This window comes from Parundibacterium terreum (assembly GCF_014636315.1).
Taxonomy (GTDB): Bacteria; Pseudomonadota; Gammaproteobacteria; order Burkholderiales; family Burkholderiaceae_D; genus Undibacterium; species Undibacterium terreum.
In genome coordinates, this window is record NZ_BMED01000002.1 from 173,014 (window position 1) to 230,684 (window position 57,671).

Consider the following 57,671-nt stretch of genomic DNA (forward strand, 5'->3'; position numbering starts at 1 on the left):
CAGGCGTCCAGCGCCTGTGACAGCGTGGCGTTCTGGGTGGATGAGATGGCGGGAATCATGATTTTTCTGTCTGCTGTGTTGGCTGTATTGGAATCGGATGGCTGCTGGAGTCCGGAAAAGCGGCTAGTGTAGGCCTTTAGCATCTGCAAAACAAATATTCTTATGAGGCTGCTGCAAAATCCGGCAACAAGCTCAGGAACTGCATGCCTCAGCATAGTCTATCGCCCTTTCGGTTACCATTAGGCTTTTGACGACACTGCACCACACCATGCAAAACCCTTCCGAGTACTACAGCCAGCAATACAATGCCCGCGCCAGCATTCCCGATCATCCCTACATTTTTACCCGCTGGGTCAACCAGTCCACGCTGGTCCGCCGTACCAATGCCGGCCTGTTTGACTTGATGTATGGCGAAAAACTGGAAGAGCGGCTGGATATTTTCCCTGCCCGTACCGGCGGAGGCCCCTTGCTGGTCTTTATCCACGGTGGCTGGTGGCGCTCTCTGGACAAGTTCGATTTTTCCATGATCGCACCGGGCTTTACCAGTGCAGGCATCAATGTGGCGCTGACCAACTATACACTGGCACCGGGAGCCGATATCGAAGAAATCGTGCAGCAGCAATTGCGCGCCGTCGCCTGGCTATACCGGAATGTAGAGAAATACGATATCGATCCGCAACGCATTGTGATCGCAGGCCATTCTGCCGGTGCTCATCTGGCGGCAATGATGATGGCCGCGCAGTGGCCAACTTATGCGGACGACCTGCCGCCAGACCTGATCAAGGCCGGTGTGCTGACCTCCGGCCTGTATGACCTGACGCCGGTGCCGCATGCCGAATTCGTCAATGTGGATTTGAAGCTGACGCAGGAAAGAGCGCTCGCGCTGTCGCCGGGCTTCATGCCGCAATCGCATGCAACGCCTTTCATCACCGCGGTAGGCGGCCTGGAATCGGATGAATTCAAGCGCCAGAACAGCCTGATCGCCTCTGCCTGGAAGTCCCAGCACCGTACGGACATTCCGCTACCGGAAGCGAACCACCTGACAATCTGCGATGCGCTGACAGACCGTGAAAGCCCGCTATTCAAAGCCATGCTGGAACTGGTTGCCGGCGTCTAGCTACACAATCCAACGCGCTGCCCTGCACTGGCGGGACAGCGCGGCTTGAATAGTTTTCAGTAGTAAAAGCGGTTAAACAAGACTACCGCCCATGTCGCCACCGCGATCAAAAAAGTCAGCAGCACTGCTGCACTGCCAAAGTCCTTGGCGTTCTTGGACAGTGAATGGCGCTCCAGCGATACCCTGTCGACCACGGCCTCTATCGCCGAATTGAGCAGCTCCACGACCAGGATCAATACCAGCACCGCGATCATCATCAGCTTTTCAAATGCCGATACCGGCAAAGCCAGCGCAATAATGGCGCCGATCACCACCAGCACCAGTTCTTGCCGGAAGGCATGTTCATTCTTCCAGGCATTTTTAAAGCCGTCCAGGGAGTAAAAGAATGCGGAAAATATCCTTTGCACGCCACTCTTGCTTTTGAATTCACTTACCGGCTGTTCTTGATTGTGCATGCACGACCTTACGTAAAAATCACTAAATACATCTATATGCCCGCTGATTTTTCCTTCCCAGCAGCTTATCCATTCAGCAAGCCTGCAGGCGAATTTTAACAGGACTTCTTCCAGCGCCTGCCGCGCGGCTCCGGCAATGGAATATATCTTTTACCTTGGCAGTCCACGCTTCCGGTTTTGCCGAATATCTCTTGCACCCGAACAATACATGTTTTTTGTGACAGTTAGCTGACGTGCTTTTCACATTATGGTATAACTAAGTTATTGCATCGCACCAACCATATTATGAAAAATGAACCAAGCAACGATAAGACATCGATCCAGGTCATTGAACGCCTGGTGTCGCTGCTCGATGTCTTATCCAATTACCAAGACCCTGTCAGCCTGAAGGAGCTGGCGATAGAAACCGGCCTGCATCCGTCCACCGCGCACAGGATACTGAACGACCTGGTCACTACCCGCTTCGTCGACCGCGCAGAACCGGGCACCTACCGTCTGGGCATGCGCCTGCTGGAACTGGGCAATATCGTCAAAAGCCGCCTGAACGTGCGCGAGGCCGCGCTGGAGTTCATGCGCTCGCTACACCGCCAGACACATCAGACCGTCAACCTGTCCGTCCGCCAGGGAGACGAAATCGTCTACATAGACCGCGCCTTCTCCGAACGTTCGGGCATGCAGGTAGTCCGCGCCATCGGCGGCCGCGCACCTTTGCATCTGACGTCCACCGGCAAACTATTCCTGTCACTGGACGAACCCAAGGCGATACGCGCCTACGCTACCCGCACCGGCCTGGCTGGCCACAATAAGAATTCCATCACAGACCTGAGCAAGCTGGAAGGCGAACTGCGCTCGGTACGTGAATTCGGCTATGCCAGGGATAATGAAGAACTGGAGCTGGGCGTGCGCTGCATGGCAGCCGGCATCCATGATGACAGCGGCAAGATGATCGCCGGCCTGTCGATTTCTGCACCGGCGGATCGCCTACAGGAAGAATGGCTGGAGGACCTGAGGCGCACTGCGGCGCAGATTTCGGCTACTTTGGGATATGTGGAATCGCAGGCTTTGTAAGTGGCGTAGCGCGACGCAGGCGCGTTTTGATTCGCGCCCGTTATGCTTACTAGTTCCGCTTGTCGGGTTTTAAAATTGCTGGCCGGGGGTAGCCCGGCGGCTACTTCCTTTTCTTGTCTCGCCAAGAAAAGGAAGCAAAAGAAGGCGACCGCAAGCCTCGCCCCTTCGGGGTACCCGATTATGCGGTACAAAAAATGGGAAACAGGCGAAACTCGCCTTCGGCTCAGACACACCTGTTTCTGATCCATTTTCTGTACCGCACAATCGGCGAAGCTCCGAGCGGTTGAAAGTCAAAGGCAAGATCAAAAGCCAAGCCAAAACCCAAATCAAAAACAACGGCAACCAGATTCTCCAATTCTTGCAGAAAACGAATCTGCAAAATTCAGCCATCTGATTTTGATGTTCGGGGTTGGGGTTGCTGTTGTTTTTGACGTGTCCGCTGGGGACGCAGCATTTTGTGCTTTACAGAAAATGGATCAGAAACAGACGTTGTTTGAGCGCAGCGAGTTTCGTCTGTTTCCCATTTTTTGTAATGCAGCAAAATGTGATGGCGCACAGCGCCATCACCCGTAGGGCAAGTCTGCGGTCGCCTTTCTTTGCTTACTTTCTTTGGCGAAGCAAAGAAAGTAAGTAGCATGCCGGGCCACCCCCGGCCAGCAATCTAAACAAACGCGTAGACCATCAACAACACAGATGGCTTCAGAGGCATCGCCCAAATAAAAGCTAAACCGCCGCCCCTATCCTCTCCCACCGAGGCAAATAATAATTATCCCCATCCAGAGAGAACAACAGCCTCTTCACCTGGCCGGTAATCAGCTCACGCTTCACGAAACCGATATAGCGGGAATCCTTGCTATTGTCGCGATTGTCGCCCAGCATCAGGTATTGCCCCTCCGGCACCTTGACCGGACCAAAGCTGCGCATTGCTATCTTGCCCGGCATGACGATGATGCCGTGCTGTAGCGCGCCCAGGCTTTCGTGCAGCACCAGTTGCTCGCCCTGGTATTCGCGCTCAGGGGTCATGTGCTTCTTGTCGACACCGGCAAGCATTTGATAATCGGCCTTGACGCCATTGATCACCAGATGTTCATCCTTCATCTCCACCACATCGCCGGGAACGGCAATCAGGCGCTTCACCAGGCGAACGCCGTCTTCCGGCGAACTAAAGGTAACCACGTCACCCCTTTGCGGATCGGATAACTGCTTCAGGATCACATCGGTGAAAGGCAGCTTCACATCATAGGCCAGGCGGTCACAGATGACGCGGTCGCCTTCGACCAAGGTTGGATACATGGAGCTGGACGGCACCAGGTACCAGTCAGCCAGCGCGCTACGCACCATCAGCATGCAAAACAGGAACAGCAGAAAGCCTTTATTGTCTGAAAAAAGTTTCTTGGCATAACTGGTATTCAACATGGCTCATGTCTCCGAATAATTCGATCCGTATGATCGTCTGGTTTTGGACAAAAAAATACCCCGAAAAGTTCGGGGTATTTGGCAGTTTTCATGCAACTTTCATACAAATTTCAAGGCTAGCTCGGAAATCTGATTATTTTGCGCTCATCAATGCAATGGTTGTGTCCAGCATGCGGTTGGAGAAACCCCATTCATTGTCATACCAGGACGATACTTTGACCAGGCGGCCGGATACTTTGGTCAGCGTGGAGTCAAACGTGCTGGAAGCAGGATTGTGATTGAAGTCTACCGATACCAGCAACTCGTCGTTGTAGTTCAGGATGCCTTTCAACGCCGGTGTTTCAGACGCATCTTTCATGATCTTGTTGATTTCTTCAACAGTCGTGTCGCGCGCAGCGATGAAGGACAGATCGACGATGGACACATTGATAGTTGGAACGCGGATTGCGTAACCGTCCAGCTTGCCGTTCAATTCAGGCAATACCAGGCCCACTGCTGCTGCGGCGCCGGTTTTTGCAGGAATCATGCTTTGCGTAGCGGAACGGGCGCGGCGCAAGTCTTCATGCATCACGTCTGTCAGCACCTGGTCGTTGGTGTATGCATGCACGGTAGTCATCAGGCCGTTGACGATACCGACGGCATCGTTCAGGGACTTGGCCAATGGAGCCAGGCAGTTAGTCGTGCAGGATGCATTGGAAATCACGGTATCTGTCGATTTCAATACTGTGTGGTTCACGCCATAAACAATGGTTGCGTCAACGTCTTTGCCGCCTGGAGCGGAGATGATGACTTTCTTGGCGCCGCCTGCGATATGCGCAGATGCTTTTTCTTTCGTAGTGAAGAAGCCTGTGCATTCCAGCACGACGTCTACACCTTCGGCACCCCAGGGAATATTGGCAGGATTGCGTTCCGCGAAAACGCGGATCTTGTCGCCATTGACGATCATGTAATCGCCTTCCACGGTGACCGTGCCAGGAAATTTACCATGCGTTGTATCGCGGCGTGTCAGGTGAGCGTTTGAATTGGCATCGCCAAGGTCGTTGATCGCAACGATCTGGATGTCATGCTTCTTACCGCCTTCGTAATGAGCGCGAAGGATGTTACGGCCGATACGGCCATAGCCGTTGATTGCGACGCGAATCGTCATGGAGTTTCTCCTAGAGAAAGGTAATAAAATCGAATTAACTCAAACAAGCCACTAAACTGCTTTTCCGCCATATGCCACCGCATTAATGCCACACGAATGCCATACAGTGGAAGTTGAATCTATCAGTGCAAATTCCTGCGTAAGGCGGCAGTACCAGGCAACAGCATTGCCACACTCTTCCACCCGTAACCAACTTCCTGCAAATCCATGCCATCCCAATTGAAGCCCTGCTCTATCAGCAGTTCTGCGCCGAGGTGTTCGTAAAACTTGCGGGCCGGTTTATTGCCGGAGATGACCCACACCAGCAAACCCTTTGCCCCTTTGGCCTTCAGGGCCTGCGCCACATCCTGCACCATGCGCCGGCCTATGCCGGAACGCTGCATGTCCGGGCTCAGATAGACTGCAGTCAGCTCTGCATCCAGGCCCAGTTTTTCTTCCGGCAGCAGCATGCCGGAGGCAAAGCCGACGATGCCGTTTTCGCTCTCGGCAACAAACACGCATACCCTGTCGCTGGCTACTTCCAGTATCTTGGCCCAGTGGGCGGCGCTTTCATCCAGCTTCATGTCGTCCAGATAGCTATCCGGAATCATGCCGCGGTAAGTGGCGCGCCAGCTCTTGATACGTACTTCGGCGATAGCCTCGGCATCCGCCACGGTGGCCGGACGCAAAATCACATTCATCATGCCTGGTAGTTCTTTACTGTTTCGTTGACGACTTTCACGACATTTTCTGTCGTAAAGCCGAAGTGCTTGAACAGCACCGGCGCAGGAGCAGACTCACCGAAGGTATCGATACCGACGACTGCACCTTCCAGGCCCACGTATTTGTACCAGAACGAAGTCACACCGGCTTCAATGGCGATGCGCGGCAAACCCTTGCCCAATACGCTGGCCTTGTAGGCTGCGTCCTGGCGATCGAACACATCGGTGGACGGCATTGAAACAACGCGTACCGGCGTACCTTGCTGCGCCAGTTCTGCCGCAGCCTTGACGGCCAGTTCCACTTCAGAACCTGTGGCGATCAGCACTGCCTTGGCGCCGGCAACATCTTGCAGCACATAGCCGCCGCGCTGGATGTCGGCGATTTGTGCTGCTGTGCGTTCCTGGTAAGGCAGGTTCTGGCGCGAGAAAATCAAAGTGCTTGGACCGTTATGGCGCTTCACTGCATGCGCCCAGGCGCCGGCAGATTCCACGGTGTCGCAAGGACGCCAGTTGTCCAGGTTAGGGATCAGGCGCAGGCTGGAAATGTGTTCTACCGACTGATGCGTAGGACCGTCTTCGCCCAAACCGATGGAGTCATGCGTGAACACGAACAGCGAACGGATCTGCATCAGCGCTGCCATGCGAATCGCATTGCGGCTGTAGTCGGAGAAGGTCAGGAAGGTTGCGCCGAAAGGGATATAGCCGCCGTGCAGTGCAATACCGTTCATGATCGCGCTCATGCCGAATTCGCGCACGCCATAGTTGATATGGTTGCCGGCCTGGTTGCCGCGTACTGCGACAGATTCTTTCCAGTTGGTCAGGTTGGAACCTGTCAGGTCGGCAGAGCCGCCCAGGAATTCTGGCAAGGACGGTGCAAAGGCCTGGATCGCATTCTGGCTGGCTTTACGGGTCGCGATGTTTTCTTTTTTCTCTACGCAAGAGGCGATTGCCGCTTTCACTACTTCATCAAAATTGGCGGGCAGTTCGCCTTTCATGCGGCGGCTCAGTTCAGCCGCTTCTTTCGGGAATTTGTCGGCGTAGGCTTTAAAGTCGCCATCCCATTGTGTTTCCACTGCCTGGCCCTTGGCCTTGGCATCCCAGGCGGAATAAACATCGGCAGGAATTTCAAATGGCGCGAAATCCCACTGGATATGGCTGCGCACTGCAGCGATTTCCTTGTCGCCCAATGCGGCGCCATGCACGTTATGCGTGCCTTCCATGTTAGGAGAGCCTTTGCCGATCACGGTTTTGCAGCAGATCAGCGTCGGCTTGTCGGACAGTTTGGCGGCAGCAATCGCTTTCGATACTTCTGCGGCATTGTGGCCATCCACAGCAGGAATCACATTCCAGCCATACGAAGCAAAGCGCTTGGGCGTATCGTCGGTGAACCAGCCCTCTACGTGGCCGTCAATGGAAATGCCATTGTCGTCCCACAGCGCGATCAGCTTGTTCAGGCGCAGTGTACCTGCCAGCGAACATGCTTCATGCGAGATGCCTTCCATCAGGCAGCCATCGCCGAGGAATACATAGGTGTGATGATCAACGATATCCATGCCCGGCTTGTTGAATTCCGCTGCCAGCAGTTTTTCTGCCAGCGCCATGCCGACTGCATTGGTAATGCCCTGGCCCAGTGGGCCGGTAGTGGTTTCTATGCCTGGAGTGATATGCACTTCAGGATGACCCGGCGTCTTGGAATGCAACTGGCGGAAATTGCGCAGCTCGTCCATGCTCAGGTCATAGCCTGTCAGGTGCAGCAATGCATAATGCAACATGGAGCCGTGGCCATTGGACAGCACGAAGCGGTCGCGGTTGATCCACTTTGGATTGGTCGGGTTGTGACGATAGTGTTCTGTCCACAGAGCAACAGCGATGTCCGCCATCCCCATAGGCATGCCGGGGTGACCGGAATTGGCCTTTTGTACTGCATCCATTGCCAATGCGCGTATTGCATTGGCCATTTTGGTGGTTGTTGCTGGCTGGAGAGAAGAAGTCATGGCGGTCAGTGGTAGTCTGGGGTGATTTTGAAAATGCTTAGCACTAAGCTTGACACAAAATTAAGAAAACAAGCTTAACAATACTGCAAGTCAGAACATGCGAGGTTCTGCAAAGCCCATTATTTTACCAGAGCATGACGCGCATATTACAATTGCTGCTTTTATATCAAGCAATTCAAGGCTTTATGGAAGGTTTACACCTCACGGCGGACTGTTTTGATTGCACTTGCCATCGATCTTTATTACTGGATCAAAAAGAGTTAAGCGACATCGCGGTTGCAGCCGCACTGCAGGCCGGACTGACAGTTGTCGGAGAGAAATTCCACTCTTTCAGCAATCCGGACGGCAGCGCCGCCGGTGTCACTTGCGCACTTCTGCTGGCCGAATCGCACATCGCGATCCATACCTGGCCTGAGCGCAATGCAGTGACGCTGGATGTGTATGTCTGCAACTTCAACGACAACAACAGTGACAAGGCGCGCGACATCATCGCCATGCTGGTCGAAGCATTTCAGCCAGCCTCTGTCTCCAGGCAGCAGCTGACGCGCGGCAGGCAGCATGATGCGCCAGCTGTGATGACATGGGAAAAACTGACGCCGCACACCGCCTATGGCACGCAATTGGGGCATACGATTGCTGAGGCGAGCAGCAGTTTCCAGCATATACAGATCAGTGAATCGGCGGAGTTCGGCAAGATCATGCGCATAGACGACGCCTACATGACATCCGAGAGAGACGAGTTCTTTTATCACGAGTGCCTGGTGCATCCAGCCGCGTTAGCCCACCCTGCCCCGCGCCGCGCATTGATCATCGGCGGCGGCGATGGCGGTTCGACCGAGGAATTGCTGAAGCATCCAGGCATGGAACATGTCAGCCTGTGCGAGATCGATGCGGAAGTGGTCCGCCTGTCGCGCGCGCATCTGCAAAACATCCATCACGGCAAGCTGGATGACTCCAGGGTCGAGCATGTCCACGCAGACGGTTTTGCATTCATACGCGAAGCCACAGATTCTTATGACCTGATCCTGCTGGACTTGACCGACCCTGTGACTCCGTCAGGCACCACGCTTGCCGCTGGCTGCGTCACTGTGGATTTTTTTGCCGATTGCAAACGCAGGCTGTCGCAAGATGGCTGCCTGGTGATGCACCTGGGCAGCCCGTTTTATCATCCGCAACGCTTCGCCGGCACCGTCGCCGACTTGCGCAAGAGCTTCCGGTTTGTACGCCCTTACACCGTCTTTGTACCTCTGTATGGCGCGCTATGGGGGATGGCAATCGCCAGCAACACGCTGGACCCTTGCGAGCCGGAGATCGCTACACTGGAAGAGCGCATCCGCGAACGGCGCATCGGCGACCTGCAGTACTACAACGCAGAAATACACAAGGCGCTATTCGTTCTTCCCAATTTCGTGCAAAATCTGCTACACAACAACAAGCAGGAGATGCAGTGAGTCATTCCGCACATCCCCACACCACTCGCCCCAAGCGCAAAAGCGGCGCGGTGCCGCTGGCGCTGGCAACGACGCTGGCTGCCAGCACCGCCCTGAGCGGCTGCGGCAACTCGGGCAGCAGCACCACGATACGCGACGGCTATACCAGCCTGGACGATTGTGTGAAGGACTGGGGTTCCGCCGACAAATGCCAGCGCCCACCGGGCAGTACAGGCGGGTCAAGCCACGGCGGATCCGGCGTGAGCCATTACTACGGCCCCAGCTACAGCGAAGGCGGCCGTGAAGCCGCACAGCGCAGCGCCACCGGCAGCAGCACCTCCGGCAATCACGCAGTCAGCCGCAGCGTCAGCAGTATCAGCCGCGGTGGTTTCGGCGGCAGCGCGCACGGCTCTTCGGGCGGCGGCTGATGATCAGGGAATCCTTAACGCCGCGCAGCAACTGGCAGGCGCAATTTGAATCGCTGGGATTCAGCTACCATTCCATCGACGGGCTGTACTGGGATGAGCGTTACGCTTACCGCTTTACCGCCGCGCAAATAGATACGCTGGAACAGGCGAGCCTGGATTTGCACCAGATGGCGCTGCAAGCAGCCGAGCATGTGATCCGCACTGAAAGGCTGGAACAGTTCGCCATTCCCAAGGCATTCTGGCCGCTGGTAGAGCAAAGCTGGCGCGACAGGGAGTTTTCACTATACGGCCGCTTCGACCTGAGCTGGAATGGTGAAGGCCCGCCCAAGCTGCTGGAATACAATGCAGATACGCCTACCGGCCTGGTGGAATCCAGTGTCGCCCAATGGTATTGGCTGCAGGATGTCTACCCGCACGCGGACCAGTTCAATTCCCTGCATGAAAAGTTGATAGAACAATGGAAATCCTACTCCGCCAAAGGCATGCTGCATTTTGCCTGTGCCGGCGGCAATGAAGAAGATGAAGGCAATTTGTCCTATCTGCGGGACACCGCCATCCAGGCCGGCCTGGCAACCAAGCAATGTGCGATAGAGGAACTGGGCTGGGATAGCAGCAACGAAGAGTTTGTCGACAATGCAGATGTCAGGATAGACAATCTGTTCAAGCTTTACCCCTGGGAGTGGCTGTGCCGCGAGGAATTCGCGCCGCAATTATTGACGCAGACAAAACAGCCGGCTCAGCGCATGCGCATCATCGAACCGGCGTGGAAGATGCTGCTGTCCAATAAGGCCATATTGCCGGTATTGTGGGAATTGTTCCCCGGCCACCCTAACCTGCTCCCTGCGTACTACGATGCCTGGAAGATCAGCGGCAATTTCGTCAAGAAACCATTATATTCGCGCGAAGGCGAAAACATCTCCGTCTATGCCGACGGCAACGTGATTCACACACCGGGTGAATATGGCGCAGAAGGCTATATCTACCAGGCCTATGCGCCGCAGCCGAAGTTTGATGACGGCATCACGCCCGCCTATACGTCGATAGGCGCGTGGATAGTCGGCGATGAGGCGGCCGGCATAGGCATACGCGAAGATGAAACCCTGATCACCAAAAACACCAGCCGCTTCATCCCCCACTACTTCGTCGACTAGGAAATGCCATGAGCGAACAAATCATGTTATCGGGACTGCCGGCATTCATCAGCCACTTCGGCGCCGCCATTCTGTTGCTGGCGGTCTTCATCGTCATCTATATCTGGATTACCCCCTACCGCGAAATCAATCTGATACGCGGCGGGAATACCGCGGCCGCGGCCAGCTTGTCCGGCTCCATACTCGGCTACTGCATAGCACTCGCTTCCGCCATCGCTAATAGCGTGAACCTGGTCGATATGCTGTGCTGGGGCGCGATCGCGCTGGTAGTGCAACTACTTGCCTTTTTTGTCGTCAGACTATTACTGCCCGGCATCGTCTCCGACATTCCGGACAATAAGGCCGCCTCCGGTATCTTTCTGGGCGCAATGAGCCTAGGATTAGGCCTGATCAATGCTGCCTGCATGACCTATTAACTGAATTGTCCAGCCTCATTAAAAAAGACTCCGACAAGACTCGAACAAGACTCACGAATCCTTTTATGCCCCGTTTTTATTGCCCCATGCCACTTGCTATCGGCGCTGTCGTCAGCCTGCCGGATGAAGTGGCGCACCATGTATTTGTATTGCGCCAGAACGTAGGCGACAGCATCAGTCTGTTCAATGGCGAGGGCGGTTCCTTTGTCGCCACGCTGACCCAGGTCGGCAAAAAACAGGTTGAAGCCGAGGTCAAATTATTCCTGCCCGGCGAAACCGAACTACCTTATGCGCTGACCCTGGCGCAAGCCTTGCCGGAAGCCTCCAAGATGGACTGGATCATAGAAAAATCCATAGAACTGGGAGCATCGACGATACAGCCTCTGTCTGCGCAGCGCTGCGTGGTCAGGCTTTCTGCAGAACGCGCAGAAAAGAAGCAGGCACACTGGCAAGGCATCATCGTATCAGCCGCAGAACAATGTGGTCGCAATCGCCTGGCCCACCTGGCGCCGTTGATGGATGTCAATAAATGGTTAAGCCAGCAGGATATGCATAAACGTATTATCCTGACCCCACGAGCCGATCAGTCCCTGGCAGACTGGTCGCGTCACCATCCGGCGCAGGCAGTAACGCTGATGGTAGGGCCGGAAGGCGGATTCTCCGAACCGGAAGAAGATCTTGCCGTAAAACAAGGTGTACTCGCGCTTTCCATGGGGCCCAGGATACTGCGCACAGAAACCGCCGGCTTGGCAGCCATTGCGGTATTAAATGCAGCATGGGGCGGGATGTAATTACCTGCATGAAGTAATACGGACGACATATCCTGGCATCACACTAAAGCAAGCGAATGCACGACCTAATTAATTGATCTGATTAATTGACCCAATTAAGGCACGACCTCATGCATCACCACCTCCACTGAAAGGAACATCATGGGACTCTTAGATACAGCACTGGGCATGTTAGGCGGCAGCCAGGACCCAAATCAAGGCAGCGATCCGAAAGCAATGCTGATACAGGCGGCGATAGGCATGCTGTCCAATAGCCAGAACGGTGGCGGCTTGCAGGGTATTATCGCCAGCTTCCAGCAATCGGGACTGGGCGAAGTTGTCGGCTCCTGGGTGGGCACGGGGCAAAACCTGCCCATCTCCGCCGACCAGATCAAGCAGGTATTGGGAAGCGGCCAATTGCAGCAACTGGCGGATGCCGCAGGCATTTCACATGACAGCGCAGCGGGCCACTTGGCCGAGATGCTGCCCGGCGTGATTGACCACCTGACACCAGGCGGCACCGTGCCTGAGGAAGGCTCCAGTAGCGCCGGCGACTTGCTGCAATCACTGGCAGGCTCTTTCTTTGCCAACCGCGCAGCAAGCTAAGCCGGGATGACAGAAACCCGGGCCAGCCTGGCAATGCGCCGTCCTTTTCTGACGGCGCTTGCCTTGTCGCTCGGTACCGCTATCGCTCTCGGCCTGACCCGCTTTTCTTACGCGCTGCTGCTATCGCCGATGCGTAGCGATCTGGGTTGGAACTACACGCTGGCGGGAAGCATGAATACCGGCAATGCGCTCGGATATTTTTTCGGCGCACTGGCCACCCCGCTACTGATACGCAGGCTGGGCATACCAGCTGTTTTTCTTAGCGGGGCACTGGGTGCCGGCGCTTTCATGCTACTGTCCGGAGCCAGCCTGGAAACGATACCGCTTTTGCTATTGCGGATATTGTCCGGACTGGCAAGTGCGCTGAGCTTTATTGCCGGCGGCGTACTGGCCGCGCGCTTGGCTTCCATGCACAGCCATCGCGCCGGCCTGCTGATCGGCCTTTACTACGGCGGCACCGGCATAGGCATCACCTTGTCCGCGCTGCTTATTCCTCCAGCCATGCAACTGGCAACAGAGCATGGCTATGCGCATAGCTGGCAATGGGCCTGGTATCTGCTAGGCAGCCTGTGCCTGCTGGGGGCCATGCTGATGGCTCCTCCCGCTCGCCAAATACCGCAGCCTCCCGCACAAGCCACGCAGCATGCAAAATTTCATATCAGCGCTTTCGCTTACGGATTGTCTGCCTATTTCATGTTCGGGGTCGGCTACATCGGCTACATGACCTTTGTCGTCGCACTGCTGAAAGAACAAGGCATGCAGGCAACCAGCATCACCATATTTTATGCCCTGCTCGGCCTGGCAGTACTGTGCTCATCGCGCATCTGGGCCGGCATGCTGGATCGCTACAAAGGCGGCCAATCAATGGCCATCCTGAACGCACTGCTCAGCGTGGCAACCATCTTGCCGGTGCTGACTTCGGCGCCGGTGTTCATCTTTATCTCCGGCCTGCTATTTGGTGGCGTATTCCTGTCCACCGTGGCGTCCACTACTGCACTGGTCAGGCATAATCTGCCGCACGCCGCATGGTCGTCCGGCATAGGTGCGTTTACGGTCACATTTGCCGTCGGCCAGGTGCTCGGCCCTGTGCTGGTAGGTTGGGTGGCAGACGGTGCCGGCGGCTTGACGCATGGCCTGCAGTTATCCGCGCTGGCCTTGCTGATCAGCGCGTTGCTGGCATGGCGCCAACCGGCCTGGATTACGCGCAGGATGCGGCCTTGAACACGGCAGTACTGAAATAAGAATCTGTGCTTACGAACTAATCCTGATTCGGTTGGTCAAATCGGTGCAATGCGATGTTTATTTCCCCGATAGTACCCATGACGTCAGCAAGCGCCAATATTGGCGAATTGAAAAAATCAAATCAAAATCCCCCTCTCTTTCGGAGACAAGCATGAAAAAAGTTTTCCAGGCAATCGCACTAGCTGGCGCACTTTCCGCCGCCTTTGCCGGCAGCGCCCAGGCGGCAACTGAAGCAACTGATCAAGCGCTGAAGGCCGCTATTTCCGGCGCCCAGCGCACGCCTGCCAATGCGGCGCGCGACGGTGCGCGCCATCCTTACGAAACCCTGAGCTTCTTCGGCATCAAGCCGACGTCAACAGTGGTAGAACTGTCGCCAGGCGGCGGCTGGTACACCGAGATCCTGGCCCCCTACCTGCGCGACCAGGGCAAACTGATCGAAGGCGCCAATGACCCCAATGCAGCCAGTGAGTACTCACGCAGGAGCATAGACAGACTCAAGCAAAAGCTGGCAGCCAATCCATCCGTCTATGACAAGGTGCAACTGGGGATTTTTGAACCACCCAGCAAGCAGGATTATGCTGCCAAGGGCAGCGTTGACCTGGTCGTCACCTTCCGCAATATCCACAACTGGGTTGATGACGGCGGCGATGCCAATGTGAAGTCCGTATTCCAGACTGCTTACGACAGCCTGAAAAAGGGCGGGGTATTCGGCGTCGTCGAGCACCGCCTGCCTGCAGGGAAAGCCCAGGATGCAAAAGCCAGCAGCGGCTATGTGCACGAAGCCTATGTCATCAAGCTGGCCGAGAGCGTAGGCTTCAAGCTGCAAGCCAAGTCGGAGATCAACGCCAACCCCAAGGATAACGCCGACCATGAAAACGGCGTCTGGGCGCTGCCGCCTACCTATGCCAACAAGGAAAAGAACAGGGATGCCTACCAGGCGATAGGAGAAAGCGACAGAATGACGCTGAAATTCGTCAAACCTTGAACTTGGCAGGAAAATCACGGCATTAACCTGTATCTACATGATATGCTCGGACGCATCGCCGTAGCAGTACGGCGATGCGCTCGAACAAAAGCGGGGGAATACGTGACAAGATTAAACAGCTTATTAAACAGCTTACTGATAGGATTGACGCTGGCCGCATCGGCAGCCGGCGCATCCGCAGCGGATCGCTACATCATCGATCCTGAGCACACCTACTCCACTTTTGAATACAAGCACTGGGGCCTGTCCTATCAGCGCGGCCGGTTTGACAATAATTCGGGCATGATAGAACTGGACATGGGCGGCAAGACCGGCGCCATCAATATCGCCATAGACGCCAGTTCAGTCAGTACCGGGTCTGAAACCTTCAATAAGATCCTGCGTTCGGATAATTTTTTCGATGCGACGCAATTCCCGCAGATCCTGTTCAAATCCAGCAATATGCGTTTTGACGGCGACAAACTGGTCCAGGTGGATGGAGACCTGACGATACGCGGCATTACCAAGCCTGCCAGCTTCGAAATCACCCATTTCAATTGCCGCTTCATGTTCCTCTATTTCAAGCAGGCTTGCGGCGCCAACGGCTACACCAAAATACTGCGCAGCGATTTCGGCGTTGGGCGCTACGTGCCGTTTGTCAGCGACGAAGTGACCCTCTCCTTCAGTGTTGAGGGAATCAAGGAATAGAGCTGCCACCTCCTTGACCAGGAAGCTATTTTGCCAATATCGGGGAAGCAGCACGGTTTTTTGTTAAACTGACGGGTTTTAGCAGACACGCGTGGCCCCGGACCAAGTCTGGGCTTGTGCATGCCAGTATGTCATTCAAGCAATATTCCCTATCTGCCCTACCCAAGAGGACCTCGTGAGCGACTATCCCGTCATTAGCTGGACCGAAGACGGCGAGACCCGTTCTGCCCGCTGGCATTCCGAAAGCGGCTCGCCGCCGCCCAAAAAAGTCATCATCGCCGATGACAAGCTGAATGCAGACACTGCTTACCGCCTCGCCTGCGAAGGCACCGCCCTGCTATGGCGCGGAGACTTCCAGAATGCCCGTCAATTGCTGCAGGCACTGGCGCGCCGCATCGAGCATAAATCGGGAAAATCGAAGAAAGTCGTCAAGGTAGCTGCTTCGCCGACCGAGGCCTTCCACCTTCACCGGCAAGCGCAATCGCAAAGGGCGCGCACTTTGGCGATGCTGCTATTGCCATTCGATGCCGACTACCGCATACCTTTGCGCCGCGCGCCCGATGTGCAGCAAGCCTGCAGCGGAGCCTATGGCAGCAGCACCGAGCCGTTTGTTGCATCCCTGCGGGAATTGCTGGGCTTGATCGGCGCGCATGAATGGCGCAAGAAAGGCGTGGAAATCCCCGCGCTGGAAGGTCGTATCCATCCCTACTATGGCGTATTTTCTCCGGTACGCGGCGAATACATCAACCTGGTGGCAGATACTCCGCTGCCCTCCACAGCACTGGCCTTCGATATAGGCACCGGCACCGGCGTGCTGGCGGCATTATTGGCCAAGCGCGGCGTCAAGCGCATCGTCGCCACCGACCAAGATCAGCGCGCGTTGAACTGCGCGCGTGAAAACCTGACCCGCCTGGGCGCCCTGAAGCAGGTTGAAGTGATACAGGCGGACCTGTTCCCTGAAGGTCGGGCGCCTCTGGTGGTCTGCAATCCGCCCTGGGTACCGGCCAGGCCGAACTCGCCGATAGAATATGCGGTCTACGATCCAGAAAGCCGCATGCTGCGCGGCTTCCTCGCAGGCCTGGCGGCTCACCTGGAGCCGAAGGGTGAAGGCTGGCTGATTTTGTCCGACTTGGCCGAACATCTCGGCCTGCGCTCCCGCGAAGAACTACTGGCCTGGATAGACGCCGCCGGCCTGAAGGTGCTGGGCAAATCAGATATACGTCCGCATCACCCCCGCGCCTCGGACACCCAGGATCCGCTGCACGCAGCGCGCTCGGCAGAAGTCACCTCACTGTGGCGTCTGGCCGCAAAATAGTAGAATAAGTAAATCAATACAGCAGCATATTTATCCCAAGGAAACAAATGAGCAACAAACCCGCCCGCATCCTGACCTTCAAATGCAAATCCTGTACCAAATCGGTCCAGGTATTCTTGCAAAAAGTATCAGCCTGCTCGCATATCCAACCTTATCAGGGCATTTGCACCTGTGGCGAAGTGATGCGCCATGCAACCGGCCAAAAAGATGCGGTGGAATCCTATCTGGCATCGTCGGATGCCTTGTGGTCGCACCATCATCATTAAAATAGATGGCAGATACCAGATATTTGCTCACTTTCGGCGAAAAATAGCCGAACTTGCTTGAATATCCAGGCCAAGCCCGCATCTGCAGCACACCGGCAGCAGAAACCAGGCTGAAAGCATTTATAATCTAAGGTTTTTGCAGTGCATTCTTTCACATTATGAAGGTATTTCGCGGACTCCCCAATGCTGCCTCCCGAGCGCCCTGCGCGCTGACGATAGGCAACTTTGATGGCGTGCATCTGGGACATCAGGTCTTGCTGTCCAGATTGCGCGAGGCGGCTACACGCCTGTCGCTGGATGCCGCCGTGATGACTTTTGAGCCGCATCCCCGCGCGTTCTTTGCGCAAATGTCCGGCGACCTGTCACGGGCACCCACCCGCATCGCCAATCTGCGCGACAACCTGGCTTCGTTGACAGTAGCCGGTGTGGACCGCGTCATCGTCGAACATTTCAATGCCCACTTCGCTTCGCTGACGCCGCAGGACTTCATAGAAAAAGTGCTGGTCGAAGGCTTGCATGTGAAATGGCTGATGGTGGGCGAAGACTTCCGCTATGGCGCCAAGCGTGCCGGCGATATCGCGATGCTGGTGGAAGCCGGAAAACGCTACGGTTTTGAAGTCGAAACCTTGCCTGCGGTACAAAACAAAGGGGTGCGCATTTCCTCTTCCGCCGTGCGCGCTGCGCTGGCCGAAGGCGATTTTGTAGAAGCAGAAGCCTTGCTGGGGCATCCGTACCGCATTTCCGGCCATGTCGTGCATGGCCAGAAGCTGGGCCGCACGATAGGCTATCCGACGCTGAACTTGCGTATCGCGCATCACCGCCCCGCATTGACCGGCATCTTTGTCGTGCAGGTACACGGCTTGGCCGAGCAGCCCTTGCCTGGCGTTGCCAGCCTGGGCGTGCGCCCCACCGTTGACGACAGCGGCAGAGTGCTGCTGGAGACCCATGTATTTGACTATACCGGCAATTGCTACGGCAAGCTGATACAGGTCGAATTCCTGAGAAAATTGCGCGATGAAGAAAAATTCATCGACCTCCCTACGCTGGTCACCGCGATAGACCGCGACGCTGAACAAGCCAGAACCTATTTTGGCAAAGTGCGGGACCAGGCTGCGTTTGAGCAGGGCCGCAAGCAGGTCAGCTCGGCGACCGACCGAATTTGAAGACCGCACAGCGTCTTTAGCCAGGCGCGCCGGCCTCTGCAGTACCGGCAGCGCACCGAATCGAATACCGAAATACCCTACTGAAGAAAAACCATGTCTGAAAATCAATCCGGCAAGCCGAACAAAACCGTCAGCAAATATCCGGTCAACATGACCGAAACGCCCTTCCCCATGCGTGGAGACCTGGCCAAGCGTGAGCCCAAATGGGTCAAGGAATGGCAAGACAAGAAAATCTATCAGCGTATCCGCAAGGCTTCCCAAAACCGTCCAAAGTTCATCCTGCATGACGGTCCTCCGTATGCCAACGGCGACATCCATATCGGCCATGCGGTCAACAAGATATTGAAAGATATCGTCGTCAAGACCCGCAATATGGCGGGCTTTGATGCGCAGTATGTCCCTGGCTGGGATTGCCACGGCATGCCTATCGAAATCCAGATCGAAAAACTGTACGGCAAGAACCTGCCGGTGGGCGAAGTGCAGGCCAAGGCACGTGCCTATGCCAACGAACAGATCGAGCGCCAGAAGGCTGACTTCATCCGTCTGGGCGTGTTGGGCGAATGGGACAATCCATACAAAACCATGAACTTCAGCAATGAGGCGGATGAGTTGCGCGCACTGGGCAAGCTGCTGGAAAAAGGCTATGTCTATCGTGGCCTGAAACCAGTCAACTGGTGCTTCGATTGTGGCTCCGCGCTGGCCGAAGCGGAAGTGGAATACGAAAACAAACGTGATCCATCGATCGACGTCGGCTTCCCGTTTGCCGAGCACGATAAGCTGGCCAAGGCTTTCAAACTGGACAAACTGCCGACCGACAAGGGCTACTGCGTCATCTGGACCACCACGCCATGGACCATCCCGTCCAACCAAGCGTTGAACATGCACCCGGAAATCACCTATGCACTGGTGGAAACCGTGCGCAATGGCGAAACCATCCTGCTGATCCTGGCGCAAGACCTGGTTGAATCCAGCCTGCAGAAATACAAACTGGAAGGCAAGGTCATCGCCACCACGCTGGGCGCCAACCTGTCCGAGATCAAATTCAAACACCCGTTTGCCCACCTGGATGCCGGCTACGACCGCCTGTCGCCTGTTTATATGGGTGAATATGTGACGCTGGACAGCGGTACCGGTGTCGTCCACTCCGCTCCGGCTTACGGCATAGAAGATTTCCAGTCCTGCAAAGCGCACGGCATGAAGGACGACGACATCCTGAACCCGGTCATGGGCGACGGCAAGTATGCCTCCTGGCTGCCTTTCTTCGCAGGCATGAACATATGGGTTGCATCCAAGCCCATCTGCTCCAAGCTGGAAGAAGCCGGCGCACTGTTCAACCTGGTGATGTTCGATCATAGCTATATGCATTGCTGGCGTCATAAGACCCCAATCATCTATCGCGCAACGTCGCAGTGGTTCGCCAGCATGGACAACAAGCCGAATGACGGCGGCGCAAGCCTGCGTGAAACCGCGCTGAAGAGCATCGACGAAACCGCCTTCTTCCCGGCCTGGGGCCAGGCGCGCCTGCATGGGATGATCGCCAACCGTCCTGACTGGACCCTGTCCCGCCAGCGCCAGTGGGGTGTGCCCATGGCCTTTTTCCTGCATAAGGAAACCGGCCAGTTGCATCCACGTACTCCGGAGTTGCTGGAGCAAATTGCAGTACGCATAGAAAAAGACGGTATCGAAGCCTGGCAGCAGCTGGATATCCAGGAATTCCTGGGTGCGGATGCAGATATGTATGTGAAGAACCGCGACACGCTGGACGTCTGGTTCGATTCCGGCACTACGCACCAGACCGTATTGCGCGGCTCGCACAAGGAACAGTCCCACTTCCCGGCAGACCTGTATCTGGAGGGTTCCGACCAGCATCGCGGCTGGTTCCACTCGTCGCTGCTGACTTCGTCAATGCTGAACGGCTGCGCGCCGTATAAAGCCTTGTTGACGCACGGCTTCGTCGTGGATGGCGAAGGCAAAAAGATGTCCAAATCCAAGGGCAATGTGGTCGCGCCGCAAAAGATATCCGATACGCTGGGCGCCGACATCCTGCGCCTGTGGGTTGCATCAACCGATTACTCCGGCGAGCTGTCGATCTCGGACGAGATCTTGAAGCGGGTAACCGAATCGTATCGCCGTATCCGCAATACGCTGCGCTTCCTGCTGGCCAACACTTCCGACTTTGATCCGGCCAAGGATGCAATACCGCTGGCCGATCTGCTGGAAATCGACCGCTATGCGATCGCCAATATGGCCATATTGCAAAAAGATATCCTGGCGCACTACACGGTGTTTGAATACCACCCGGTCGTATCCAAGCTGCAGTCCTTCTGCTCGGAAGACCTGGGCGGCTTCTACCTGGATATCCTGAAGGATAGACTGTACACCAGCGGCACTACTTCTGCGGCACGCCGTTCAGCACAGACAGCGATCTGGCATATCACGCAGGCGCTGCTGCGCGTGATGGCTCCTATCCTGTCTTTCACGGCAGAAGAAGCCTGGGCGTCTTTCGCCGGCACGGAAGCATTTGCTGCCAGCGATGAAACGATCTTCACGCAGACCTACTATGCGCTGCCGGAAATCGCCGGCGCGGAAGCCTTGCTGAGCAAGTTTGCTGCATTGCGCGACATCCGCGCAGATGTCACCAAGCAACTGGAAGAAGTACGTGTTTCCGGCGCCATCGGTGCATCACTGCAGGCCGAAGTCACCGTCAAGGCCAGCGGCGCCAAGTATGAATTGCTGAAAGGTTTCGGCGACGACTTGCGTTTCATCTTCATCACTTCCAGCGCTGCGGTGGAACAGGTTGCCAGTGAAGCAGACGAAGCGGTAGTTGTTACCCCATCGGCGGATGCGAAATGCGAACGCTGCTGGCACTACCGTGCAGACGTCGGTTCGCATGCAGAGCACGCAGGTCTGTGCGGCCGCTGCGTCAGCAATTTGTTCGGCGCAGGTGAAGAACGTCATTTTGCGTAATACTTACCGGGTAAACTCCCGGTAAGTAGCAGGTAAATCGCAGGTAAATAGCAATCGCTTTGCCCGCTCTCTGAAGAGTCACGAAGAGAGCGGGCCAATCAATCCATCCAATACGCTAAACAACAAGCTCACATACGCTGAATATGGCAACTAAAAAACGCTCTGCCGCCCCATCCAAACCGTCGTTTACCTCTTCCGGCTCCTCAGGTTCCTCCCTGGGCCCCTGGCTAGGCGTGGCAGCAATCGTGATCCTGCTGGATCAGCTGACCAAGATCACCATCGCCAAGCTGTTTGTACTCGGCGAAACTTTGCCGGTCACCTCATTTTTCAATCTCACGCTGTGGCATAACCCCGGTGCGGCATTCAGCTTCCTGGGCCAGGCTTCAGGCTGGCAGCGTTATCTGTTTACTGCCATCGGCATAGGTGCAGCGCTGTTCATCGTTTATCTGTTGAAGCGGCATGCCGGGCAGCGCCTGTTTTGCTGGGCGCTGGCGCTGATCATGGGCGGTGCACTGGGGAATGTGATCGACAGGCTGCTATACGGCCATGTGATCGACTTCCTGGACTTTCATTACAAAGAGCAATATCACTTTGCCGCTTTCAATGTGGCAGACGCGGCGATCAGCATCGGTGCTGCTCTATTCATCCTGGATGAATTACGGCGCGTGAAAAAGTAAAAAAAGTCGAAGTAAGGCAGTAGAAGTAAGGCAATCAGGAACTACGCAAAAGGCAGGAGCTGAATCATGAAGCTAGCGGGTAAAAAGATAGTGCTGGGCCTGACAGGCGGTGTCGCATGCTATAAGGCGGCGGAACTGACGCGCGCACTGGGCAAGGCAGGCGCCAGCGTGCAGGTCGTCATGACGCAGGCGGCAACGCAGTTCATCACGCCGATCACCATGCAGGCCCTGTCCGGCAACACTGTGTATACCGACCAATGGGATGCGCGCATACACAATAATATGCCGCATATCGATCTGACCCGCGATGCGGATGCCATCGTCATCGTGCCCTGCAGCACCGATTTTATCTTCAAGCTGGCGCATGGCGCCTGCGACGACCTGCTGTCTACGCTGTGCGTCGCCCGCCCTTTGGGCATGCCATTGATGGTAGCGCCGGCAATGAATGTGGAGATGTGGCAAAACCCCGCGACGCAGAGGAATGTCGCGCAACTGAAGGCTGATGGCATACAGTTGCTGGGTCCTGCCGCAGGCGATCAGGCTTGCGGCGAAGTCGGCATGGGCCGCATGCTGGAGCCGGCTGAAATGCTGGAAGAAATCATTGCCTCCTTCCAGCCCAAGCTGCTGACAGGCAGGCGCGTGCTGATCACCGCCGGCCCTACCTTTGAACCTATAGACCCGGTACGCGGCATTACCAACCTGTCCTCCGGCAAGATGGGCTATGCGATAGCACAGGCGGCTCGTGAAGCCGGTGCCGTGGTGACCCTGGTCTCCGGCCCGACCGCGCTGGAGCTGCCGTATGGTACCAGCCGTATCGCCGTACAAACCGCGCAGCAGATGCATGATGCGGTGATGTCCGCACTGGCAGGCCAGAAGCAGGATATCTTCATCGCAGTGGCCGCTGTAGCCGATTGGAAGGTGGCCAATGCCAGCACGCAAAAATTGAAAAAAACCGGCGAGCAGGATATGCCGCAACTGCAGTTTGCACAGAATCCGGACATCCTGGCCAATGTTGCCGCGATGCCTGACCGCCCTTACTGCGTGGGCTTTGCTGCCGAATCGGAAAACCTGCTGCAATTTGGCGCAGCCAAGCGGGCGAAGAAAAATGTGCCTCTGCTGGTAGGCAATATCGGCCACCACACTTTCGGCCAGGACGACAATGAGCTGGTCTTGTTTGATGAGCAGGGGCACAAAAATTTGCCGCGTGCCGACAAGCAAACCCTGGCCACGCAATTGATCGCCGAGATCGCTTCTCGCGTAAGTAATACCAATAGGCACTAATAGCGTCAAATAAGCAGGATCGTTGTCAGATTCAAGCGCCATCCGTTACAAGCAGCAACAAGGGCAGCAAACATGAAGTCAGCCGTCAAACTCTCGGTATTGGACCAGTCTCCCGTCATAGAAGGCTATAACGCGCGCGATGCGCTAGCGGCCAGTATAGAACTGGCCCAGCTTGCCGATCAGCTTGGTTATACCCGTTACTGGTGCGCAGAGCATCACGGCCTGTTCGGTGTGTGCGACAGCGCACCGGAAGTGCTGCTGGCGCGCATAGGCGCAACAACGCAGCGCATACGCATAGGTTCAGGCGGAGTGATGCTGCCCTACTACAGCCCTTTCAAGGTGGCGGAACAATTCCGCATGCTGGAAGCGCTGTATCCGAACCGTATCGACCTCGGCGTGGGCCGCGCACCCGGCGGCGACCAGAAAACCGCGCAGGCGGTGGCCGCCGGCGCCTACAACCGCGGCGAGATTTTTCCGCAGCAGGTGCAGGAGCTGATCTGGCATTTGCACGGCACGCTACCGGGCAATCATCCAGCCCAGGGCGTTGCCTTGCAGCCGCAAGTAGATACGGTACCGCAGATCTGGATGCTGGGTTCCAGCGATTTTGGCGGCAACCTGGCGGCTCAACTGGGCATACGCTTCGCGTTCGCCCACTTCATCAATGCGCACAACGGTCATTTTGTCGCGCAGGAATATCGCGATCATTTCAATACTCAGCTAGAAGCTAAACCTTACTCAGCAGTCGCCGTTTTCGTGATCTGCGCCGATACCGAACAGGAAGCGCAGCAACTGGGGCTGGCGGTGGATATGCGCCGCCTGCAAATGGCCTACGGCGTGAATGCGCCTATCCCACGCCTGGGACAGGTAGAGCCTGCCAATTTCAATGAGCGCGACCGCATGATCATAGAACGCGAGCGGCCACGCAGCATCATAGGCACGCCGGAGCAGGTCTCTGAGAAGATGCTGGCCTTGCAGCAGCAATTCGCCGCCGATGAAATGATAGTACTGACCGTGGCCGGCAGCTATGCGGCGCGGCTCAGGTCCTACGAATTGCTGGCCCAAAGCTTCGCCCTCTGATTTTTTATTGCATCACCGAATTAAGCCTATTACTTCCAACCAGAAACACTGATGAAAAATATCGACCTCAAAATTCTCGACCCACGCATGAAAGACCTGCTGCCTGCTTACGGAACTCCCGGCAGTGCCGGCCTGGACCTGCGTGCCTGTATCAACGAAGCAATCACGATCAAACCGGGTGAAACCGTACTGATCCCTACCGGCCTCGCCATCCATATCGGCGACCCCGGCTATGCAGCAATGCTGTTGCCGCGCAGCGGCATGGGCCATAAGAACGGCATCGTACTGGGCAACCTGGTCGGCCTGATCGATTCGGATTACCAGGGTGAGCTGAAGATCTCCACCTGGAACCGCGGCCAGTCCGACTTCGTACTGCAGCCTATGGAGAGGCTGGCACAGATGATCATCGTTCCGGTGCTGCAGGTAGGATTCAATGTTGTTGACGAGTTCGACAGCAGCGAACGCGGTGCGGGCGGTTTCGGCAGTACAGGCAAACACTGAGGCTGCCAGCAAGCCTGCTGAAAACAAAAAAGCCCGAATCTGCATTCGGGCTTTTTCTATTTTAAGAGGGCTGCTGCTTGAATTACTCTGCCTCTGCAACCTCTTGCGAAGCTTCCGGTGGCGCCGTGTTGTCGCCTTCGGCAAACTCCAGCTTGACCTGATCCTTGTCGTCCAGATCGACGATCACCTTGCCGCCGGTGACCAGCTTGCCGAACAAGAGTTCGTCTGCCAGCGCTTTCCTGATCATGTCCTGGATCAGGCGTGCCATAGGACGTGCGCCCATCAGCGGATCGAAACCTTTTTTGCCGAGGAACTTGCGCAAGGCGTCGGTGAAAGTCGCTTCCACTTTTTTCTCGTGCAATTGCTCTTCCAGCTGCATCAGGAATTTATCCACTACACGCAGGATGATTTCTTCATCCAGCGCGCGGAAGCTGATGATAGCGTCCAGGCGATTGCGGAATTCAGGCGTGAACATACGCTTGATATCTGCCATTTCATCGCCGGCTTCCTTGCTGTCGTTAAAGCCGATGGAACGCTTCTGCAAGCTCTCTGCGCCGGCATTGGTCGTCATGATAATGATCACGTTGCGGAAGTCCGCCTTGCGGCCATTATTATCAGTCAGCGTACCGTGGTCCATCACCTGCAACAGGATATTGAATACGTCAGGATGGGCTTTTTCAATCTCATCCAGCAGCAATACCGCATGCGGCTTCTTGGTGATTGCCTCAGTCAGCAAACCGCCCTGGTCAAATCCGACGTAACCCGGTGGCGCGCCGATCAGGCGGCTGACCGCGTGACGTTCCATGTATTCCGACATGTCGAAACGTATCAGTTCTATACCCAGCGTAAAGGCCAACTGCTTCGCAACCTCGGTCTTGCCGACGCCGGTAGGACCGGAGAACAGGAAAGAACCGATAGGCTTGTCTGTCTTGCCCAGGCCGGCACGCGCCATCTTGATCGCCGATGCCAGCGCTTCGATTGCAGGCTCCTGGCCGAAGACGACGTTTTTCAGGTCGCGGTCTATGGTCTGCAACTTGGACCTGTCGTCCTGATTGACGGTTTGCGGCGGAATGCGGGCGATCTTAGCGATGATGTCTTCGATATCCGCCTTGCCTATCGTTTTCTTCTGCTTGGACTTCGGCAGGATGCGTTGCGCAGCACCGGCCTCGTCGATCACGTCAATCGCCTTATCAGGCAAGTGGCGGTCATTGATGAAGCGGGCAGACAATTCGGCAGCCGTAGTCAGCGCAGAAGCTGAGTACTTGACGTTGTGATGCTCTTCGAAACGCGACTTCAGGCCACGCAGGATCTGTACTGTCTGCTCTACCGTTGGCTCGTTCACGTCTATCTTCTGGAAGCGGCGTGACAAGGCATGGTCTTTTTCAAACACGCCACGGTATTCGGTGTAAGTAGTCGCACCGATGCATTTCAACTGGCCGCTGGACAAAGCCGGTTTCAGCAGATTGGATGCATCCAGCGTGCCGCCCGACGCGGAGCCCGCACCGATAATGGTGTGGATCTCATCGATGAACAGTATGCCGTTCGGTGTGTCTTTCAGTTGTTTCAGCACGCCCTTCAGACGCAATTCGAAATCACCGCGGTATTTGGTGCCGGCCAGCAATGCGCCCATGTCCAATGAATAGACAATTGCGTTTTGCAGGATCTCGGGCACGTCGCCCTGGGTGATGCGCCATGCCAGGCCTTCCGCAATCGCGGTCTTGCCCACGCCGGCTTCGCCGACCAGCAGCGGATTATTTTTGCGGCGACGGCACAGGATCTGGATCACGCGCTCGACTTCGCTATCGCGGCCGATCAATGGATCGATCTTGCCTTCGATGGCGGACTTGTTCAGGTTTTGCGTGAACTGATCGAGAGGATTTTCTTTTTGCTGGCCTTCAGCCTGCGCTTCTTCCACGCCTTCAGACGATTTGGCAGGATCGACATGCTGATCCTTGCGTACGCCGTGCGAGATGAAGTTGACCACGTCCAGGCGTGTCACTCCCTGCTGATGCAGGTAGTAGACCGCATGCGAGTCTTTTTCACCGAAGATAGCCACCAGCACATTGGCGCCGGTTACTTCCTTCTTGCCGTTGGAAGCAGACTGAACGTGCATGATCGCACGCTGGATAACGCGCTGGAAGCCCAGTGTAGGCTGGGTATCCACTTCGCTGGTGCCAGGCACGGTAGGCGTGTTATCGCTGATGAAATTGCTCAGGGTTTTGCGCAAGTCCTCGATATTTACCGCACAGGCGCGCATCACTTCGGCAGCCGAAGGATTATCCAGCAGGGCTAGCAGCAGGTGCTCAACCGTGATGAATTCATAACGAGCCTGCCTGGCCTCCACAAAAGCCATGTGCAAACTGACTTCCAATTCTTGCGCAATCATACTTCCTCCATCACACATTGCAGGGGATGTCCTGCTTTACGAGCGTGCGTCAAAACAAGTTCCACTTTAGTCAAGGCGATATCTTTCGAATATACGCCGCATACGCCTCTACCGTCCCTGTGCACTTTAAGCATGATCTGCATCGCGGTTTCTCGGTCTTTATTAAAGTACTCCTGAATGATACTCACGACAAATTCCATTGGCGTGTAGTCGTCATTGAGTAGCGTAACCTGGTACATCGCCGGCGGCTTCAGCTTTTGGGCTTGCCGCTCCAGTATCGTACCGTTTTCTTGCTTGTTTCCCATACGTATATTCTAGTACGTTGATTCGATAGCGAGTTAAATAATAAGAGCATTATTTGGCCCCTGTTAGGATGTTACGCGTTTTCTGTACTTCCCGCAGATGGAGACCAATTTCTGTACATCAAGGGCTAGTGTGGTTTTTTAAGAAGTCTTAATTAAGTGAAAAAACAACAATGCCACAACGACCACTAAAATATCTTGACTTTACTATTTTTTCCGCCAAGAATGATATTTATTGACAAGACAATGCGGTACTTGTCAATAGAAGTGAGCAAGTTTAGGGGGGAGGCAGCTTTGCGCTAAGTTTCTTGCTTTACGGCTCGTGTGATTAGTTTATATTTGAAAGATGCATTATGGCAACAGGTACCGTCAAGTGGTTCAATGATTCCAAAGGCTTCGGCTTTATCACTCCGGATGACGGCGGTGAGGATTTGTTCGCCCACTTTTCCGCAATCCAGATGAACGGCTTCAAGACTCTCAAAGAAGGTCAGAAGGTTACGTTCGAAGTCACGCAAGGCCCTAAAGGCAAGCAAGCTTCCAACATCCAAAACCCTTAATCTCACGATCAGGATTTTGTGTAAAAAGCCCCGCTCACGCGGGGCTTTTTTTATTTGCCCTGCCCTGCCCCGCTATTCTTCATATAGAAATATCACACACGCTGGGCGGCATGCAGTTTCCCCTATGCAGATGCGCGGGCGACAAATACAATCAGTGCTGCCGTGTCGGCTCAGTATTCATAATAAATAAGCCACGCTTCCGTTCGTCTCAACCCTGGCAATTCATGAAACTCCGCTACAAAATCATCCTGTTCGCGATAGTCCCGCTGCTGCTTGCCTTCCTGGGCATAGCACTGGCCATGCTGCGCCAGGCCACGTTGCTGGCCCAACAGCAGCGCAGCACCGTAGAACAGGCCTACATGGCCAGCAAAGAGGCAGAACTGAAGCATTACGTCACGCTGGGCATGGCAGCGATCTCGGACCTGTATGTGTCTGACAAGCCGGATGCAGAAACCATGGAAGAGGCCAAGGCCATCCTGTCCAAGCTGGACTACGGCAACGACGGCTATTTCTATGTGTATGACATGCAGGGGAATAACCTGATGCATCCGCGCCAGCCCGACCTCGTCGGCCGCGACTTGTGGAACCTGACAGACCCGGAAGGCAACCGCACGATACAGAACCTGATCAACAAGGCCAGGCAAGGCGGCGGCGTGGTGCGCTATCTGTGGGAAAAACCATCCACACACAAGATGGCGCCCAAACTGGGCTATGTGGTCGCACTGGAAAAATGGGGCTGGATGCTGGGCACGGGCATCTACCTGGATGACGTGGACAATGCCCTCAACAAGATAGACATCCAGGTTGCCAAGAACATACAAAGCACGATGTTCTGGATCGCCGGCATTGCGGTCACCAGTGCACTGCTGATCGCACTATGCGGCCTGGCGCTGAACATCAGCGAATCGCGCGTCGCCGAAGCAAAGCTGAAGGTGCTGGCGCAAAGCATCGTCAAATCGCAGGAAGACGAGCGCGCCCGCCTGTCGCGCGATCTGCACGACGGCCTGAGCCAGTTGCTGGTGTCAATCAAGCTGCAGATAGAATCCGGGCTGGCTAAACTGATGGGCCGCCCCGAGCAAGCCGATGCCGCAAAAATTTCATTCACGCGCGCCACCACCCAACTGAACGATGCCCTGGGGGAGCTGCGCCGCATCTCGCATGACTTGCGGCCGGCGATGCTGGACGATCTCGGCCTGGCAGCCGCGTTCGAACAACTGGCCAGCGAGTTTGCCGCTGCTTCGTCGCTGCCCGTGCATTTTGAAGCCAGCGGCGAAACCTCCATATTGACCGAGGTCGGCAATACCGTATTATTCCGGGTCGCGCAGGAAGCCCTGACCAATATCCACAAGCACGCTGTGCATGTCACGGAAGTCAGCATGCTGCTGTCGGGCGATGCACGGCACATCAGATTATTAATATCGGACAATGGCGCAGGCTTCGACGTGGCAGGCATCGCCAGCAATCCCAAACGCGGTATAGGCTTGAGTAATATGAAAGAAAGACTGGAGACCGTCAAAGGTCATCTTGAAGTGCATTCCAATAATAGCGGCACCCAGGTCATCGCCAGCATCCCCAGCGACAAGAGGGGGCATTGATGAGCCAGCAGAGCGACATTCGCATCTTCCTGATCGACGACCATCCGCTGGTGCGCGACGGCTTGAAAGCGAGACTGGAAACCATACCGCACTTCTCCATCGTCGGTGAAGCAAGCAATGCAGAAGAAGCACTGGACAAGGCAGCCGGCACGGCGATAGACCTGGTGCTGATGGACATCAACCTGAATGGGCAAAGCGGCGCTGCCAGCGCAACAGGCATGAACGGCATCGCACTCACCGCGCGCTTTGCAGCAGCTTATCCTGATGTCAGGATCATCATGCTGTCCATGCACGACAAGGCCGAATATGTTTCGCAGGCGATGCAAGCCGGCGCGCGCGGCTACGTGCTGAAAGACGCACCGGCAGAACACATCATTGCAGCGATAGAATCCGTGATGTCGGGCAAAAACTACCTGAGCGCCGGCTTGCAGCAGCCAGGCGCCGCGCCCTCCTCCGCAGCAATCCTGACGCAAAGGGAACAAGATATCCTGAAGAGCATTGCAACTGGAAAATCCAACAAGCATATCGCGCAAGAGCTGGGTTTGAGCGTGCGCACCGTGGAAACCCACAGACTGAATATCAAGCGCAAGCTGAACATAGAGGGTCAAGCCGATCTGATCAGATTTGCGTTGAACCAGAGTGGCTTGTTCTAGCACTAAACTGAGATCACGCCGCTGTCGATAGTAAAAACCCTGCCTCTGAGTTTGAGGATTGCAAACCGCTGCCGGTCGAACCAAAAATAAGTAAGATAACCCAAACTCGCAATGCCGCTCAGTTACGACTGACCGGCATTTTTATTTTGAGCGCAGCAAGCGATGCGCCTGCCACCCGCCAGAGCCCAGCGAAACAATCAATAGAACTGGTGAACTAGAAATCCCCGACCAACTCCAGTTCTGCGGAGTTGGCATCCGCAAGATTTTTAGCCATCGTTTCAAGTTCGCCCTTGTTGGCTGGATACTGGTATTTAAGAATACCGCTGACTCCATACTGCTGCATGGTCGCCTTACTGGGGAAATAGAATTTTGACGGCGATTCATCACCGCTCGTAACATCGTAGGTGTAGCTTTTATTTTCCGCCTTCAGCGTTTCCATGAACTCTTTCGCCTTGTCCTGTTGATCAAGCGTGAATTGACTAAGCTTTCCTTCGGAAACGATCTGTATGCTGTGGTTTTTCTGCGGCAGTTTAGTGCGATCCAGCGATATTCTCAGCAGGGCAGGATTGAAACCTATGCTGTGAAAAAAGACGGTTTCTTTTTTATAGAGTGAAAGTAGTTGCTGCCTGACGGTAGCAAGCTCGCTCTCCGACAGCAAGGGATAATCTGCCGCCTGCAATGTCGGCGCTGAGCCACCAGTCAAGCCGCCGTGAAAGCCGAGTATGGCACCGGGTTGCAGAATTTTTTTAGCCGCTCCCAAAAACAGGTAGTTCGCACAACTGGACAAGCAATATTTTTCGACGATCAGCGTTATTTTTCGCTTTCTAAACTCCTTTCCAATTGCGAGCCCTGCCTCTCCGTCACCTCCGCCTGAATTAACGATCACTGTGCTTATGCCGTGATCCAGATAGCTCTTCATGGCAAGGAAGTTTGTGCGTGTGATGTCGCCATTAAAATGCAGCGTACTTCGGTCTTCGTCCACTGAAAAATTTACAGGCTCTGCGTAGCAGTCATAAACATGAAGCCACATTAAAAGAAAGAAAATACCGGCGCGTCCGTACCTTGTCGGTGAGGACAGTCTTAAAAACTCATATCGCATTGATCGAAACAAGTTAAATGATGATTTGCCACTTACCCAGGAAAGTAGGTTTTGATATCGGCCCGAAAAGAAAAAAATCCCTTTCCTCCTAAGAGAAACGGGATTTTTTGAATGGCTGAAATGACTGAATTCAGCTTACATCTGTTCTATCATCACATCGCCAAAACCGGAGCACGATACCTGTGTCGCACCTTCCATCAGGCGCGCGAAGTCATAAGTAACTTTCTTCGCGGCGATGGATTTTTCGGTAGAGCTGATGATCAGATCGGCAGCTTCCAGCCAGCCCATATGGCGCAGCATCATTTCTGCCGACAGGATCAGGGAACCCGGGTTCACATAGTCCTTGCCGGCATACTTCGGCGCCGTACCATGCGTCGCTTCAAACATTGCCACGGAATCGGACATGTTGGCGCCCGGAGCGATACCGATACCGCCCACTTGTGCTGCCAGTGCATCGGAGATGTAGTCGCCGTTCAGGTTCAGTGTAGCGATGACGCTGTATTCATTAGGGCGCAACAGGATCTGTTGCAGGAAGGCATCCGCGATGGAATCCTTGATGGTGATGTCCCGGCCGGTCTTGGGATTCTTGAATTTGCACCATGGGCCGCCGTCGATCAATTGCGCACCGAATTCTTTTTGCGCCAGGGCATAAGCCCAGTCGCGGAAACCGCCTTCGGTGTACTTCATGATATTGCCTTTGTGGACGATAGTCACAGATGGCTTGTCATTATCGATAGCGTACTGGATCGCCTTGCGCACCAGACGCTCGGTGCCTTCGCGGGATACGGGCTTGACGCCGATACCGGAAGTGTCAGGGAAACGGATTTTCTTGACGCCCATTTCCTTGACCAGGAATTCGATGATTTTCTTCGCGCCTTCGGAACCCTCTTGCCATTCGATACCGGCGTAGATGTCCTCAGAGTTTTCGCGGAAGATGACCATGTCGGTTTTTTCCGGCTCACGCACTGGGGATGGCACGCCCTTGAAGTAGCGTACCGGGCGCAGGCAGACATACAGGTCCAGCTCCTGGCGCAGCGCCACGTTCAACGAACGGATACCGCCACCAACAGGCGTAGTCAGCGGGCCCTTGATGGAAACAACATAGTCTTTCAGGACTTTCAGCGTTTCTTCGGGCAGCCATACGTCCGGGCCATAGACTTTGGTGGATTTTTCGCCAGCATAGATTTCCATCCAGCTGATCTTGCGCTGACCGCCATAAGCCTTGGCGACGGCGGCATCAACGACCTTGATCATGACCGGGCTGATATCAATGCCTGTGCCATCGCCTTCGATGTAAGGGATGATAGGATTATCTGGCACGTTCAACGAGAAATCGGCATTGACGGTAATTTGCTTACCTTCAGCAGGAACTTTAATATGTTGGAACATCGTATTCTCCGTAGTTTTGGGCGACCGGGCGCTTGCGCTATCGCTCATGACAAGCCTTGCTGAATGTCCATATTCGATTGCGAATATCAAAAAATTCGCAATCAACTCTTATATAAGACACAAGACTACCGTTTCATATTATGCACCAGTATTTTACTGGATGCCATAATTTTGCGACACTAGCACCCGTGAAACTTATGAAACCTATGAAACTTATCTTATTCAACAAACCATTCGATGTGATGTGCCAGTTCTCGGCGCACCCTAGCCGCCCTACACTGGCCAACTATCTCGACATCCCCGGCATCTACCCGGCAGGCAGGCTGGATGCGGACAGCGAGGGACTGGTTTTACTGACCGATGACGGCAAGCTGCAACATAGTATCAGTCATCCTGATCACAAGCAGGCGAAGACCTATCTGGTGCAAGTGGAAGGAACACCGACGCCGGCTGCGCTGGAAAAACTGCGCAATCCTATCGACCTGGGAGACTTCATCACCCAGCCCTGCATCGCCAGGCACATCCAGGAGCCGCAGTGGCTATGGCCGCGCACTCCTCCCGTGAGGCACAGGGAAGCCATCCCCACCAGTTGGCTATGCATCATCCTGTCAGAAGGAAAAAACCGGCAGGTACGCCGCATGACGGCTGCCGTGGGCCTGCCGACCTTGCGGCTGATCCGTAGTTCAATCGGCAATTTCTCGTTGGAGACGCATCCACTGCTGCCGGGGGAGTGGCAGGAAGTGCGCATCTAGAACAGAGGTGGATGACTGCGAACCGCAGCCGGTAGCGGCTACCCACTACCGGCTTGGACTAAATAATTTTAATTATTTCTGGGTTGATACAAATAAACTGTCAACCGTTCATCACAGCCTACGTTATTTGCCTTGATTCAACTGATTTTTACTAAACCCTCATTGAATCAATCTTGAATTTTAGCCATTTTTTTGTGTAGCTTAAACATTACTCCCGAAGGACTAAAAATGAAAAAATTGATCGCTGCTCTGGTTGTTGGTCTGTTTGCTTCTGCGGCTTTTGCTCAAGCCCCTGCTCCTTCTGCATCTGCGTCTGCTACGGAAGCATCCAAACCAGCGCCTAAGAAACACAAAAAACACAAAAAAGAAGCAGCGTCCGCCTCTGCCGCCGCTTCTGCTGCTGCATCAAAATAATCAGCACCAGCTTTAACAGCAATGATCAAAAAGGCAGGATTTCCTGCCTTTTTTTCATTTCTGCGGCACGCCAGACAAACGCTTCGCTAGGCCACTCCCCCCCAATTTGTTTCGGTGTGTATAAGACCATGCAGCGGCCAAATCGCCGTAGTACACTATGCCGCCACCGGCATAATCTGGCGCTGTTTCTACAGTTTGCCGGCTTTGATATAACCTAACCACCACTGAACTCATCCGGATACCATGCATAAAACTCATCTGCGTGCCATCGCATCCCGCTTCACGCCTGTCTTCGCAAGCTTCGCTATTGCACTGGCCTTTTCTGCAAATGCCGGCGCACAGACAAAATTACCCGTTAAACAACTAACGGCAGGCATAAATCTGATCCAGGCTGAAGTAGCGGCAACCGATGCGGAGCGCGAGATCGGCCTGATGAACCGCACCAAGATGGGGCCCAACGAAGGCATGGTGTTTGATTTCGGCGCTCCGGCAGGCGTATGCATGTGGATGAAGAACACGTTGATTCCACTCTCCGTGGCTTTCATGGATGCCGAAGGCAAGATTGTGAATATTGAAGACATGCAGCCGGAAACACTGGATTCGCATTGCGCAAAAAAGGCAGTGCGCTATGCGCTGGAAATGAACCTGGGCTGGTTCAAGCAAAAGAATATCAAGCCGGGCAGCAAGATTGAAGGATTTCCACTTAAGTAATAAAAAGTGGCTAAGAATCGGAGGAGAGTTGCAACTCTCCTTTCACCCGTTTCGGACTAGAAAACACAAAAACCCGCACATGTGCGGGTTTTTTATTCTTTCACAGGCAAACCGGTATCCGGCTTGCTAGCTTGCTGAAGCAGGCAGATTAAGCCAGTGCTTTCAGGGCAGCAGACAAACGGCTCTTATGACGAGCTGCTTTGTTTTTGTGAATGATTTTTTTATCAGCAATACGATCAATCGTGGAAACGGAAGTTTGGTAGATTGTCGCTGCAGCAGCTTTATCACCGGCTTCGATTGCTTTGCGAACAGCTTTGATTGCTGTGCGCAGCGTCGAACGCTGGCTGGAGTTGTGTGCATTTTGCTTAACTGCTTGACGAGCACGTTTACGTGCTTGTGCTGTATTTGCCATGAGATTTCCTAAACTGGGCTGGGTCAAAGCGATCGCAACAACAATGCCACGCCGCATAATTCTGTACAGCTTTGCAGTATAACGTCTTTTTTCTATGTTAGCAAGTACGAAGGCAGATCGCGTGCACACTACTGCCATGTAATGTTGCATTACATGGCAGCCTGGCAACGATATTGCACTTTCAACGGAGATTCAATATTGTAGCCGAGTGTTGCGCATCGTGTATTGGTCGCTTCTGCCGAACAGAAATGGTGATATTTGCCTATCTGTACCTGTTATTTAAGGTGCAAGTTCTGCACACTAGCGCAACAATGATCGCTGAAATCCAAGCATGCATTTGCATATCTGCATGGCTGAGCATGCGCCTATCCAAATCAAACCAACAAGGAAGCCACATGGACTGCACCCCGTTTACCCTGCAAGGCAAATATGTCACCCTGGAACCTTTGACGCAGGAGCACTTCGCCGACATCCAGGCGGCCGCTGCAGACGGTGAATTATGGAAGCTGTTCTTCACCTCGGTGCCGTCGCCGGACAAGACGCAGGTATGGCTGGATACCGCACTGAGTTGGCTGCAGGAACAGAAAGCGATCAGCTTTGCAGTACGGCACAAGGAGAGCGGTAAAATTATCGGCTCCACGCGCTTCTGTAATATCGATCATAATAATAAGCGGCTGGAGATAGGCTATACCTGGTACTCGAAAAGCGTACAGCGCAGCCCCGTGAATACCGAGTGCAAGCTATTATTGCTGACACATGCGTTCGAGGTATTTGGCTGTATCGCCGTGGAGTTCCGTACCGACTGGTTTAACCGCAGGTCGCAAGCCGCGATAGAGCGGCTGGGTGCAAAGCGTGACGCCGTATTGCGCAACCACATGATACAGCCCGATGGCCGCATACGCGACACCGTGGTATATAGCATTATCCAGAATGAATGGGCAGGCGTGAAAAACAACCTGCAATATATGCATGGCAAATACGAGGCTTAGCGCTACGACTAATGCCCACACCATAGAGACTGTTAGGAGCCGATGTGCTGATCGATTTTTTCTTCACCCTGAAAGACGCCAAGATCCCGGTATCCATCAAGGAATTCCTGATGCTGCTGGAGGCAATGGAAAAAGGCCTGGTCAGCATGTCAATGGACGACTTCTATTTCCTGTCGCGCACCATCATGGTCAAGGACGAAGCCCACTACGACAAGTTCGACAAGGCCTTCGGCCTGTACTTCAAGGGTATCGACACTATCTTTGAAAAGAACCCCGAGATACCGCTGGAGTGGCTGAGCAAGCGCATGGAGCGCGAACTCAGCGATGAGCAAAAAGCGCAACTGGAAAAATTCGGCTACGACAAGCTGATGGACAGGCTGAAGGATTTGCTGAAGGAACAGAAAGAACGCCATGAGGGCGGCAGCAAATGGATAGGTACGGGCGGCACCTCGCCTTTCGGCAATGGCGGACAAAATCCTGAAGGCATACGCATAGGCGGCAAAGGCGGCAACCGCACTGCGGTCAAGGTCTGGGAGGCGCGCGCCTATCGCGATTACGATGACGAGCGTGAACTGGGCACCCGCAATATCAAGGTAGCGCTGCGGCGCCTGCGCAAGTTTGCACGCCAGGGTGCGGAAGATGAATTGGCGCTGGATGCCACCATCAAGGCCACGGCAAACAATGCCGGCTACCTGGATATCAAGATGCAGCCCGAGCGCAAGAACAATATCAAGGTCTTGATGCTGCTGGATGTGGGCGGCACGATGGACGATCACATCGCCCGTACCGAGGAATTATTCTCGGCCGCCAAAACCGAATTCAAGAACATGGAATTCTTTTATTTCCATAACTGCGTGTACGACTATTTATGGAAAAACAACCGCCGCCGCCATGCAGAAAAGTTTCCAACCTGGGATGTATTGCGCAAATACACCCCGGATACCAAGGTGATCTTCGTCGGTGATGCGACGATGAGTCCTTACGAAATCCTGCAGCCGGGCGGATCGGTGGAATATAACAATGAAGAAGCCGGTGCGGCATGGCTGCAACGCTTCACGTCGACTTTTCCCAAGTTCATCTGGCTCAATCCTGAGCCGGAAGGCCTGTGGCAATACCGGCAGTCTGTGTCAGTAATACGCCAGTTGATGAACAACCGCATGTTCCCGGTCACGATAGACGGCCTGGAACGCGGCATGCGCCTGCTCAGCAAATAATAGGCGAATAAAGGAAAGGGCAGGTTCGCCCTGCCTGCCGCCTCAGGTGATAGGCAGGAATTTCTGCATCGCCGCCACGACGACCTTGCGCGATAGCGGCTTGTCCAGAAATCCCTCGCATCTGCCCCGGGCAGCTTCCCTGTCGTAGTCAAACGAGCGGTCGATTAATAGCACCGCAGCGATCTTGTGCCCCACATGCTGGCCCTTGATCATTTCACACAAATGGTAGGGATTGATGCCGGGAGTTGCCGTGTTGACCATCATCAGCGCATGTTTATGCTGCGCGTTCGACTCCAGCGCGCTGATATGGTCGGTTGCCAGATTGACGGGAAAACGGTAATTTTCCGTCAAGCTGGCCACGTAATCCTTGAATTTGAAATCCTTGTCCACGATCAGGATGCCGCCCTGAGGCGGAATGGGCTTGCGCATCTTTTCATAGTTGGCCGGATCGGATAGATCCAAATCCACCCTCTCCCTCAGCCTGCGCTCAGGCACACTGATGGTGTCCAGCGCGCTCAGCGTCGTCAGCAGCATACGTCGCCGGTCTGCCTGCGCATCCAGCATTTCCAGCAATCTGCGCCAGCGTATTGGCCTCGGCATGATGGGATGTGGCATAGAAATGCCGGTTTTGCCTATTAATAGTGCAGGTTGCGCGTCACCGGGGTTCAGATCAGATAGAATTGTCAGCGCTTTCAGGTCCTCGGCATTGACTATATACATGTCTGGGTCTTGCAAACTGCCTTGCCGCAAGACAAGATAGCTATAATCGCGATCCCTATCGACCGCGAATACGCTGCCGAAGGTTTCTTCTTCCTTGGGAGAAAAACCTATCAGACGTATCGCAATAATGGGAGTTTTTTGTGACATCGGTTATCCGTTGGTGCAATGCAGCTACAATACTTGCTGCTCTGTCGTCCTGAGGCAGTTTGATTAAATAAGTGCAGTTATGTTAAAAATTCTTGTCGAGACCCTAGGCAGCATACCGCGATTTGCGGACCGGGCATGATCTCGCTAACAAAATAATATCTACCATTTTACTAAAATAACAATTCACCTTGTAATAATTGCATGTCCACAAAAAAATCTACTACAGCCGCATCCGATTACAGCGAATCATCCATCCGTGTCCTGAAGGGACTGGAGCCGGTCAAGCAAAGACCCGGCATGTATACCCGCACTGAGAACCCCCTGCATATTATCCAGGAAGTCATCGACAATGCCTCGGATGAAGCCCTGGGCGGACACTGCAAGAATATCCTGGTCACGCTCAATGCCGATAGCAGCATCACCGTTGAGGATGATGGCCGCGGTATTCCTGTCGGCCTGCATCCTGAAGAACAGGTGCCAACCGTAGAGATCGTGTTCACCCGTTTGCACGCCGGCGGCAAGTTCGACAAGGGCTCGGGCGGCGCGTATGCGTTTTCCGGCGGCCTGCATGGTGTCGGCGTCTCCGTGACTAATGCGCTGTCCAAACGCCTGGAAATCACGGTATGGCGCGAAGCCGGCATGCACAAGCTGACTTTCGCCAACGGCGACGTAGTGGAACCGCTGACCTCGCAGCCGCTGGCCAAAGGCGACAAAAAGTCCGGCACCCGGGTTTCCATCTGGCCTGACGGCAAGTATTTCGATTCACCGAATATCTCGCAAACCGAACTGCAGCGCCTGCTGCGCTCCAAGGCAGTGCTGCTGCCGGGCGTACGCGTTACGCTGGCCAATGCCAAGACCGGCGAAAGCCAGACCTGGCAATATGACCAGGGCCTGCGTGGCTACCTGACCGAAGCGCTGGCGCAATCCTCGCATGGCGACACGCTGATTCCCTTGTTTGAAGGCGCGCAATACGCAAACGCCGATACCGACGGTTTTGCCGAAGGCGAAGGTGCGGCCTGGGTGGTCGCATGGACGGAAGAAGGCAATGTAGTGCGCGAATCCTATGTGAACCTGATCCCGACACCGGCTGGCGGCACGCATGAATCCGGCTTGCGCGAAGGCCTGTTCGGCGCGGTGAAGAGCTTCGCCGAGATGCATTCGCTGTTGCCGAAAGGCGTCAAGCTATTGCCGGAAGACGTGTTTGCCCGCGTCTCCTTCGTGTTGTCGGCCAAGGTACTGGATCCGCAATTCCAGGGCCAGATCAAGGAACGTCTGAATTCGCGCGATGCCGTGCGCCTGGTATCGGGCTTCACCAAATCTCCGCTGGAGTTGTGGCTGAATTCGCACGTTGACTACGGCAAGAAGCTGGCGGAGCTGGTCATCAAGCAGGCACAATCACGGCTGCGTTCTGCCCAAAAAGTGGAAAAGAAAAAATCCTCCGGTGTTGCCGTGTTGCCTGGCAAGCTGACGGATTGCGAATCCAGCGATATCTCGCGCAATGAAATCTTCCTGGTCGAGGGCGACTCTGCGGGCGGCTCTGCAAAGATGGGCCGCGACAAGGAATTCCAGGCCATCCTGCCACTGCGCGGCAAGGTGCTGAACTCCTGGGAGTCCGAGCGCGACCGCCTGTTTGCCAATAACGAGATCCACGATATTGCAGTGGCGATCGGGGTTGACCCGCATGGCGTGAAAGATACGCCCGACCTGTCCAATCTGCGCTACGGCAAGATCTGCATCCTGTCCGATGCGGACGTCGATGGCTCGCACATCCAGGTATTGCTGTTGACCCTGTTCTTCAAGCATTTCCCGCAATTGATCGCGCATGGCCATATCTGCGTAGCCCGCCCTCCTCTGTTCCGCGTTGATGCGCCGGCACGCGGCAAGAAACCGGCACAGAAGATTTATGCGCTGGATGAAGGCGAGCTGATCGCCATTGAAGATAAATTGCGCAAGGACGGCGTCAAAGAAGGCGCCTGGTCCATCTCGCGCTTTAAAGGTCTGGGCGAGATGAATGCGGAACAGCTATGGGAAACCACGATGAACCCGGACACCCGCCGCCTGCTGCCGGTGTCACTGGGCGAGTTTGACCAGGATTTCTCCGAAGCCCGCTTCAATATGCTGATGGGCAAAGGCGAAGCATCTGCGCGCCGCTCCTGGCTAGAAGAACACGGTAACGAGGTCGAAGCGGATATCTGATATCAGCCCCCTAACTTCGATAACAAAACCAACAAAGCCAACAAGAACATTGATATGCAGGACTTAAACGCCGCGCATACAAAACATAAAAGATATAAGTACCATGAGTGAACAAGCAAATTTATTCGACCAGGCACCACCTCCTCCGCCGGAAGGTGAAACGCTGACGCTAGCCAGCTTTGCCGAACGCGCCTACCTGGATTATGCAATCTCGGTCGTCAAGGGTCGTGCACTGCCGGACGTCTGCGACGGCCAGAAGCCGGTTCAACGCCGCATACTGTTCTCGATGAACGAACTGGGCCTGAATTCAGCCGCCAAACCACGCAAATCGGCGACTGTCGTCGGTGACGTACTCGGTAAATTGCATCCGCACGGCGATCAGTCTGTGTATGACGCGATGGTCCGGATGGCGCAGAACTTTTCCTTGCGCTACCCGTTGATCGACGGCCAGGGTAACTTCGGTTCACGCGATGGCGACGGCGCTGCGGCGATGCGGTACACCGAAGCGCGGCTGACACCTATTTCCAAGCTGCTGCTGGACGAGATCGACCAGGGCACGGTGGATTTCCAGCCCAACTACGACGGCTCCTCCGAGGAGCCCAGCCTGTTGCCGGGCCGTCTGCCATTTGTGCTGCTGAACGGCGCATCCGGCATTGCCGTCGGCATGGCGACTGAAATCCCTTCGCACAACCTGACGGAAGTAGCCAAGGCCGCGGTAACGCTGATACGCAACCCCAATCTGACGCATGCCGAACTGATGGCTATTATGCCGGGGCCGGACTTCCCGGGCGGCGGCCAAATTATCACACCGGCGTCTGCGATTACAGAGATCTATGCCAACGGACGCGGCAGCATGAAGGTACGCGCACGCTGGAAGATAGAAGAACTGGCGCGCGGCCAATGGCAAGCCGTGATCACCGAACTGCCGCATGGCACTTCTTCTCAGAAAATCCTGGAAGAGATCGAGGAAATCACCAATCCGAAGATCAAGCTGGGCAAAAAATCCCTGTCGCCGGAACAGATTGCACTGAAACAATCGGTGCTGTCGGTGCTGGATGCAGTACGCGATGAGTCCGGCAAGGACGCACCGGTACGCCTGGTATTGGAACCGAAATCCAAGAACCAGGACCAGACCGAATTCATGCAGATGCTGCTGGCGCATACCTCGCTGGAAACTAGTGCCTCCATTAACCTGGTGATGATAGGCGGCGATGGCCGCCCACGCCAGAAAGGCTTGCTGGAAATACTGAGCGAGTGGATCAGCTTCCGCTTCACCACCGTCACCCGTCGCACGCAGTTCAGGCTGAAGAAGGTCGATGACCGTATTCATATCCTGGAAGGCCGCGAAGCCGTCCTGCTGAATATCGACAAGGTGATCAAGATCATCCGTGAGTCCGACGAACCGAAGCCCGCGCTGATGCAGGCGTTCAAGCTGTCGGACAGGCAGGCGGAAGACATCCTGGAAATCCGCTTGCGCCAATTGGCAAGGCTGGAATCTATCAAGATTCAGCAAGAGTTGGCTGAGCTGCGCAATGAAAAATCCGGCCTGCACGATTTGCTGGACAATCCGGCATCGATGAAAAAACTGATCATCAAGGAAATCGAAGCCGATTCCAAGCAATATGGCGATGCGCGCCGTACGCTGATAGAAGAAGCGCAGCGTGCGTCGATGGAGCAGAAAGTTATCGATGAGCCGGTCACTGTCGTGATCTCGCAAAAAGGCTGGGTACGCGCCAGGACTGGCCACAGCCATGATGCCGCCCAGTTCACGTTTAAACCGGGCGACAGCCTGTATGGCACGTTTGAATGCCGCACCGTAGACCAGATGCTGGTATTCGGCTCCAACGGCCGTGTGTACTCGGTCGCGGTCTCGGCCTTGCCGGGCGCACGCGGTGACGGTGTGCCGGTGACGACCCTGATCGACCTCGCCAGCGGCACCCGCATCCTGCATTATTTTGCGGGCGCAGCCGACACTGCACTGCTGCTGGCCTCCAGCGCCGGCTACGGCTTTACAGCTAAGGTAGCGGACATGACAGGCCGCATGAAAGCCGGCAAGGCCTTCATGACGCTGGAAGATGGCGACGAACCGCTGCCGCCATCCATCGTGACCGAGGATGCCAGCGCGATAGCCTGCCTGTCCGAGAAAGGCCGCCTGCTGGTGTTCGGCCTGACGGAGATCAAGCAGCTTTCTAGCGGTGGCCGCGGTGTGATCCTGATGGAGCTGGAAGACAAGGAAAAACTGCTGGCATCGCAGGCAATCAGCCAGAAAGGCGTACGCGTGACCGGTGTAGGCCGCGCAGCCAAGGTACAGGATATCAACCTGAGTGCCGCTGCACTTGGCGTGCATATCGGCAAGCGTGCCCGTAAAGGCAAGGTCCTGGAAGCCAAACTGAAACCGACCGGCATTACCCGTATCTAAGAAATACGCTGAATAAAAAAGCGCGCACAACAAATGTTGTGCGCGCTTTTTTTATCTAACTCAAGGAATTAAAGCGGGGATCAAAGCGGAAAATCCATAGTCCGCGTTATCTGCATCAAGTGCGATTGGTCTGCACCGACGCCAGCTCAATACGATTCCTGCCGCCCTGCTTGGCGCGGTAGAGTGCTTCGTCAGCCACGTCAAATAGCTCGTCGGCATCCAAAGTCACTTCCAGATCGGCGATCCCTGCCGAGAAGCTGACAGAAAAATCCCCCTGGTCGGCGTGCTGCTGTATTTTGTTGAATGCAATCCGTATCTGGTCCAGCACCTTGCGCGCCACAGCGGCAGACGTGTCCGGAAAAATAACAATGAACTCTTCGCCGCCGTAGCGGCCGACGATATCGCTACGGCGCAAACGCTGGCGCAGCAAGCGCGACAGCGTGCGCAATACCTGGTCGCCAACCGGATGGCCGTAAGTATCATTGACGTTCTTGAAATTATCCAGATCCAGCATGGCCAGCGCCATAGGGCCGCCATTGCGGCTGGCAATCGACATCTCTGCCCCCAGTTCTTCCTTGATCGCAGTGTGGTTGTACAAACCGGTCAGGCCGTCCCGCATGATCAGCGAACGCAATGAACGATAGCGCTCTGCGCGGCTGGACAAGGCAGACACCAGAAAGTCTGCTTCTATAGGCTTGGTCAGGAAATCATCGGCGCCGGATTGTATCGCTTCCAACTGCTTGCCCAGATCTCTCTCACTGGACAAGAAGACGATGGGCACATCCAGGTAGGAATTATCCTGGCGTATGATCTTCGCCAGTTCGATACCATTGCACATCGGCATATACACATCCAACAGCAACAGCTCGGGACGAAAATCCGTCATCACCTTCAGAAGCTGGCTAGGATCGTTCAGCAGCTTCACACTCATGCCGGCACTGCGCAGCACGGTGCCGTAATACTCGGAAGTCACGGCATCATCGTCTATTACCAGTACGCGATAGCCTTTGGGCTCTTCCCTGCCGATTACTGCGTCTATCCTGTCGGTCAACGCGACAATATCGATAGGCTTGGTGAAATAGCCGTCACCGCCGGCGCGTACGGCAAGCAGGCGGCTTTCAAAACTGCTGGTATTGGAAACAAAGATAGTCAGGAACTTCAGGCGGCTCATTTTCTTGATGCGCGCAATCTCTTCCACGCCGGCCATCTTGCCTTCGGGGAAACCAAGTTCTATCACCACGACATCCGGCTTCCTGCTGGCGATCGCCACTGCAAGCTGTTTCAGCGCATTAATGCGCACCACTTCATAGGCAAAGTGTTCCAGTTGCAAGGTAATTGCTTCGGTCAGCGCCTGGTCATCGTCCACCAAATAAATCAGGCGAGGTCTTGTGCCCTCACCCAGTTCATCCGCGTATTCATCGCTGTCTATCGAAGCAGGTTTGTTTTCCGCAGTTTTGATGGTGTCGGCAAAATATTTTCGCAGATCACCCGCATATTGGCTCAGGCTGGTCTTGGCCCAGGTTTCGCCATTGAACAGCGGCTTCAGGCGGCCTTCGAATTCACGCGCCTGGGTACCCACTTCCGGAAAGCCGAAAGTGCCGGCAGAACCTGCCATCGTATGCAGCAGCCTGTGCAGCAAGGCCAGGTGTTCCTTGTTTTCAGGCTCTTGCAGGAACAGGCCAAGGGCGTCATCCATCTCCTGCAACCGGGAAGGGAGTTTGGCCAGGAAGACGGCCTCCAGCGCACGCAGCTTTTCTTGCAAGCTATCGTTCTTGTCGCTCATTTAGTGCCCCTGGCTCCAAAGCTCACGCACCTGTTCGGACAACTCCATAGGATCGAAGGGCTTGGCAATCACGCCTATGGCACCCAAAGACTTGTAATAAGCAAGCTCACCTGCCTGCACCTTGGCGGTCATGAAGATGACCGGTGTCGTCGCCGTCGCGGGCAACTGGCGCAACTCCGATAAGGTCGTCGGACCGTCCATATTCGGCATCATCACATCCAGCAGCAGCAAATCCGGTGCACAACCGGACTTCACCGCTTCCAGCGCTTCCACGCCGGAACTGCAGGTCTTCAGCGTAAACCCGCCAACCACCTCCAAAGCGATCTGGGCAACCGTCTGTATGTCCGGATCATCTTCTACATACAATATGTTGGCTACAGGTATCCCACTCATTATGCTTCCCTCATTCTTCAAGCTGGAATCAGTCCGCTATCAAATGATCTGCGGCTTTTATCGTTATTTTTGGGCTTAGCCCATTTTGTGATTATATTTGCAAGTCAATTATCTAAGTAAAAATTTTCCATCCTTTTTAATATTTCTTTATGGCAATTTATACTAATTCCACCGCAATGGCAAAGCTTCCGCCTGCGCCCATCAAGGCTTGATATACGCATAGCCCTGCTGCTGCAGCTTGATAATTTCCACGATACCCGCGGGCACATAAGAAATGGAGGGCGCCATGTCTTCCTTGCGCAGTTTCTGCGCTGCCATCGTGTTCTCGCATGCCGCAATCTTGACCTTGGCCTGCAATGCCTCCTGCAGACGATTGCCCACCGGCGTATCGAATTTCAGCATGCTGATCCCGGGCCCGTAAGCGACGATTTCTATATCGACATTCGCAGCGCCCAACGCAGCCTGGATATTTTTCACATTATTGAGTGTCAGGTTCCATTTGCCTTCGTCATTGTCGCTAACCTGGAAGACCACCTTGCTCCGTCCAGACACATTAGCTACCGTTCCCGCAGCCGGTTCTGGCCCGGCCGCATAGCCCGGCAGGCACACCAATCCGTTAAACAAAAATAACACTGCCAATACATATTTCATCGCCTGTCTCCTGGTATGCCGTGACGTCACTCTCGTGACCATTAATCGAATTGCAAACTCATTTCAGCGAGAAATCCACTCTCGTCGTCGCACCTTTATCCTTGATGCCCTCCGCCGTCAGCCTAGGAGCTATCAGGAATAGCCTGTCCTTGCCGACCTCGCCTTTTTGTTCCAGATAATCACGTACCATATCGGCGCGCGCCTGTGCCAGCGCCCGCAACGCATCGGGTGTCACTACGGTGTTGCTGAGAATGAGTTTTTCCGCCTCTTCGGTTGGCAGCGTTTTGGCAATACCGATGACATTGCGAGGCTTGGTAAATTTTTCTGCGGAATAGACTTCTTCCATATATTTCTTGCGGTCTGCATCATCCAGGCTCACTTCATCCGGGGCGGCCGGCACACCCTGTGTACCCGCTGCGCCCGCACGGCGCAGATCCTTCAGCTTCAGCGCCTTCATTTTTTTTGCGAGGCTTTCGCGGCGCAAGCCTTCCGTATCGGTAGCAGGATCAACCCGGCCTATGATGTCGAGTTTCAGGCCGGAGCGGTTCTTAAGCGCCTTGGCCAAGTTGTCCAGCTTGCTCATTGATTCCGCCGCCAGCAGGCTCTGGCCGGGCTTGAATTCTATATACGACAATTCCTCACCGCCACCACCGAAAGCCGATGCCAGCAGAGAAAACGGTGCAGTGACTGCCTTCGTAATCAGGTTGACGAAGACCTTGAAGATCACACCGCCGATGGAGAACTGCGGATCCGACAGCGAGCCCGACACAGGCAGGTTAACCGAGATCTGGCCATTATTGTCGCGCAGCAATGCAACCGCCAGCAAGACCGGCAGCTTGGTTGCGTCCGGGCTGTCTATCCTGTCGCCAAAGGTCAATTGATCAATACGGACATCGTTGACCGCCTGCAGGTTCTGGTTTTCTACGTGGTAGGCCACCTGCATCGTCAGCTTGCCCTTTTCTATCGCGTAGCCTGCGTATTTGGCCGCGTAAGGCGTCAGGCGCGTCAGCTCCACGCCATTGGCGCTGCCCTTGATATCGAGGAACAAGGGCTTCGCCAAGGGGTTCAGCGTGCCGGAAATCAGCAAGGGGGCATCGTTATCTATCTTGCCCGACAAATCGATCGCCGCAGCCTGCGGATTGTCCGATGCGATAGCGCCTATGCTACCGCCCAGGCCGGTCAGGTTGGCGCTATAGTTGGGTTTGACAAAGTTGTCGGTAAAGTTGATATTGCCGCCTTTGATGACGGTCTGCGCAATACGGATGATGGCCGGTTTGCCACTTGGCGCGGCGGGAGCAGTGCTAGCCACATTTGCCGTCTGCTTGGCACTGCTGCCTGAGATGACCAGGCCGCCGTCTTCGATCTTGGCATCGGTCTTTTTGTCTACCGGCGTAGCAGTCGCCGCATCGGCTGCTGCTGCAGCGGCCTCAGCCTTGGAGGCAAAGATATTTTGCAGGTTCAGCCGCCCCTTGTCAGACAGAATTGCGCGTGCATAAAAATCGCTAAGCGTCAGTTTTTTCAAACTGATCTGTGGCTGCTCGGCGGTGATCTTTGCATTGATGCCGTCCAGGTCGATTGATTTCCATTCCAGGAAATCATCGCTAGCACCGTTTTCCAGCAAGTGGAAATTGGCCAGCTTCAGCATGCCGTCGTAGGCAATCTGCCGGCTTGCTTCCATAGGATTGGAGATATTCAACTTGCCCTTGATACTTGCCTGCCCCCTGGTCAGTGAAGCATTCATGTATTGGGAAAAATAGGGGTAGAAACTCGCCACCGGCAAATCTTGTCCGTCCAGATCCAGCTTGACTGCTTTCAAGCCGGCGGCCGTGCTGCCCTTGATCGCCAGCTTGCCCTTACGGTTGATCGAAGCCTGCAGCGCGACCGTCATAGGCGTGGCCAGGTCGCCGCTGACGGTCTCGATGTCCAGCTTGATACCCTCCATTTTGACGGCCACCGCAGGACTGGCGGACTCATCCGCAAACGCTATCGCTGCATCAGTGAAGGCAATTTTTTGTATGCTGCTCTTCCAGCTCGCGTTGGTAGCGGTATGTGCAGTGCTATTTTCAGCGGCGTTTGCCGGATTTGCGGAGGATGCAGAGGCAGGCTTGCTTGCTACCATCTTTTGCAAGTTGATCTGGCCCTGCTGGTCACGCCGTACATCCGCCTTCATGCCGTCAAACAAGACATTGCCCAGCTTGATGCTGCGCGCTTCCGTATCCAGGCTCAGCTTGTCGATGGAAAAGGCCTTTACCGTAACTTCACCGTCCGGTTTGCCGCTCTTGCCCTTAGGCGACAGCTTGAAGTCGCTGATGCTTGCGCTTAAGTCATCTAGCTTGAATTGCCCAGGTGTAGAACTAAGCGCAGATTTGATCTTCACCAGGCCGCTCAGACTCGCCGCCAGCGACTTGCTGATATAGGGCTGGTAGTTATCTAGGGCAATGGCTTGCAGCTCAGCCTTTCCGCTTACCGACTTTACCATCGGCTGGAGCTCGCCCTGGAAGCTCAATACCTCATCGTGCTCGCCATTCGCGGTAAAAGCGATGCTGGCCGGTTTGGCATCGGCCTGCGTGGATAACTGTTTCGCATTGATCGCGATATTCTTCAGTGTCAACTCTTGCGTCGGCGTTGCATTGGCCGCATCCGACCAATGCACAATACCTTTTTGCAGCACGAGTTCACTCAACAAGCTCAGTGGCAAAGGTGCTGCAGCGGCTGCACTGGCAGCAGGTTTGGAAGCGTCAACAGCCACGGCTTCCGTCCTTACCGCAGCGCTCGCAGCAGGGGCCGCCGGTTTCGCTGCCAGGCCGGCCCAGTTTAATTCGCCTTTGCCATCCAACGCCAGCCACACCTCCGGCCCAACAAACAATAGCTTGTCGATGGCAGCGGCACCGCTGAAGATATTCACTTGACGGATATGCGTGGAAATTGATTCTGCGCGCAGCAGTGGCGCAGCATTCTTGTCGTTGATGGCCAGGCTCTTCAGGCTGACGTCTCCCGACAATAACAGTTCCGGATGCTCTTTTTTGCGGGAAAACACCAGATCCAGCTTGGTCGTCAGCTTGGCGCTTTGCAACTGCACCGGCAAAGGCACCGGAAAATAGGCGACATAGCTCGCCAGATCCAGTTGCTCGACATCCAGCGCCAGCGCAGTATCCAGCGTGGAATCAAAAGGCTTGGTCCTCCCCTTCAACGAGAACGGCGTGCCGTTCACCCTGGCAGAAACAAACGGCGACACGTAAGTCGTCACCGACGAAGGAAAGTTAGACAGGAAAGGCAGGGCCATTTGCAAGGCCTCCACTTTCACATGCTGCTGCACCACCTTGTCGTCAAACTGTATGCCGCCATCCTGTAACTGTATGTTGGCCAGAGAAAAACGTAATGGCGGCGCATCGCTCTTGGGCATGGCGGCAATACGGTCGATGATATCGGAAAAATTGTAGCGGCCAACTCCGTCGCCGGATATCCTGACGATATGCACAAAGGGTGACACCAGCTTGATCTCATCCATCACCAACGCTTGCCGGAATACGGACGACAGGGACAAATTCATCACCGCCGACTTCACCGTCACCATGGGCGTAGTCTGGTCGGGCTCAAACAGGCTGATGTCATTTGCCGTCAACGCCAACTGCAGCGGAGAAAAGCGCAGCTCGCCTATGCTCAGCTTGCGCCCGAGTTGCTGCTGCACCTGTTCAGTGGCAATCTGATTCACAAAATGCGGAACAGCCAGCCAGCTTATGGCGACCAATGCAATGAAAGCAATCAGCAAACCCAGGCCCCAGCGGCGTACACGTTGATGTTTCAGCACAGAGCCGAATTTGTCTTTAATGGTTGGAGCGGGAGCTTGCAAAGGGTTTCCTCATTTTCTTTCCTACCGTACCCGCCTTGCGAGTGCGCAGATTAAACTGGTGACGCGCAAACACCGTGATGACTCAAACAGTGATGAGTCAGACAATATTTGCTAAAACAACAGTTTAATATCAATTTAGAAAATGATGAGATTTACAAAAGATATTTGACGAAATTTTTCTTTTTGACAATTGAATGCCGCCAGGGGAGCGGTGCACCGCGCTTTACTTAGTCATCGCGCGACGCGGTCCACATCCTTAGTACATCCTTAGACATACCTTGGCTGCCCGCCAAATACCGCCGTCTGGCAAGGATTGCCGCCTATCGCGTAGGCCAGGTCGCCCGGCCTGTCGATGGCCCATAAGGCAAAATCTGCCCGCTTGCCAATCTCCAGGCTGCCTATCTGATCCTGCAAACCCAGTGCCTGCGCCGCATGGCGCGTGGCGCCAGTCAAGGCTTCCAGCGGTGTCAGCCGGAACATCGTACAGGCCATGTTCATCGCCAGCAGCAAGGACGTCATTGGCGACGTGCCGGGATTGCAATCGGTGGAAATCGCTATCGGCACGCCAGCCGCGCGCAGTCCCGCTATCGGCGGCAATTTGGTCTCGCGCAAGAAGTAGTAGGCACCGGGCAGCAATACAGCGACTGTGCCGCTAGCGGCCATCGCCGCAATCCCCTGTTCCGACAAATATTCCAGATGATCCGCAGATAAACCCTGATAGCGCGCCGTCAATGCGGCACCGCCCTGGTCAGACAATTGTTCCGCGTGCAGCTTGACCGGTATGCCGTGGCGCTGTGCAGCCTGGAATACTTTTTCAGTCTGTGCAGCAGAAAAACCTATTTTTTCACAAAATGCATCCACCGCATCCACCAGGCCGTCGGCCAGCAAGGCCGGCAGCATCTGTTCGCACACCAGGCCCAGATAATCGTCAGCCCGGCCTGCATATTCCGCCGGCAAGGCATGCGCGCCAAGAAAAGTTGTTTTCACGCGCAAGGGAAAGTCGCGGCCTATCTGCCTGGCTACCCTGAGCATTTTCGCTTCGGTCTGCAAGTCCAGTCCGTAACCGGATTTGATCTCCAGTGTGGTCACGCCTTCGCGCAACAGATTGTTTATCCTGGGCAGGCTGGCCAGCATCAGCTCTTCTTCACTTGCATTGCGTGTCGCCCGCACCGTGGACAGGATGCCCCCACCCTTGCGCGCAATTTCTTCATAGGCGACACCATTCAAGCGTGCCTCGAACTCATCGCTGCGGTTGCCTGCATACACGATGTGGGTGTGGCAATCGACCAGGCCAGGCGTCAACCAGCAGACCTTGCCGTCATGCTGCACTTTCGCAGTGTAGGCCTGCGGCAGTTCTGAACGCGGCCCGAGCCAGGCAATGACGCCATCCTTCACCGCGATTGCCGCATCGTGGATTTCTCCATAGCCCTGCCCACGCTGCATCGTCGCCAGATGCACATTCAGCCAGAGCGAATCCCAGGTTTCAGCCGCCGATGTATTCATGATTTTTGCTCAATCCTTGTTTGCGGTCAGATGCACCAGATAAAACATGTCGGCCACACTGCACTCCAGTTGCGGGAAGCTTTCTTCCGCCAGCTCATCCCATGCCAGCATATCACCCTGCCTCAGCGGCGTCACAGACGCTGCATGCCTGACAGTGCCACTGCCGCTGGCACAATAGAGCAAGACTTGCTGCCCTTGCCGGCGGATCAGGTAGTTATTGCTACCTGACAGACGCTGCAACTCATGAGAATACTTGTCTCTGCGCGTCATGACATTGAAGTCATTAATCTCATTCTGTCCCAGCAAAGCGTATATACGCTGCTCGCCGCGAAAGACAAACGGCTCGCTGTGAGAATCTAGCTCAAAAGCTTCGGCATCACCGACTCGCAATCCCAGTACCCCATCCGGCAATACTGCCAGGCTGCGGTCTATCCCGACAAACTGCGAGAACGGGCCGGAGCTGGCCACCAGCGCCGTGCTGATGCGCCAGTCGAAATTATCCAGCGTCGCGCCGGCTGGCGAGATCGCCAGTTCCGTCGTAGTCCCGCCACCGTTTTTCCATGGCATTGCGGGACAATCTTCCCTGTTCCACTGTCGCATAAACTAATCGGGCCGCAAGTCAGGCATCAGGACAGATACAGGTTCTGGAACAGATCCTTGCAATTAGCGCTTAACTCCCCCTGCACGACCAATTGCTTCGCCGCTTCGATGTCCGGTGCAAAGAACCTATCCTTGTCGTAAAAAGCTACCCGCTGGCGCAACAACCGGTGAGCATTGCTCAGGTACGGTGAAGTCGTCAACGGATGATGGAAGTCCACCCCCTGTGCTGCGGCCAGCAACTCGATGCCGACGATGGTCGCGGTATTGTGCGCCATCTCATGCAAGCGGCGGCCGGCATAGGTCGCCATGCTGACATGGTCTTCCTGATTGGCTGAGGTCGGTATCGTATCCACGCTGGCAGGATGCGCGATGGATTTGTTTTCCGAAGCCAGCGCGGCAGCGGTCACATGCGCAATCATGAAGCCGGAATTCAGACCGGACGATTGCACCAGGAAAGGCGGCAAGCCGGACAGCGATGCATCAATCAGCAAGGCAATACGGCGCTCGGAAATGGAGCCGATTTCAGCAATCGCCAATGCCAGCGTATCGGCAGCAAATGCAACCGGCTCTGCATGGAAATTACCGCCGGAAATAACTTCGCCTTCCTCGACAAACACCAGCGGATTGTCGGTGACGGCGTTTGCCTCAATCAGCAAGGTGCGCGCGGCGTTATTGATGATATCCAGGCAGGCGCCCATGACTTGCGGCTGGCAGCGCAGGCAATAAGGATCTTGCACGCGTTCATCATTGACCAGATGCGACTTGCGTATCTCGCTGCCTTGCAACAGCGTGCGATAAATCTGTGCAGTGGCGATCTGCCCTGGCTGGCCGCGTACCGCGTGGATGCGCGGATCGAAAGGCGCGTCGCTGCCCTTGGCCGCATCTACCGACAGGGCCCCCGCTACGGTAGCGGCTTCCAGCAGGCGCTCCGCCAGGAACAGTCCGTTCAGCGTCAACGCGGTCGATACCTGGGTGCCATTGATCAGCGCCAGGCCTTCCTTGGCTGCAAGTACCACCGGCTGTATGCCGGCCGCCTCCAGCGCCTGCTTTGCCGGCACCAGTTTGCCGGCGACCCGGGCATCGCCCTCGCCCAGCATGGCCAGCGTCATATGCGACAGCGGCGCCAGGTCACCCGATGCACCGACGGATCCTTTGACCGGGATGCACGGCATGATGCCGGCATTGAACATCGCTATCATCGTATCGATAACCGCTGCGCGTATGCCGGAGTAACCGCGCGCCAAACTGGCGATCTTCATCACCAGTATCAGGCGCACTACCGAGTCCTCTATCAATTCGCCGGAACCGACAGAGTGCGACATGATCAGGTTACGCTGCAGCAGCTCCAGTTGATCATCCGGTATCCGGGTCTTGGCCAATTTGCCAAAGCCGGTATTGATACCGTAGGCGGCATCGCCTTTATCGACGATTTTACGGATGGCGGCCGAAGATGCTTCGATGGCTGGATAAGCAGAAGCCGCCAGCGACAGAGTTGGCGCTGCATGCCAGATGGCGCGCAGGTCGGACAGGCTCATCTGGCCGGGATTGATGGTAAGAACTTGGCTCATAGAATTAAAGATAAAGATTCAATGTAAAAATGATGTAGGCGTTGTCAGCGGCGGATGAAGCTCAGCTCTTGCTGATCATAGGCAATTTCAGGCCATTGCGCTCAGCACAGGCTACCGCTGTTTCGTAGCCGGCATCCGCGTGGCGCATCACACCCGATCCGCTATCATTCACCAGCACGCGTGCCAGCCGCTTGGCAGCAGCATCACTACCGTCGGCAACAATGACCATGCCGGAGTGCTGCGAATAGCCCATGCCTACGCCGCCGCCATGATGCAGCGATACCCAGCTGGCACCGCCTGCAGTATTCAGCAAGGCATTCAGCAAAGGCCAGTCGGACACTGCGTCGGTGCCGTCGCGCATGCCTTCGGTCTCGCGGTTGGGGCTGGCAACAGAGCCGGTATCCAGATGATCGCGGCCTATCACTATCGGCGCTTTCAGTTCCCCGTTCTTGACCATTTCATTAAAGGCCAGGCCCGCCAGGTGGCGTTCGCCCAGGCCCAACCAGCATATGCGCGCAGGCAAGCCCTGGAAGGCGATACGTTCCTTGGCCATATCCAGCCAGTGATGCACAGCCTTATTCTGCGGGAATAATTCTTTGATCTTCGCATCGGTTTTGTAAATATCTTCCGGATCGCCAGACAATGCAACCCAGCGGAACGGTCCTTTGCCTTCGCAGAACAAGGGGCGAATATAGGCAGGCACAAAACCGGGAAAATCAAAAGCATTCTTGACGCCGGTATCAAAAGCAACCTGGCGAATATTGTTGCCATAGTCAACGGTAGGAATACCCATGGCATGAAAATCCAGCATCGCCTGTACATGCACCGCACAGGAGGTTGCTGCATCGGCGATCAGTTTCGCATGCTGCGCCTGATCTTTTTGCGCTTCTTTCCACTGCGCCACACTCCAGCCTGAAGGCAGGTAGCCATTGAACAGGTCATGCGCCGAGGTCTGATCCGTCACCAGGTCGGGCTTGATGCCGCCTGCTTTTGCGCGCCTGACCAGCTCAGGCAATACGTCCGCAGCATTGCCGAGCAGCGCGATCGATACTGCTTCCTTGCTTTCGCAATGATGCTTGATCAGTGCAATCGCATCGTCGATATCCTTGGCCTGCTTGTCCACATAGCGGGTGCGCAGGCGGAAATCGATACTGCTTTGCTGGCACTCAATATTCAGCGATACCGCGCCTGCCAGCGTCGCCGCCAGCGGCTGCGCGCCGCCCATCCCGCCCAGGCCTGCCGTCAATATCCAGCGCCCGGCCCAGTCGCCGTTGAAGTGCTGGCGCCCCGCCTCGACAAAGGTCTCATAAGTGCCCTGCACGATGCCCTGGCTGCCTATGTAGATCCAGCTACCGGCTGTCATCTGGCCGTACATGAACAAGCCCTTGCGATCCAGCTCATTGAAATGCTCCCAGTTGGCCCATTTCGGCACCAGGTTGGAATTGGCAATCAGTACGCGCGGAGCATCCGCATGGGTCTTGAACACGCCAACAGGCTTGCCGGATTGCACCAGCAGGGTTTCATCTTCATCCAGGTTTTTCAGGCTTGCCAGTATCTGGTCGAAGCACTCCCAGTTGCGTGCTGCACGACCTATACCGCCATACACAACCAGGTGCTTGGGATTTTCTGCAACAGCGGGGTCCAGGTTATTCTGGATCATGCGATAGGCCGCTTCAGCGACCCAGGTCTTGCAGGTTTTTTCAGGGCCGCGCGGCGCGCGGATTTCGCGGCTTTCATCCCAGCGGGGATCATTGTTCATCAAGCTTTTGTCGGAGACTGTATTCATGACTTTCCTTCCGGAGAATTCAAATAGGTGATGCCCTTTGTCGAAAAGCAATTAGAACTCATTTCATCAATAGGAGCGAGTGCGAACAAGTCCATTTGGGTGCAGTGCAAGGCGTGTCGCGACGCAAAGACTGGCCGTCTTTGCTAGCGGCACAACGCTGCAATGCGCCCAAATGGGCCGTTCCCGAAGGGTTTGCCTTAAAAATGGCGCTGGCTGCGTTGCGCTCGTTGTCAATAGCCACGCTATTGACGCCTCGCACGCCTTGCCAGCGCCGCTTTTAAGGCAAACGCATCTCACTCCTATTGATGAAATGAGTTCTGATGCAAACGATGCCGGGAGCGCTGAAGATTCCATTTTAGTTTAAGTTGTATATACAACTTTTGCAAGCAGATTCCGCGTGTATGCTTTCTCACAGTGTTACCATGGCAATCTGCTTCAACTTGCTTTCAGAACACAGAACCGATAAAAAGAAGCAGGTAAAAGGGAGCGGAAACGATTTCCGGATAGAGGACAGTGTGGCAAAAATAGAACAACAAGAACCGACGCCGGTTTTCCAGCGCATCAAAGACTACCTGTTAACAGAAATACAGTCCGGCACCTGGAAGGAAGGCGATGCCATTCCGTCGGAACAGGTACTGGCAAAGGAATTTGGCGTGTCACGCATGACCGTCAACCGTGCAGTGCGTGAACTGACCAGCGAGCAGATACTGACGCGCATACAGGGTTCAGGCACCTATGTTGCCCAGCACAAATACCAGGCAACACTAGTGGAAATCAGGAGCATCGCCGATGAAGTGCGCGCGCGCGGCCACGAGCACCGCAGCGAGCTGCATCAGTTGCTGGAGATCAAGGCCAGCGAGCTGTTGATGCGGCAGTTCAGGCTAAAGCAGGAACGCAAACTATTCCATTCCATCATAGTCCATTTTGAAAACGACCTACCGATACAGGTAGAGGATCGCTGGGTCAACCCGGAAGTCGCACCGGATTACATGAGCCAGGATTTTGCCAGGATTACGCCGAATGAATACCTGATGGTGGCAGCGCCTTTGCAGGGCGTGCAATACAGCATAGAAGCCGTCAACCCACCCAAGCAGATCGCCGACATGCTGCATATACAAACCAAAGAACCCTGCTTGGTGCTGCACCGGCAGACGCTATCGCGCGGGAAAATCGCATCCGTGGTCACCATGTGGCATCCGGGCAACCGCTACCAGTTCGCAGGAAATTTCTGACGGCCTAGGCTGACACTACTATTGCCTTGGCCGCATTGGCTATATTGGCCGCATCGGCAGCCTCGCCAGCTTCTGCAGCATCTACTGCGGGCGAATGATCCTTCATCAAAAACAGCACACGCTTGCGGACAAAATTGATGTGGCTGCGCAAGCCATACAATTCTTCCGCGTAGGATAAGGGAATCGAGATCTGGTTCACTTTTTCCTCTATCTCATCCAGGCTCTTCAACTGGCTGGCATACACCTGCTGGCGCTGCTCTTCCGACACATCTTCTATCGCCTGCTCCACTGTGCGCAACTGGCCATACCAGCGATAGACGCGCGAACGTATCCGCCATACATACAGGGGTGGAATGATTTTGGACAGGGGCAAAATCAGCGCACCCAGCGCAACGATGACAACCCACATGCGCTCAAAGAAATTGGCCACCCAGAAGCTCAGGTAACGCTGCAGCATAGGCGGCCCATTCTTATAAAATTTCTCGGCAATCGGTGCGACAGGAATCTCTGTATAACGATCAGACGGAAACTCGCCCTGCTTCTGGAACCAGCCCGCGCCGCTGTGAATGTCGTGCGCAGCCTTTACAAACAAATCGATCAACGCAGGATGCAGGCCGCTGTGCGCTACCAGCGTGGCTGTCGGCGAGATCAGGTGGTAATCCTTGGCTGGAATATCGCGCCCAAGATCAACGATACCGCGCGGCAGCACTACGTGCGACAGAAATGGGAAACGCCGCGTATAGGCTTCTGCCTGCACAAAATCGAACAGCTTGATGCCAGGGGTTTGCAACAGCATCTGCAGCAAGGGCGAATCCGATGCGGAGCTGAATACCAGCGCATCGATCTTGCCGTCCAGCAGAGCCACAGTGGCGGGCGTATTTTCCAGCGTCCCCAGCTTCACATCCGATGCATCCATGCCGTTGACCGACAATATCTGCTTGAACAGGCGGGACACGCCCACGCCGTCCGGTCCGACATTGATGGTCTTGCCTTTAAAGCCGGTAATCGCATCAATGTCCTTATTGCTCCGGTAGAAAATCCATACCGGCTCGTAGAACAGGCTGCCCAGCGAAATCAATCCCTTGCTTTCTGCGGCCTCTTCATCGGTAGAACCGCTTTGCACAAAACCGATCTCGATATCCGAATCCGGATCCTGGATGCGCTGCAAGTTTTCCTGCGAGCCCAATGACGGCGCCAGGTTGACTTTGACATTATTCTTGGACAGCTCTTTCACATAACGCTTGGCCAGGCTCTCATAAGCACTATTCTCCTGGCCGGTAGAAAAATCGACCTCCCTCGGGGGTGCCGGATCCACCAGCCAGTAGCCCAGGCCACAGACAATAATCACCATCAGGGTCATGGGGCCAAAGGCCACCAGCAAGTCGCGCAGGGACACGCGCGTGAAATTCATCTTCGGCATAAATTTGTGCATTAACTCAGGGGGACGCATGGCAAACCATCTCAAGCCCGCGCATCAGGCGGGCACATAT

52 protein-coding genes (2 of these 52 only partly in view) are annotated in these 57,671 nt (G+C 55.0%); 30 read left to right on the forward strand and 22 right to left on the reverse strand.

Going from position 1 to position 57,671, the window contains the following annotated elements:
* On the reverse strand, positions 1-62 hold the beginning of the coding sequence (gene cobT, locus IEW12_RS09790) for a nicotinate-nucleotide--dimethylbenzimidazole phosphoribosyltransferase (protein WP_188566767.1). Its footprint begins 970 nt before the window's first position; only the first 62 of its 1,032 coding nucleotides appear in the window; its start codon is at positions 60-62; its stop codon lies off the left edge, out of view.
* A 206-nt stretch (positions 63-268) separates the two neighbouring features.
* Between cobT and IEW12_RS09795 the strand changes: the two genes are divergently transcribed.
* Entirely contained in the window at positions 269-1,117 is an 849-nt protein-coding gene (locus tag IEW12_RS09795; RefSeq protein WP_188565882.1) for an alpha/beta hydrolase, read from the forward strand.
* A gap of 56 nt (positions 1,118-1,173) precedes the next feature.
* Here the strand turns inward: IEW12_RS09795 and IEW12_RS09800 are convergent, their stop codons facing one another.
* Positions 1,174-1,572, reverse strand: a complete 399-nt coding sequence (locus tag IEW12_RS09800) for a diacylglycerol kinase (protein WP_188565883.1) — start codon at positions 1,570-1,572, stop codon at positions 1,174-1,176.
* Positions 1,573-1,857: 285 nt separating this feature from the next.
* On the opposite strand from IEW12_RS09800, the gene IEW12_RS09805 reads away from it, so the two are divergent.
* A complete protein-coding gene (locus tag IEW12_RS09805) occupies positions 1,858-2,640 on the forward strand; it encodes an IclR family transcriptional regulator (RefSeq protein ID WP_188565884.1) in 783 nt (260 codons plus the stop codon).
* 723 nt (positions 2,641-3,363) lie between these two features.
* On the opposite strand, the gene lepB is transcribed toward IEW12_RS09805, so the two are convergent.
* From lepB to tkt, 4 genes are all read right to left on the reverse strand, one after another.
* The gene (gene lepB, locus IEW12_RS09810) at positions 3,364-4,056 is read right to left on the reverse strand and encodes a signal peptidase I (protein WP_188565885.1); all 693 of its coding nucleotides are present in this window, start codon (positions 4,054-4,056) and stop codon (positions 3,364-3,366) included.
* A 133-nt stretch (positions 4,057-4,189) separates the two neighbouring features.
* Positions 4,190-5,203 (reverse strand): type I glyceraldehyde-3-phosphate dehydrogenase, encoded by a 1,014-nt coding sequence (gap, locus tag IEW12_RS09815; protein ID WP_188565886.1) that lies wholly within the window; start codon positions 5,201-5,203, stop codon positions 4,190-4,192.
* 122 nt (positions 5,204-5,325) lie between these two features.
* The gene (locus IEW12_RS09820) at positions 5,326-5,886 is read right to left on the reverse strand and encodes a GNAT family N-acetyltransferase (protein ID WP_308789123.1); all 561 of its coding nucleotides are present in this window, start codon (positions 5,884-5,886) and stop codon (positions 5,326-5,328) included.
* On the reverse strand, positions 5,883-7,898 hold the full coding sequence (gene tkt / locus IEW12_RS09825; protein WP_188565887.1) for a transketolase: 2,016 nt from the start codon (positions 7,896-7,898) through the stop codon (positions 5,883-5,885). Before tkt ends, IEW12_RS09820 begins: the two co-directional genes overlap by 4 nt.
* Positions 7,899-8,083: 185 nt before the next feature.
* On the opposite strand from tkt, the gene speE reads away from it, so the two are divergent.
* The 17 genes from speE (at position 8,084) to dut (ending at position 24,860) form a co-directional block, all read left to right on the forward strand.
* On the forward strand, positions 8,084-9,349 hold the full coding sequence (speE, locus tag IEW12_RS09830; RefSeq protein WP_188565888.1) for a polyamine aminopropyltransferase: 1,266 nt from the start codon (positions 8,084-8,086) through the stop codon (positions 9,347-9,349).
* Positions 9,346-9,756 carry a hypothetical protein gene (locus IEW12_RS09835; protein WP_188565889.1) on the forward strand — a complete coding sequence of 137 codons (411 nt, stop codon included), beginning with the start codon at positions 9,346-9,348 and terminating at the stop codon, positions 9,754-9,756. The genes speE and IEW12_RS09835 overlap by 4 nt, the downstream gene beginning before the upstream one ends.
* Positions 9,756-10,907 (forward strand): glutathionylspermidine synthase family protein, encoded by a 1,152-nt coding sequence (locus IEW12_RS09840; protein ID WP_188565890.1) that lies wholly within the window; start codon positions 9,756-9,758, stop codon positions 10,905-10,907. The genes IEW12_RS09835 and IEW12_RS09840 overlap by 1 nt, the downstream gene beginning before the upstream one ends.
* A gap of 8 nt (positions 10,908-10,915) precedes the next feature.
* A complete protein-coding gene (locus IEW12_RS09845; protein ID WP_188565891.1) occupies positions 10,916-11,323 on the forward strand; it encodes a DUF350 domain-containing protein in 408 nt (135 codons plus the stop codon).
* A gap of 65 nt (positions 11,324-11,388) precedes the next feature.
* Complete coding sequence (locus IEW12_RS09850; RefSeq protein WP_188565892.1) at positions 11,389-12,114, forward strand: 16S rRNA (uracil(1498)-N(3))-methyltransferase; 726 nt, start codon at positions 11,389-11,391, stop codon at positions 12,112-12,114.
* 141 nt (positions 12,115-12,255) lie between these two features.
* Entirely contained in the window at positions 12,256-12,699 is a 444-nt protein-coding gene (locus tag IEW12_RS09855; protein WP_188565893.1) for a YidB family protein, read from the forward strand.
* Positions 12,700-12,705: 6 nt separating this feature from the next.
* Positions 12,706-13,920: a YbfB/YjiJ family MFS transporter gene (locus tag IEW12_RS09860; protein ID WP_188565894.1), complete on the forward strand. Its 1,215-nt coding sequence runs from the start codon at positions 12,706-12,708 to the stop codon at positions 13,918-13,920.
* Positions 13,921-14,092: 172 nt separating this feature from the next.
* Positions 14,093-14,926: a class I SAM-dependent methyltransferase gene (locus IEW12_RS09865; RefSeq protein WP_188565895.1), complete on the forward strand. Its 834-nt coding sequence runs from the start codon at positions 14,093-14,095 to the stop codon at positions 14,924-14,926.
* Between the two features lie 102 nt (positions 14,927-15,028).
* Positions 15,029-15,613: a YceI family protein gene (locus IEW12_RS09870; protein ID WP_188565896.1), complete on the forward strand. Its 585-nt coding sequence runs from the start codon at positions 15,029-15,031 to the stop codon at positions 15,611-15,613.
* A 175-nt stretch (positions 15,614-15,788) separates the two neighbouring features.
* Positions 15,789-16,928: a methyltransferase gene (locus IEW12_RS09875; RefSeq protein WP_188565897.1), complete on the forward strand. Its 1,140-nt coding sequence runs from the start codon at positions 15,789-15,791 to the stop codon at positions 16,926-16,928.
* Between the two features lie 47 nt (positions 16,929-16,975).
* On the forward strand, positions 16,976-17,194 hold the full coding sequence (locus tag IEW12_RS09880) for a hypothetical protein (RefSeq protein ID WP_188565898.1): 219 nt from the start codon (positions 16,976-16,978) through the stop codon (positions 17,192-17,194).
* 158 nt (positions 17,195-17,352) lie between these two features.
* Positions 17,353-18,357 carry a bifunctional riboflavin kinase/FAD synthetase gene (locus IEW12_RS09885; RefSeq protein ID WP_188565899.1) on the forward strand — a complete coding sequence of 335 codons (1,005 nt, stop codon included), beginning with the start codon at positions 17,353-17,355 and terminating at the stop codon, positions 18,355-18,357.
* A gap of 93 nt (positions 18,358-18,450) precedes the next feature.
* Positions 18,451-21,324: an isoleucine--tRNA ligase gene (ileS, locus tag IEW12_RS09890; protein WP_188565900.1), complete on the forward strand. Its 2,874-nt coding sequence runs from the start codon at positions 18,451-18,453 to the stop codon at positions 21,322-21,324.
* Between the two features lie 143 nt (positions 21,325-21,467).
* The gene (gene lspA, locus IEW12_RS09895) at positions 21,468-22,001 is read left to right on the forward strand and encodes a signal peptidase II (protein WP_188565901.1); all 534 of its coding nucleotides are present in this window, start codon (positions 21,468-21,470) and stop codon (positions 21,999-22,001) included.
* 66 nt (positions 22,002-22,067) lie between these two features.
* The gene (gene coaBC, locus IEW12_RS09900) at positions 22,068-23,282 is read left to right on the forward strand and encodes a bifunctional phosphopantothenoylcysteine decarboxylase/phosphopantothenate--cysteine ligase CoaBC (protein ID WP_188565902.1); all 1,215 of its coding nucleotides are present in this window, start codon (positions 22,068-22,070) and stop codon (positions 23,280-23,282) included.
* A gap of 72 nt (positions 23,283-23,354) precedes the next feature.
* Positions 23,355-24,359, forward strand: coding sequence for an LLM class flavin-dependent oxidoreductase (locus IEW12_RS09905; RefSeq protein ID WP_188565903.1), 1,005 nt, complete (start codon positions 23,355-23,357; stop codon positions 24,357-24,359).
* A gap of 51 nt (positions 24,360-24,410) precedes the next feature.
* The gene (dut, locus tag IEW12_RS09910; RefSeq protein ID WP_188565904.1) at positions 24,411-24,860 is read left to right on the forward strand and encodes a dUTP diphosphatase; all 450 of its coding nucleotides are present in this window, start codon (positions 24,411-24,413) and stop codon (positions 24,858-24,860) included.
* An 82-nt stretch (positions 24,861-24,942) separates the two neighbouring features.
* Here the strand turns inward: dut and clpA are convergent, their stop codons facing one another.
* Positions 24,943-27,246, reverse strand: a complete 2,304-nt coding sequence (gene clpA / locus IEW12_RS09915) for an ATP-dependent Clp protease ATP-binding subunit ClpA (RefSeq protein WP_188565905.1) — start codon at positions 27,244-27,246, stop codon at positions 24,943-24,945.
* Positions 27,243-27,551 (reverse strand): ATP-dependent Clp protease adapter ClpS, encoded by a 309-nt coding sequence (gene clpS, locus IEW12_RS09920; RefSeq protein WP_188565906.1) that lies wholly within the window; start codon positions 27,549-27,551, stop codon positions 27,243-27,245. Before clpS ends, clpA begins: the two co-directional genes overlap by 4 nt.
* Positions 27,552-27,901: 350 nt before the next feature.
* On the opposite strand from clpS, the gene IEW12_RS09925 reads away from it, so the two are divergent.
* From IEW12_RS09925 to IEW12_RS09935, 3 genes are all read left to right on the forward strand, one after another.
* Positions 27,902-28,105 (forward strand): cold-shock protein, encoded by a 204-nt coding sequence (locus IEW12_RS09925; RefSeq protein ID WP_162021162.1) that lies wholly within the window; start codon positions 27,902-27,904, stop codon positions 28,103-28,105.
* A gap of 224 nt (positions 28,106-28,329) precedes the next feature.
* Positions 28,330-29,700: a cache domain-containing protein gene (locus tag IEW12_RS09930; RefSeq protein WP_188565907.1), complete on the forward strand. Its 1,371-nt coding sequence runs from the start codon at positions 28,330-28,332 to the stop codon at positions 29,698-29,700.
* Complete coding sequence (locus IEW12_RS09935; protein ID WP_188565908.1) at positions 29,700-30,353, forward strand: response regulator; 654 nt, start codon at positions 29,700-29,702, stop codon at positions 30,351-30,353. The genes IEW12_RS09930 and IEW12_RS09935 overlap by 1 nt, the downstream gene beginning before the upstream one ends.
* Positions 30,354-30,567: 214 nt before the next feature.
* Here IEW12_RS09935 and IEW12_RS09940 read toward each other — a convergent pair whose 3' ends face one another.
* Both IEW12_RS09940 and icd read right to left on the reverse strand, forming a co-directional pair.
* Positions 30,568-31,335 (reverse strand): hypothetical protein, encoded by a 768-nt coding sequence (locus IEW12_RS09940; protein WP_188565909.1) that lies wholly within the window; start codon positions 31,333-31,335, stop codon positions 30,568-30,570.
* 252 nt (positions 31,336-31,587) lie between these two features.
* Positions 31,588-32,841, reverse strand: coding sequence for an NADP-dependent isocitrate dehydrogenase (gene icd, locus IEW12_RS09945; RefSeq protein ID WP_188565910.1), 1,254 nt, complete (start codon positions 32,839-32,841; stop codon positions 31,588-31,590).
* Positions 32,842-33,047: 206 nt separating this feature from the next.
* Here icd and IEW12_RS09950 point away from each other — a divergent pair, with 206 nt between their 5' ends.
* From IEW12_RS09950 to IEW12_RS09960, 3 genes are all read left to right on the forward strand, one after another.
* On the forward strand, positions 33,048-33,593 hold the full coding sequence (locus IEW12_RS09950; protein ID WP_188565911.1) for a pseudouridine synthase: 546 nt from the start codon (positions 33,048-33,050) through the stop codon (positions 33,591-33,593).
* Positions 33,594-33,821: 228 nt separating this feature from the next.
* Positions 33,822-34,007: a hypothetical protein gene (locus tag IEW12_RS09955; RefSeq protein ID WP_188565912.1), complete on the forward strand. Its 186-nt coding sequence runs from the start codon at positions 33,822-33,824 to the stop codon at positions 34,005-34,007.
* Positions 34,008-34,250: 243 nt separating this feature from the next.
* Positions 34,251-34,718, forward strand: a complete 468-nt coding sequence (locus tag IEW12_RS09960; protein ID WP_188565913.1) for a DUF192 domain-containing protein — start codon at positions 34,251-34,253, stop codon at positions 34,716-34,718.
* A gap of 148 nt (positions 34,719-34,866) precedes the next feature.
* Here IEW12_RS09960 and rpsT read toward each other — a convergent pair whose 3' ends face one another.
* On the reverse strand, positions 34,867-35,130 hold the full coding sequence (rpsT, locus tag IEW12_RS09965; protein ID WP_188565914.1) for a 30S ribosomal protein S20: 264 nt from the start codon (positions 35,128-35,130) through the stop codon (positions 34,867-34,869).
* Between the two features lie 395 nt (positions 35,131-35,525).
* Between rpsT and IEW12_RS09970 the strand changes: the two genes are divergently transcribed.
* Together IEW12_RS09970 and IEW12_RS09975 are read left to right on the forward strand one after the other, a co-directional pair.
* Positions 35,526-36,119, forward strand: a complete 594-nt coding sequence (locus tag IEW12_RS09970; protein ID WP_188565915.1) for a GNAT family N-acetyltransferase — start codon at positions 35,526-35,528, stop codon at positions 36,117-36,119.
* A 44-nt stretch (positions 36,120-36,163) separates the two neighbouring features.
* On the forward strand, positions 36,164-37,333 hold the full coding sequence (locus IEW12_RS09975) for a vWA domain-containing protein (protein ID WP_188565916.1): 1,170 nt from the start codon (positions 36,164-36,166) through the stop codon (positions 37,331-37,333).
* Positions 37,334-37,375: 42 nt separating this feature from the next.
* Here the strand turns inward: IEW12_RS09975 and IEW12_RS09980 are convergent, their stop codons facing one another.
* A complete protein-coding gene (locus IEW12_RS09980; RefSeq protein ID WP_188565917.1) occupies positions 37,376-38,200 on the reverse strand; it encodes a PleD family two-component system response regulator in 825 nt (274 codons plus the stop codon).
* Between the two features lie 201 nt (positions 38,201-38,401).
* Between IEW12_RS09980 and IEW12_RS09985 the strand changes: the two genes are divergently transcribed.
* Entirely contained in the window at positions 38,402-40,396 is a 1,995-nt protein-coding gene (locus IEW12_RS09985) for a DNA topoisomerase IV subunit B (protein WP_188565918.1), read from the forward strand.
* 103 nt (positions 40,397-40,499) lie between these two features.
* Complete coding sequence (parC, locus tag IEW12_RS09990; protein WP_188565919.1) at positions 40,500-42,815, forward strand: DNA topoisomerase IV subunit A; 2,316 nt, start codon at positions 40,500-40,502, stop codon at positions 42,813-42,815.
* 115 nt (positions 42,816-42,930) lie between these two features.
* Here parC and IEW12_RS09995 read toward each other — a convergent pair whose 3' ends face one another.
* From IEW12_RS09995 to hutU, 8 genes are all read right to left on the reverse strand, one after another.
* The gene (locus IEW12_RS09995) at positions 42,931-44,598 is read right to left on the reverse strand and encodes a diguanylate cyclase (protein WP_188565920.1); all 1,668 of its coding nucleotides are present in this window, start codon (positions 44,596-44,598) and stop codon (positions 42,931-42,933) included.
* Positions 44,599-44,991 carry a response regulator gene (locus IEW12_RS10000; RefSeq protein WP_188565921.1) on the reverse strand — a complete coding sequence of 131 codons (393 nt, stop codon included), beginning with the start codon at positions 44,989-44,991 and terminating at the stop codon, positions 44,599-44,601.
* 201 nt (positions 44,992-45,192) lie between these two features.
* A complete protein-coding gene (locus IEW12_RS10005) occupies positions 45,193-45,642 on the reverse strand; it encodes a DsrE family protein (protein WP_188565922.1) in 450 nt (149 codons plus the stop codon).
* 58 nt (positions 45,643-45,700) lie between these two features.
* A complete protein-coding gene (locus tag IEW12_RS10010; protein ID WP_229751027.1) occupies positions 45,701-49,492 on the reverse strand; it encodes a DUF748 domain-containing protein in 3,792 nt (1,263 codons plus the stop codon).
* A 267-nt stretch (positions 49,493-49,759) separates the two neighbouring features.
* A complete protein-coding gene (hutI, locus tag IEW12_RS10015; RefSeq protein WP_188565923.1) occupies positions 49,760-50,995 on the reverse strand; it encodes an imidazolonepropionase in 1,236 nt (411 codons plus the stop codon).
* A gap of 9 nt (positions 50,996-51,004) precedes the next feature.
* The gene (locus IEW12_RS10020; protein ID WP_229751028.1) at positions 51,005-51,562 is read right to left on the reverse strand and encodes a HutD/Ves family protein; all 558 of its coding nucleotides are present in this window, start codon (positions 51,560-51,562) and stop codon (positions 51,005-51,007) included.
* A 59-nt stretch (positions 51,563-51,621) separates the two neighbouring features.
* Positions 51,622-53,163, reverse strand: a complete 1,542-nt coding sequence (gene hutH, locus IEW12_RS10025; protein WP_188565925.1) for a histidine ammonia-lyase — start codon at positions 53,161-53,163, stop codon at positions 51,622-51,624.
* 61 nt (positions 53,164-53,224) lie between these two features.
* A complete protein-coding gene (hutU, locus tag IEW12_RS10030; RefSeq protein ID WP_188565926.1) occupies positions 53,225-54,949 on the reverse strand; it encodes a urocanate hydratase in 1,725 nt (574 codons plus the stop codon).
* Positions 54,950-55,464: 515 nt separating this feature from the next.
* Here hutU and hutC point away from each other — a divergent pair.
* On the forward strand, positions 55,465-56,181 hold the full coding sequence (gene hutC, locus IEW12_RS10035; protein ID WP_229751029.1) for a histidine utilization transcriptional repressor HutC: 717 nt from the start codon (positions 55,465-55,467) through the stop codon (positions 56,179-56,181).
* A gap of 4 nt (positions 56,182-56,185) precedes the next feature.
* Here hutC and IEW12_RS10040 read toward each other — a convergent pair whose 3' ends face one another.
* A complete protein-coding gene (locus tag IEW12_RS10040; protein ID WP_188565927.1) occupies positions 56,186-57,601 on the reverse strand; it encodes a TAXI family TRAP transporter solute-binding subunit in 1,416 nt (471 codons plus the stop codon).
* A gap of 54 nt (positions 57,602-57,655) precedes the next feature.
* A protein-coding gene (locus IEW12_RS10045; protein WP_188565928.1) for a competence/damage-inducible protein A crosses the window boundary here: on the reverse strand, positions 57,656-57,671 show its final stretch. 770 nt of this gene lie beyond the right edge of the window; 16 of the gene's 786 nt are visible here — the last part of the coding sequence; its start codon lies beyond the right edge, outside the window — the gene reads right to left on this strand; its stop codon occupies positions 57,656-57,658.

Coding starts and splice junctions, on each gene's coding strand:
- IEW12_RS09860 (WP_188565894.1), top strand. CDS start 12,706: ATGACAGAAACCCGGGCCAGCCTGGCAATGCGCCGTCCTTTTCTGACG.
- IEW12_RS09805 (WP_188565884.1), top strand. CDS start 1,858: ATGAAAAATGAACCAAGCAACGATAAGACATCGATCCAGGTCATTGAA.
- IEW12_RS09795 (WP_188565882.1), top strand. CDS start 269: ATGCAAAACCCTTCCGAGTACTACAGCCAGCAATACAATGCCCGCGCC.
- IEW12_RS09820 (WP_308789123.1), bottom strand. CDS start 5,886: ATGATGAATGTGATTTTGCGTCCGGCCACCGTGGCGGATGCCGAGGCT.
- IEW12_RS09950 (WP_188565911.1), top strand. CDS start 33,048: ATGAAACTTATCTTATTCAACAAACCATTCGATGTGATGTGCCAGTTC.
- tkt (WP_188565887.1), bottom strand. CDS start 7,898: ATGACTTCTTCTCTCCAGCCAGCAACAACCACCAAAATGGCCAATGCA.
- IEW12_RS09930 (WP_188565907.1), top strand. CDS start 28,330: ATGAAACTCCGCTACAAAATCATCCTGTTCGCGATAGTCCCGCTGCTG.
- IEW12_RS09925 (WP_162021162.1), top strand. CDS start 27,902: ATGGCAACAGGTACCGTCAAGTGGTTCAATGATTCCAAAGGCTTCGGC.
- IEW12_RS09840 (WP_188565890.1), top strand. CDS start 9,756: ATGATCAGGGAATCCTTAACGCCGCGCAGCAACTGGCAGGCGCAATTT.
- ileS (WP_188565900.1), top strand. CDS start 18,451: ATGTCTGAAAATCAATCCGGCAAGCCGAACAAAACCGTCAGCAAATAT.
- IEW12_RS09955 (WP_188565912.1), top strand. CDS start 33,822: ATGAAAAAATTGATCGCTGCTCTGGTTGTTGGTCTGTTTGCTTCTGCG.
- hutI (WP_188565923.1), bottom strand. CDS start 50,995: ATGAATACATCGGCGGCTGAAACCTGGGATTCGCTCTGGCTGAATGTG.
- dut (WP_188565904.1), top strand. CDS start 24,411: ATGAAAAATATCGACCTCAAAATTCTCGACCCACGCATGAAAGACCTG.
- IEW12_RS09855 (WP_188565893.1), top strand. CDS start 12,256: ATGGGACTCTTAGATACAGCACTGGGCATGTTAGGCGGCAGCCAGGAC.
- parC (WP_188565919.1), top strand. CDS start 40,500: ATGAGTGAACAAGCAAATTTATTCGACCAGGCACCACCTCCTCCGCCG.
- IEW12_RS09845 (WP_188565891.1), top strand. CDS start 10,916: ATGAGCGAACAAATCATGTTATCGGGACTGCCGGCATTCATCAGCCAC.
- IEW12_RS10000 (WP_188565921.1), bottom strand. CDS start 44,991: ATGAGTGGGATACCTGTAGCCAACATATTGTATGTAGAAGATGATCCG.
- hutH (WP_188565925.1), bottom strand. CDS start 53,163: ATGAGCCAAGTTCTTACCATCAATCCCGGCCAGATGAGCCTGTCCGAC.
- IEW12_RS09985 (WP_188565918.1), top strand. CDS start 38,402: ATGTCCACAAAAAAATCTACTACAGCCGCATCCGATTACAGCGAATCA.
- speE (WP_188565888.1), top strand. CDS start 8,084: ATGGAAGGTTTACACCTCACGGCGGACTGTTTTGATTGCACTTGCCAT.
- rpsT (WP_188565914.1), bottom strand. CDS start 35,130: ATGGCAAATACAGCACAAGCACGTAAACGTGCTCGTCAAGCAGTTAAG.
- IEW12_RS09995 (WP_188565920.1), bottom strand. CDS start 44,598: ATGAGCGACAAGAACGATAGCTTGCAAGAAAAGCTGCGTGCGCTGGAG.
- gap (WP_188565886.1), bottom strand. CDS start 5,203: ATGACGATTCGCGTCGCAATCAACGGCTATGGCCGTATCGGCCGTAAC.
- IEW12_RS09905 (WP_188565903.1), top strand. CDS start 23,355: ATGAAGTCAGCCGTCAAACTCTCGGTATTGGACCAGTCTCCCGTCATA.
- IEW12_RS09800 (WP_188565883.1), bottom strand. CDS start 1,572: ATGCACAATCAAGAACAGCCGGTAAGTGAATTCAAAAGCAAGAGTGGC.
- clpS (WP_188565906.1), bottom strand. CDS start 27,551: ATGGGAAACAAGCAAGAAAACGGTACGATACTGGAGCGGCAAGCCCAA.
- clpA (WP_188565905.1), bottom strand. CDS start 27,246: ATGATTGCGCAAGAATTGGAAGTCAGTTTGCACATGGCTTTTGTGGAG.
- IEW12_RS09970 (WP_188565915.1), top strand. CDS start 35,526: ATGGACTGCACCCCGTTTACCCTGCAAGGCAAATATGTCACCCTGGAA.
- IEW12_RS09960 (WP_188565913.1), top strand. CDS start 34,251: ATGCATAAAACTCATCTGCGTGCCATCGCATCCCGCTTCACGCCTGTC.
- IEW12_RS09850 (WP_188565892.1), top strand. CDS start 11,389: ATGCCCCGTTTTTATTGCCCCATGCCACTTGCTATCGGCGCTGTCGTC.
- IEW12_RS09935 (WP_188565908.1), top strand. CDS start 29,700: ATGAGCCAGCAGAGCGACATTCGCATCTTCCTGATCGACGACCATCCG.
- hutU (WP_188565926.1), bottom strand. CDS start 54,949: ATGAATACAGTCTCCGACAAAAGCTTGATGAACAATGATCCCCGCTGG.
- IEW12_RS09880 (WP_188565898.1), top strand. CDS start 16,976: ATGAGCAACAAACCCGCCCGCATCCTGACCTTCAAATGCAAATCCTGT.
- IEW12_RS09865 (WP_188565895.1), top strand. CDS start 14,093: ATGAAAAAAGTTTTCCAGGCAATCGCACTAGCTGGCGCACTTTCCGCC.
- icd (WP_188565910.1), bottom strand. CDS start 32,841: ATGTTCCAACATATTAAAGTTCCTGCTGAAGGTAAGCAAATTACCGTC.
- IEW12_RS10005 (WP_188565922.1), bottom strand. CDS start 45,642: ATGAAATATGTATTGGCAGTGTTATTTTTGTTTAACGGATTGGTGTGC.
- IEW12_RS10040 (WP_188565927.1), bottom strand. CDS start 57,601: ATGCCGAAGATGAATTTCACGCGCGTGTCCCTGCGCGACTTGCTGGTG.
- IEW12_RS09885 (WP_188565899.1), top strand. CDS start 17,353: ATGAAGGTATTTCGCGGACTCCCCAATGCTGCCTCCCGAGCGCCCTGC.
- IEW12_RS10020 (WP_229751028.1), bottom strand. CDS start 51,562: ATGCCATGGAAAAACGGTGGCGGGACTACGACGGAACTGGCGATCTCG.
- coaBC (WP_188565902.1), top strand. CDS start 22,068: ATGAAGCTAGCGGGTAAAAAGATAGTGCTGGGCCTGACAGGCGGTGTC.
- lepB (WP_188565885.1), bottom strand. CDS start 4,056: ATGTTGAATACCAGTTATGCCAAGAAACTTTTTTCAGACAATAAAGGC.
- lspA (WP_188565901.1), top strand. CDS start 21,468: ATGGCAACTAAAAAACGCTCTGCCGCCCCATCCAAACCGTCGTTTACC.
- IEW12_RS09980 (WP_188565917.1), bottom strand. CDS start 38,200: ATGTCACAAAAAACTCCCATTATTGCGATACGTCTGATAGGTTTTTCT.